General features: G+C 31.2%; 47 protein-coding genes (2 of these 47 only partly in view). 25 read left to right on the top strand and 22 right to left on the bottom strand.

Features of this window, described 5'->3' with window-relative positions:
- Positions 1 to 1632, top strand: the 3' portion of a protein-coding gene (locus EV195_RS09855) for a TonB-dependent receptor (RefSeq protein ID WP_132794783.1). 1584 nt of this gene lie to the left of the window's left edge; 1632 of the gene's 3216 nt are visible here — the last part of the coding sequence; the start codon falls outside the window, past its left edge; its stop codon occupies positions 1630 to 1632.
- A gap of 198 nt (positions 1633 to 1830) precedes the next feature.
- On the opposite strand, the gene lysA is transcribed toward EV195_RS09855, so the two are convergent.
- The 4 genes from lysA to EV195_RS09875 form a co-directional block, all read right to left on the bottom strand.
- Positions 1831 to 3033: a diaminopimelate decarboxylase gene (gene lysA / locus EV195_RS09860; RefSeq protein ID WP_132794784.1), complete on the bottom strand. Its 1203-nt coding sequence runs from the start codon at positions 3031 to 3033 to the stop codon at positions 1831 to 1833.
- 280 nt (positions 3034 to 3313) lie between these two features.
- On the bottom strand, positions 3314 to 4552 hold the full coding sequence (gene pepT / locus EV195_RS09865; protein WP_132794785.1) for a peptidase T: 1239 nt from the start codon (positions 4550 to 4552) through the stop codon (positions 3314 to 3316).
- 28 nt (positions 4553 to 4580) lie between these two features.
- Positions 4581 to 5135, bottom strand: a complete 555-nt coding sequence (locus tag EV195_RS09870) for a hypothetical protein (RefSeq protein ID WP_132794786.1) — start codon at positions 5133 to 5135, stop codon at positions 4581 to 4583.
- Between the two features lie 3 nt (positions 5136 to 5138).
- The gene (locus EV195_RS09875) at positions 5139 to 6242 is read right to left on the bottom strand and encodes a DUF3810 domain-containing protein (RefSeq protein ID WP_243693099.1); all 1104 of its coding nucleotides are present in this window, start codon (positions 6240 to 6242) and stop codon (positions 5139 to 5141) included.
- A gap of 91 nt (positions 6243 to 6333) precedes the next feature.
- Here EV195_RS09875 and dnaB point away from each other — a divergent pair, with 91 nt between their 5' ends.
- The 4 genes from dnaB (at position 6334) to bshA (ending at position 11374) form a co-directional block, all read left to right on the top strand.
- Positions 6334 to 7854, top strand: a complete 1521-nt coding sequence (dnaB, locus tag EV195_RS09880; protein WP_132794787.1) for a replicative DNA helicase — start codon at positions 6334 to 6336, stop codon at positions 7852 to 7854.
- Between the two features lie 74 nt (positions 7855 to 7928).
- Complete coding sequence (locus EV195_RS09885) at positions 7929 to 9188, top strand: asparagine synthetase B (RefSeq protein ID WP_207899781.1); 1260 nt, start codon at positions 7929 to 7931, stop codon at positions 9186 to 9188.
- Positions 9189 to 9278: 90 nt separating this feature from the next.
- Positions 9279 to 10124: a transketolase gene (locus EV195_RS09890; RefSeq protein WP_132794788.1), complete on the top strand. Its 846-nt coding sequence runs from the start codon at positions 9279 to 9281 to the stop codon at positions 10122 to 10124.
- Positions 10125 to 10252: 128 nt separating this feature from the next.
- Entirely contained in the window at positions 10253 to 11374 is a 1122-nt protein-coding gene (gene bshA, locus EV195_RS09895; protein WP_132794789.1) for an N-acetyl-alpha-D-glucosaminyl L-malate synthase BshA, read from the top strand.
- Here the strand turns inward: bshA and aroB are convergent.
- Entirely contained in the window at positions 11371 to 12429 is a 1059-nt protein-coding gene (gene aroB / locus EV195_RS09900; protein WP_132794790.1) for a 3-dehydroquinate synthase, read from the bottom strand. The genes bshA and aroB overlap by 4 nt on opposite strands.
- 101 nt (positions 12430 to 12530) lie before the next feature.
- On the opposite strand from aroB, the gene EV195_RS09905 reads away from it, so the two are divergent.
- Genes EV195_RS09905 through glyA form a run of 3 tightly spaced genes read left to right on the top strand, consistent with a single transcriptional unit; the run spans position 12531 to position 15300 of the window.
- Positions 12531 to 13694 carry a proline dehydrogenase family protein gene (locus tag EV195_RS09905; protein ID WP_132794791.1) on the top strand — a complete coding sequence of 388 codons (1164 nt, stop codon included), beginning with the start codon at positions 12531 to 12533 and terminating at the stop codon, positions 13692 to 13694.
- Positions 13695 to 14000, top strand: coding sequence for an LETM1 domain-containing protein (locus EV195_RS09910; RefSeq protein WP_132794792.1), 306 nt, complete (start codon positions 13695 to 13697; stop codon positions 13998 to 14000).
- A 25-nt stretch (positions 14001 to 14025) separates the two neighbouring features.
- Positions 14026 to 15300 (top strand): serine hydroxymethyltransferase, encoded by a 1275-nt coding sequence (glyA, locus tag EV195_RS09915; protein ID WP_132794793.1) that lies wholly within the window; start codon positions 14026 to 14028, stop codon positions 15298 to 15300.
- A gap of 94 nt (positions 15301 to 15394) precedes the next feature.
- Here glyA and EV195_RS09920 read toward each other — a convergent pair whose 3' ends face one another.
- The 6 genes from EV195_RS09920 to rmuC all read right to left on the bottom strand — a co-directional run bounded on the left by EV195_RS09920 (position 15395) and on the right by rmuC (position 23110).
- Complete coding sequence (locus tag EV195_RS09920) at positions 15395 to 17989, bottom strand: starch-binding protein (RefSeq protein WP_132794794.1); 2595 nt, start codon at positions 17987 to 17989, stop codon at positions 15395 to 15397.
- A gap of 298 nt (positions 17990 to 18287) precedes the next feature.
- Positions 18288 to 18593 carry an S-adenosylmethionine decarboxylase gene (locus EV195_RS09925; RefSeq protein WP_243693100.1) on the bottom strand — a complete coding sequence of 102 codons (306 nt, stop codon included), beginning with the start codon at positions 18591 to 18593 and terminating at the stop codon, positions 18288 to 18290.
- Positions 18594 to 18595: 2 nt separating this feature from the next.
- A complete protein-coding gene (locus EV195_RS09930; protein WP_132794795.1) occupies positions 18596 to 20152 on the bottom strand; it encodes a polyamine aminopropyltransferase in 1557 nt (518 codons plus the stop codon).
- Position 20153: 1 nt separating this feature from the next.
- Complete coding sequence (locus tag EV195_RS09935; protein ID WP_132794796.1) at positions 20154 to 21053, bottom strand: DUF350 domain-containing protein; 900 nt, start codon at positions 21051 to 21053, stop codon at positions 20154 to 20156.
- Between the two features lie 6 nt (positions 21054 to 21059).
- Positions 21060 to 21761 (bottom strand): DUF4178 domain-containing protein, encoded by a 702-nt coding sequence (locus tag EV195_RS09940; RefSeq protein ID WP_132794797.1) that lies wholly within the window; start codon positions 21759 to 21761, stop codon positions 21060 to 21062.
- A 17-nt stretch (positions 21762 to 21778) separates the two neighbouring features.
- The gene (gene rmuC, locus EV195_RS09945; protein WP_132794798.1) at positions 21779 to 23110 is read right to left on the bottom strand and encodes a DNA recombination protein RmuC; all 1332 of its coding nucleotides are present in this window, start codon (positions 23108 to 23110) and stop codon (positions 21779 to 21781) included.
- A 49-nt stretch (positions 23111 to 23159) separates the two neighbouring features.
- On the opposite strand from rmuC, the gene EV195_RS09950 reads away from it, so the two are divergent.
- On the top strand, positions 23160 to 23717 hold the full coding sequence (locus EV195_RS09950; protein ID WP_132794881.1) for a 1-acyl-sn-glycerol-3-phosphate acyltransferase: 558 nt from the start codon (positions 23160 to 23162) through the stop codon (positions 23715 to 23717).
- Positions 23718 to 23786: 69 nt separating this feature from the next.
- A complete protein-coding gene (locus EV195_RS09955; RefSeq protein ID WP_132794799.1) occupies positions 23787 to 25373 on the top strand; it encodes a hypothetical protein in 1587 nt (528 codons plus the stop codon).
- Positions 25374 to 25452: 79 nt separating this feature from the next.
- On the opposite strand, the gene gcvT is transcribed toward EV195_RS09955, so the two are convergent.
- A complete protein-coding gene (gcvT, locus tag EV195_RS09960; protein ID WP_132794800.1) occupies positions 25453 to 26535 on the bottom strand; it encodes a glycine cleavage system aminomethyltransferase GcvT in 1083 nt (360 codons plus the stop codon).
- A 179-nt stretch (positions 26536 to 26714) separates the two neighbouring features.
- On the opposite strand from gcvT, the gene EV195_RS09965 reads away from it, so the two are divergent.
- Entirely contained in the window at positions 26715 to 28358 is a 1644-nt protein-coding gene (locus EV195_RS09965) for a M1 family metallopeptidase (RefSeq protein ID WP_132794801.1), read from the top strand.
- Between the two features lie 70 nt (positions 28359 to 28428).
- On the opposite strand, the gene EV195_RS09970 is transcribed toward EV195_RS09965, so the two are convergent.
- From EV195_RS09970 to EV195_RS09985, 4 genes are all read right to left on the bottom strand, one after another.
- Complete coding sequence (locus EV195_RS09970) at positions 28429 to 30201, bottom strand: AMP-dependent synthetase/ligase (RefSeq protein WP_132794802.1); 1773 nt, start codon at positions 30199 to 30201, stop codon at positions 28429 to 28431.
- Positions 30202 to 30431: 230 nt separating this feature from the next.
- Positions 30432 to 31901, bottom strand: coding sequence for a hypothetical protein (locus EV195_RS09975; protein WP_132794803.1), 1470 nt, complete (start codon positions 31899 to 31901; stop codon positions 30432 to 30434).
- A gap of 302 nt (positions 31902 to 32203) precedes the next feature.
- Positions 32204 to 33382 (bottom strand): aspartate aminotransferase family protein, encoded by a 1179-nt coding sequence (locus tag EV195_RS09980; RefSeq protein ID WP_132794804.1) that lies wholly within the window; start codon positions 33380 to 33382, stop codon positions 32204 to 32206.
- Positions 33379 to 35010, bottom strand: a complete 1632-nt coding sequence (locus EV195_RS09985; protein ID WP_132794805.1) for an OstA-like protein — start codon at positions 35008 to 35010, stop codon at positions 33379 to 33381. The genes EV195_RS09980 and EV195_RS09985 overlap by 4 nt, the downstream gene beginning before the upstream one ends.
- A 148-nt stretch (positions 35011 to 35158) precedes the next feature.
- Here EV195_RS09985 and EV195_RS09990 point away from each other — a divergent pair, with 148 nt between their 5' ends.
- Entirely contained in the window at positions 35159 to 35914 is a 756-nt protein-coding gene (locus tag EV195_RS09990) for a HesA/MoeB/ThiF family protein (protein ID WP_132794806.1), read from the top strand.
- Here the strand turns inward: EV195_RS09990 and EV195_RS09995 are convergent.
- Positions 35911 to 36672, bottom strand: a complete 762-nt coding sequence (locus EV195_RS09995; RefSeq protein WP_132794807.1) for a response regulator transcription factor — start codon at positions 36670 to 36672, stop codon at positions 35911 to 35913. The two genes, EV195_RS09990 and EV195_RS09995, sit on opposite strands and share 4 nt — an antisense overlap.
- A gap of 168 nt (positions 36673 to 36840) precedes the next feature.
- On the opposite strand from EV195_RS09995, the gene EV195_RS10000 reads away from it, so the two are divergent.
- The 13 genes from EV195_RS10000 (at position 36841) to EV195_RS10040 (ending at position 52486) form a co-directional block, all read left to right on the top strand.
- The gene (locus tag EV195_RS10000) at positions 36841 to 37488 is read left to right on the top strand and encodes a hypothetical protein (protein WP_132794808.1); all 648 of its coding nucleotides are present in this window, start codon (positions 36841 to 36843) and stop codon (positions 37486 to 37488) included.
- A 43-nt stretch (positions 37489 to 37531) separates the two neighbouring features.
- Positions 37532 to 39934, top strand: coding sequence for an outer membrane beta-barrel family protein (locus EV195_RS10005; RefSeq protein WP_132794809.1), 2403 nt, complete (start codon positions 37532 to 37534; stop codon positions 39932 to 39934).
- Positions 39935 to 40027: 93 nt separating this feature from the next.
- Positions 40028 to 40183, top strand: coding sequence for a class I lanthipeptide (locus tag EV195_RS16680; RefSeq protein WP_165915709.1), 156 nt, complete (start codon positions 40028 to 40030; stop codon positions 40181 to 40183).
- 99 nt (positions 40184 to 40282) lie between these two features.
- On the top strand, positions 40283 to 40441 hold the full coding sequence (locus EV195_RS16685) for a class I lanthipeptide (protein WP_165915710.1): 159 nt from the start codon (positions 40283 to 40285) through the stop codon (positions 40439 to 40441).
- Between the two features lie 98 nt (positions 40442 to 40539).
- Positions 40540 to 40698, top strand: coding sequence for a class I lanthipeptide (locus tag EV195_RS16690; protein WP_165915711.1), 159 nt, complete (start codon positions 40540 to 40542; stop codon positions 40696 to 40698).
- Between the two features lie 68 nt (positions 40699 to 40766).
- On the top strand, positions 40767 to 40916 hold the full coding sequence (locus tag EV195_RS16695) for a class I lanthipeptide (RefSeq protein WP_165915712.1): 150 nt from the start codon (positions 40767 to 40769) through the stop codon (positions 40914 to 40916).
- Between the two features lie 32 nt (positions 40917 to 40948).
- A complete protein-coding gene (locus tag EV195_RS10010; RefSeq protein ID WP_165915713.1) occupies positions 40949 to 42094 on the top strand; it encodes a lanthionine synthetase LanC family protein in 1146 nt (381 codons plus the stop codon).
- The gene (locus EV195_RS10015; RefSeq protein WP_132794811.1) at positions 42088 to 43269 is read left to right on the top strand and encodes a lanthionine synthetase LanC family protein; all 1182 of its coding nucleotides are present in this window, start codon (positions 42088 to 42090) and stop codon (positions 43267 to 43269) included. Before EV195_RS10010 ends, EV195_RS10015 begins: the two co-directional genes overlap by 7 nt.
- 12 nt (positions 43270 to 43281) lie before the next feature.
- Positions 43282 to 44235, top strand: a complete 954-nt coding sequence (locus tag EV195_RS10020) for an LLM class flavin-dependent oxidoreductase (RefSeq protein ID WP_132794812.1) — start codon at positions 43282 to 43284, stop codon at positions 44233 to 44235.
- A 7-nt stretch (positions 44236 to 44242) separates the two neighbouring features.
- Positions 44243 to 47347 (top strand): lantibiotic dehydratase, encoded by a 3105-nt coding sequence (locus EV195_RS10025; RefSeq protein ID WP_132794813.1) that lies wholly within the window; start codon positions 44243 to 44245, stop codon positions 47345 to 47347.
- On the top strand, positions 47344 to 49578 hold the full coding sequence (locus tag EV195_RS10030) for a peptidase domain-containing ABC transporter (RefSeq protein ID WP_132794814.1): 2235 nt from the start codon (positions 47344 to 47346) through the stop codon (positions 49576 to 49578). Before EV195_RS10025 ends, EV195_RS10030 begins: the two co-directional genes overlap by 4 nt.
- Before the next feature lie 114 nt (positions 49579 to 49692).
- A protein-coding gene (locus EV195_RS10035) for an IS3 family transposase (protein WP_132794815.1) occupies positions 49693 to 50918 on the top strand; the annotation gives its coding sequence in 2 pieces (ribosomal slippage) (positions 49693 to 50050 and positions 50050 to 50918; 1227 coding nt in all).
- Positions 50919 to 51043: 125 nt separating this feature from the next.
- Positions 51044 to 52486: a pyridoxal phosphate-dependent decarboxylase family protein gene (locus tag EV195_RS10040; RefSeq protein WP_132794816.1), complete on the top strand. Its 1443-nt coding sequence runs from the start codon at positions 51044 to 51046 to the stop codon at positions 52484 to 52486.
- A 58-nt stretch (positions 52487 to 52544) separates the two neighbouring features.
- On the opposite strand, the gene EV195_RS10045 is transcribed toward EV195_RS10040, so the two are convergent.
- The 5 genes from EV195_RS10045 to EV195_RS10065 all read right to left on the bottom strand — a co-directional run.
- A complete protein-coding gene (locus EV195_RS10045; protein WP_132794817.1) occupies positions 52545 to 53816 on the bottom strand; it encodes an adenylosuccinate synthase in 1272 nt (423 codons plus the stop codon).
- Between the two features lie 31 nt (positions 53817 to 53847).
- Positions 53848 to 54297 (bottom strand): Fur family transcriptional regulator, encoded by a 450-nt coding sequence (locus EV195_RS10050; protein ID WP_132794818.1) that lies wholly within the window; start codon positions 54295 to 54297, stop codon positions 53848 to 53850.
- A gap of 74 nt (positions 54298 to 54371) precedes the next feature.
- A complete protein-coding gene (locus EV195_RS10055) occupies positions 54372 to 56588 on the bottom strand; it encodes a RelA/SpoT family protein (RefSeq protein WP_132794882.1) in 2217 nt (738 codons plus the stop codon).
- A 183-nt stretch (positions 56589 to 56771) separates the two neighbouring features.
- Complete coding sequence (locus EV195_RS10060; protein ID WP_132794819.1) at positions 56772 to 57569, bottom strand: TrmH family RNA methyltransferase; 798 nt, start codon at positions 57567 to 57569, stop codon at positions 56772 to 56774.
- A 71-nt stretch (positions 57570 to 57640) separates the two neighbouring features.
- Positions 57641 to 57671: the final stretch of an amidohydrolase family protein gene (locus tag EV195_RS10065; protein ID WP_132794820.1), read on the bottom strand. 1265 nt of this gene lie beyond the right edge of the window; 31 of the gene's 1296 nt are visible here — the last part of the coding sequence; its start codon lies off the right edge, out of view; its stop codon occupies positions 57641 to 57643.

Raw genomic sequence — 57671 nt, forward strand, 5'->3', positions numbered from 1 at the left:
TATGGAGCACAAGGAGTTTTCTTTCCTACAGGTTCAATCAACGATTTTAGAGGGTTAGATGCTGCTGGAGAAGCTGCGTTAGTAGCTAATTATCAATCACAATTTAATGCAGCAATTGCGGCAAATAATTCGCTTAATTCAAACGGAACTGGTAATCCAGGAGGTTGGGCTTTAGCAGAAACAAACGTAGGTCAGTTAGCTTTTTATCTACAGGATGAATGGGAAGCAACAGATGATATTAAATTTACCGTTGGTATTCGTTTTGACAAACCTTTATTTTTTGATACTGCTGAAAAAGCGCAAGATGTAATCGATAATGCGTGTTGTTTTAATCCAAACGCAGCGTATTTTAACCCTAATACAGGACAAACAACAACTTTAGATAATAGAAAAATGCCAACTGATGTTTGGTTAATTTCTCCAAGATTTGGATTTAATTGGGATGTAAATGGAGAGAAAAAATTACAATTAAGAGGAGGAACAGGATTATTTACAGGAAGACTACCATTTGTTTGGTTAGGAAATCAAATTGCTAATCCAAATACTTTTTTCTTACAAATGGTTGACCCAGATTTTCAATTTCCTCAAGTATGGAGAACTAATATAGGTGCAGATTATAAGTTTGAAAATGGTTGGGTAGTTTCGGGAGATATTTCTTATACGCAAGATATTAATGGAGCTCATGTACAAAACTGGGGGTTAAATAATCCTTCAGGTACTTTAAATACAACTTTTGATCAAAGACCAGTTTACACAAGTGCTGATAAAGCGGCTAATGCAGCTTATGTATTCACAAATTCTGATAAAGGAAGAACCTATAATTTTGCTGCTAAAGTAGAAAAGTCGTTTGAAAATGGCTTGTATGCAAATGTTGCCTACAGCTACTTAAACTCTAAAGATGTTAACTCTATTGAAGCTGAAATTACAGGAGATGCATGGAATTTTAATCCGAGTTTAGGAAATGTAAATAATGATGTGCTTTCGTATTCAAGATATGGAGATACTCATAGAATAATTGGGGTAGCTTCAAAACAATTTACTTATGGCGGAGATAAGTATGCTACAACTATTTCTACGTTTTTTGAGTATGCAAGAGGAGGAAGGTTTAGTTATACCTATGCAGGAAATATCAATGGAGATGATGCGAACTTTGGAGATGGTTCAAGAAATGATTTGATTTACATTCCTACAGATGCTGAAATTGATCAAATGAATTTTGACACTTCTTCTGGTAACTCTGTTAATGATCAAAGAGAAGGATTGAAAGATTATATAGCACAAGATGATTATTTAAGTGAGAGAAGAGGACAATATGCTGAAAGATATGGTGCTTTAGCGCCATGGAGAAGTAGATGGGATGTTAAAATTTTACAGGATTTTAATTTCAATGTTTCTGAAAATAAAAAGAATACAATTCAATTAAGTTTAGATATTTTAAACGTTGGAAACTTAATTAATTCAGAATGGGGATCTGTTCAACAGGTTGGAAATGTACAACCAATAGGTGTAAGTGTTGATAACACAAATACACCTACCTATACATTTGACCCATCTCAAACCGAGACTTTTGTATTCGATACTAGTTTGCTTTCTCGTTGGCAAATGCAGTTAGGGTTACGATATATCTTCTAACTAAAAAAGTTTATCTATAAAAAAAGGTTATAACAAACTTAGTTATAACCTTTTTTTATAGATAAAGGGTGTTTTTCCTTATGTGTAAGATTTAGTATTTATTGATATTTGTATCAACTAACATACTTTATATAATTTTTAGGGGATTATAAATTATATATAAAAAACTCTGATTATTAACATCAGAGTTTTTTTATTTTACAATACCATTTCTTGATTTTTTATAATATCATCAAAAGTTTCTCTTTTTCGAATAAGGTAATCTTTTCCTTCATGAATCATAACTTCTGCAGGTCTATATCTTGAGTTGTAATTTGAAGCCATAGAAAAGCAATAAGCACCAGCGTTATAAAAACAAAGTACATCTTCTTCTCTAATCTCATTAATTCTTCTGTTGGTTCCAAAGGTATCTGTTTCACAGATATATCCCACAATACTATAAAAACGTTCTCTTCCTTTAGGATTGGATAAGTTTACTATTTTATGATAGGAACCATAAAACATTGGCCTTATTAAATGATTTAATCCGCTATCAATACCAGCAAAAACCATCGAAGTAGTTTGTTTTATAACATTAACAGATGCTAGAAAATAACCTGCTTCACTTACTAAAAACTTTCCAGGCTCAAACATCAGAGTTAAATCTTTACCAAACTCTGCACAAAAATCATTGAATCTTTTTGACAAATGCTTACCAAGGTCTTCTATGTTAGTAGAAATATCATCCTCTTTGTAAGGAACTTTAAAACCACTTCCAAAATCGATGAAATCAATATTTTTAAAATGTTTAGCTACATCAAATAAAATTTCAGTAGCCATTAAAAAAGTATCTACATCTAATATATCTGATCCGGTATGCATATGAATTCCGTTAATATGCATACCTGTATTTTCCACCACTCTTTTTATATGAGGCACTTGATGTATGGATATACCAAACTTAGAATCGATATGTCCTACAGAAATTTTAGAATTTCCTCCCGCCATAACATGTGGGTTTATTCTGAGACAAACCGGAATTTCTGGGTGTTTTTGTCCAAATAGTTCTAAGATTGATAAATTATCGATATTGATTTGAACGCCCAATTTGGCTACATCTTCAATTTCTTTTAAAGATACTCCATTAGGTGTGTAAATAATTTTTTTTGGTTCAAAGCCAGCAAGTAAACCTAACTTTACTTCTTGTATTGAAACAGTATCTAAACCACTACCTAACTGATTAAAAACCTTTAAAATGTTTACGTTAGATAAAGCTTTAACAGCGTAGTTAATTTTTACATTTTTTACCTTAGAAAATGCTTTTGTAATTCGTTTATATTGACTTGTTATTTTTTCAGTATCATAAACATACAAAGGGCTCTCATATTTTTTGGCCAATTCTAAAAGTAAATTTCTATCCATTTTATTTAATTTAAAGCGCCAAATGTAATTGATAATAAAATGAAATAAAATTGAATATTAGAATATAACACAATTCAGATTTTATGTGAAATACTATACGAGTTGGCTTTATTAACAAAAAAACAACAAAATCACTTGCTTTATTTGCGTTACAACACTTATATTTGCTACGAAATGAATATCAATTCGTTATTAGTTATTGATTTTATTTTAATGGGAGGTTAATTAAAAACTCCAGCCTAAGGCTGGAGTTTTTTCATTTTGTGATAGTTAGTAAATATTATTTGAATTTTTCAGTGACTTTTTGAGCAATACCTACAATCACTTCTGTTGCTTTTATAATTGATTCTACTGGGACATATTCATATCTTCCGTGGAAATTATGACCTCCAGCAAAAATATTCGGGCAAGGTAAGCCCATGTAAGAAAGTTGAGAACCATCAGTTCCACCTCGAATAGGTTTAATTAACGGCGTAATTCCCATATCTTTCATTACTTCCTCCGCTATATCAACAATGTACATTACAGGCTCAACTTTTTCTTTCATGTTAAAGTATTGATCCTTTATTTCAACACTAATAGCATCTTTACCCAACTGCTTGTTAATTTTTTCAGCAGTTTCTAGCATTAGTTCTTTTCTCTTATTGAAAAGAGTCATGTCATGATCTCTGATAATATACTTTAGAACAGTTTGTTCTACTTTTCCTTCCATAGTATGCAAATGGAAAAAGCCTTCGTATCCTGATGTTTTTTCCGGAACTTCATTAGCAGGTAGTGCATTGATGAATTTACTCGCAATTGTCATGGAATTAACCATTTTACCTTTAGCATAGCCAGGATGTACAATTTTTCCGTTGATAGTAACAACAGCACCAGCAGCATTAAAGTTTTCATACTCTAATTCACCAATCTGACTTCCGTCCATGGTGTAAGCCCATTGAGCTCCAAATTTTTCAACATCAAATTTATGAGCACCTTTTCCAACTTCTTCATCAGGTGTAAAACAAATTCTAATTTTTCCATGTTTAATCTCTGGATGTTGAATTAAATATTCCATGGCAGAAACAATTTCTGTAACTCCTGCTTTATCATCAGCACCTAATAAAGTAGTTCCATCGGTAGTTATAATTGTTTGTCCTTTGTATTGCAATAAATCTTCAAAATAAGAAGGAGATAATACAATGTTCTGTTCTTTATTTAAAACAATATCTTCCCCGTTGTAATTCTCATGTACTTGAGGTTTTACATTAGCACCTGTAAAATCTGGACTTGTATCTATATGTGCTACAAAACCTACAGTAGGAACTTCGTAATCGATATTACTAGGTAGTGTTGCCATTAAATAACAATTGTCATCTAATTCTACATCTTCCATACCAATATCATTTAGCTCTTTTTCTAATACACGAGCTAAATCCCACTGTTTTTCTGTACTCGGGAATTTTGGATTGTTTGGATCAGATTCAGTATCAATAGTTACATATTTTACAAATCTGTTGATTATATGCTGTTTGTTCATTTTTTAAATTTTAGGATTCAAAAATAAGTTATTTTAAATGCATTTTATCAATCAATTTTACAGCTTTACACAAGCGCTCATCTATTAGAGAATCGCCATAAATTTCTGTTTTGATATGCATAAAGCCTAGATCAGCTTTTGTGAAAACATTTAAAAGATGATAACTGTATTTTCCTTTTTTGCCACTTACATAATTGTAGAAAGCTTTATTGTTTAGAAACTTAATTTCTTTGGATACTACTTCTTCTAAATTCTCTTGTTTATTTTCAGCTTTAATTTTGTTGATGAACTCATTGTTTATTTCAATCGGATTCGAAATAAAAGAGGCATCTATAATTACGGTTTCTTTAAAACTTAACGTTGTATCTGCAGTATAAATAGAGGAAACTACTTCATCATAATATAAGTTGGTTTTCCAGTTTTTTGGAAGCTTCATGACAAAGTTTTTCTTGAAATCAGTAATTTCTTCAAGATTTGAAAACGCAGGAGAAGAACATTTAAATTCTTCGGATAGTTTGTTTGAGGTACATGAACTATAAGAGACTAATACAAGAAGTAAAAGTGTTAAATGCGAAATTTTCATAAATTATTTTTGTTCGGAATAGGCGATTAGCAAATCTACAACATAGCTGTAAGATTCGATACCTTTTGATTGATTATTTGCTTTTAAATAAGAATTATATCCTTTTTTTAAGTAAGGTTCAATAGGGTTTTCATAGTGTTTCCAAAATTCATAATTGTCTTTTAATTCTTTACGAATTCCTTTATTAATTTTAAGCCAAAATTCTTTGTAACGTTTTGGTTCTCTTTTTCTAAGTTCTCTAATACAATATCTTAAAGCCATTCGGTATCCAGAGTAGTTAAAGTATTTGTCGCTACTAGACACACAAGCTAAAAAACCTACAAAATTGGCCTCGTTTTCGGCAGACCAACCTATTTGATGAGCAACTTCGTGACAAGCCGTTGAGGGAAGTCCCGCTTTAGGAATCATACTGTTTACCTGCGCTTCACCTGTAATTGGATTCAGATACCCTGAAGTTCCATTGTAAGATTGAAATAAACTTACCATAGAACTTTTAATAGAAGCACTTTTATAAGTGAGTTGAGGATAGTTATTACTCAAATTGCTATATGCATCTTTAACTTTATCATAAATCTCTGAATTCGTATACGGGATTTCAATTTTTAGGGTGTCATTACCAGCAATTGCTACTTGTAAATTATTCAACGTATCTATAAAACCAGTAGTAACTTTTATTAATTGTTCAGTAGAATATTTAGAAGATCTTAGGTTTAGTTTTTTGGCTAAAGGTTCTCTAAAATAATTGAGCCCCCAAAAAAGATAAAAACAAAAATAAATTATTGAAAATAAAGCAACTAGTTGTATTGTTTTTTTGATTAAATTTCGAAATCTGTTTTTAATGAGTTTGTAAGTTTCCAAGATGATTAAAACTATTAGAATCAGTCCTATCAAGTCCCCAATAGAGAAAGGAACCCAACCAAAAAGAATACGAAAGAATCTAGAAATAAATGGATATAATCCATTAGCGTAATATTGCTCAATAAACTGTGGCTTACCACTTAAGTATTGAATCAAAATTATTTGAAAGGGCAATAAAAGTGCAAGAAAAACAGTTTTTTTAGTAGGTTTCATCATTCCAAAAATAGGAAGATATAATGTTATTAACATGCTAATAACAATTTTGTTTACAATTTTTGTGAAAAAAGAAAAACAAAGAAAGCTGTAATAAATATCAATGTAAAAAATTACTTTTGCCCGTATGGAGAGAACGCAAAGTTTACGAGGAACTAGGATAGATAAATCTAGAATAATAAATTTAGAAAAAGGAAAACTACCACCACAAGCATTAGATTTAGAGGAGGCTGTTTTAGGGGCAATGATGATTGATAAAAAGGGGATTGATGAAGTAATTGATATTTTACATCCAGAGGCTTTTTATGATAGACGTCATCAGGAGATTTACGCTGCTATTTATGCGTTATTCCAAAACTCGGAACCTATCGATTTAAAGACAGTTGCGCACAGATTGCGTAGTGATGGTAAATTAGAGTTAGCAGGTGGCGATTTTTATTTGATAAATCTTACTCAAAAGGTAGCTTCTTCTGCGCATATTGAATTTCACTCTAGAATTATTCTCCAAAAGTATATTCAACGTAGGTTAATTTCTATTTCTTCGGAAATTATTGAAAGTGCTTACGATGAAACTACTGATGTATTTGATTTATTAGATGAAGCAGAAGGTAAATTATTTGAAGTTACTCAAGGAAACTTAAAAAAAGGAGCTGAAGGTGCAGGTTCTTTAGTGCAACAGGCAATAAATAAAATTCAAGAAATATCTAATAAAGAAGGAATGAGTGGTTTGGCAACTGGATTTACAAAGCTTGATGCTTTGACTTCTGGATGGCAGCCTACCGATTTAATTATCATTGCAGCTCGTCCTGGTATGGGAAAAACGGCTTTTGTAATTTCTATGGCAAAAAATATGGCAATCGATTTTAATCACGCTGTAGCTGTATTTTCCTTAGAGATGTCCTCAGTTCAGTTAATTACCCGTATGATTTCCTCAGAAACTGGATTAACTTCAGAAAAACTTCGTAAAGGTAGTTTAGAACCTCATGAATGGGAGCAGTTGAATGTTAAAGTAAAAAAACTTTCTGATGCGCCAATTTTTATAGATGATACTCCAGCCTTATCTATTTTTGATTTAAGAGCAAAAGCACGTCGTTTAGTATCTCAGCATAATGTTCGAATTTTAATTATTGATTATTTACAGTTAATGACTGCTGGAGGATCAGGAGGAAACCGTGAACAGGAAATTTCTACTATTTCTCGTAACTTAAAAGCATTGGCAAAAGAATTACATGTTCCTGTAATTGCATTGTCACAGTTATCACGTTCTGTTGAAACTAGGGGAGGAAGTAAGCGACCGTTGCTTTCCGATCTTCGTGAATCTGGAGCTATTGAGCAGGATGCCGATATTGTATCATTCATTTTCCGTCCAGAGTATTATGGAATGACTGAATGGGATGATGATGATCACACTCCATGTGAGGGACAAGGAGAATTTATTGTAGCAAAACATCGTAATGGTGGTTTAGATAATATTCGTTTAAAGTTTACGGGACACTTAGCTAAATTCTCGGATTTAGAAGAAGGATTTAGTAGTGAATTCCAATCGAGTATGAATTCTTTTGCTTCCGATAGTTTACCTTCAGCAGAAGATGCTTTTGGAGCTCCAGAATCTTCAAATGACGATTTTAATGATGATGTTCCGTTTTAAAATAACGTAACAGTTCTTAAAAATATATTAAATACACAGTTGCTACTTAGTAATTGTGTATTTTAGTTTTTAATATGAAGAAATACATTTATTTACTCGCATTTTTATTTTTTTCCAATACACTTTGGGCATCATTTATTTATGTGCCAATGAGTCATGATAACCAAAAAAATCATTTAAAAGCATATGGAATTGTTTATTATGCTTTGCAAAATGGTTTAAAAGCAAAATGGTTATTAAATTATGACGGAGGGGCATTTTTAATTGAAAATAATAAAGATGTTGTGAATGAGTGTAAGATTAGAGGTGTTTCATACCAAGAAATTTCTTCAGCTAAATCGCAACTAATTTTAGAAGAAATTTCATCTCCAAGTAAAAACCAGGAAGCGGTAACCTTAGAGAAAGCACCTAAAATTGCAGTATATTCACCTAAAGATAAGATGCCTTGGGATGATGCTGTAACTATGGTGTTAACCTATGCTGAAATTCCGTTTGATGTTATTTATGATGAAGAAGTTTTAAATGATAAGTTATTATTATATGAATGGCTGCATTTACATCACGAGGATTTTACAGGACAGTATGGGCGTTTTTATGGAGCTTTTCGAACAGCTCCGTGGTACATAAAGCAGAAGAAAGATGCTGAAGCTCTTGCTACAAAATTAGGATATTCTAAAGTTTCTGAAGCTAAAAGAGATGTTTCGTTAAAGATTAGAGATTATGTAGTTGGCGGTGGTTTTATGTTTGCAATGTGTTCTGCTACAGATAGTTTTGATATTGCCTTGTCTGCAGATGGTGTAGATATTTGTGAAACAATGTTTGATGGAGATCCATCTGAACCAAACTATCAATCTAAACTAGACTTTAACAAAACGTTTGCCTTTACTGATTTTGAATTAATTAGAAATCCAACAACCTATGAGTTTTCCTCGATAGATATGACAGGTAAACGAAGAATTCGACAAGAGTCAGACTATTTTGTTTTAAAAGAATTTTCTGCAAAGTGGGACCAAGTTCCTACGATGTTATGTCAAAATCATACACAAGTAGTAAAAGCGTTTATGGGACAAACTACTTCTTTTGATAGGAGGAATGTAAAATCTACTGTAATGGTTTTAGGAGAAAATACTACTAATTCAGAAGCTCGTTACATTCATGGTACAAAAGGAAAAGGAATGTTTACTTTTTATGGAGGTCATGACCCTGAAGATTACAGACATAGAGTAGGAGACCCAAAAACCGAATTAGATTTGCACCCAACTTCTCCGGGGTATCGTTTAATTTTAAATAACGTTCTGTTTCCAGCAGCAAAAAAGAAAAAGCAGAAAACGTAAAATGTTGTTAATAACTATTCATTAAAAGGGAGTTTTACATATTTAAATTTCGAACACTTTTGTATTTTTGCGGGTATTAAATTAGACAAAATGCCAACAATACAACAACTTCAAGATTTTACACAACAAGTTCGTAGAGATATTTTACGTATGGTACATGCGGTTAATTCTGGTCATCCAGGAGGATCATTAGGGTGTGCTGAATTTTTTACTTGTTTATATCAAGAAATCATGGATTATAGCACTGATTTTGATATGGATGGTAAAAATGAGGATATGTTCTTTTTATCTAACGGACATATTTCACCTGTTTACTATAGTGTTTTAGCACGCAGTGGTTTCTTTTCAGTTGAAGAATTAGCAACTTTTAGAAAACTAAATTCACGTTTACAAGGACATCCAACCACACACGAACACTTACCAGGCATTAGAATTGCATCTGGTTCTTTAGGGCAAGGAATGAGTGTTGCCATTGGTGCAGCTCAAGCGAAGAAACTAAATGGAGATGATAAAATAGTGTATTCTTTACATGGAGATGGAGAGTTGCAAGAAGGTCAGATTTGGGAAGCTGTAATGTATGCTGCTGCCAAAAAAGTTGATAACTTGATTTCTACAGTTGATGTAAACGAGAAGCAAATTGACGGAACAACTGACCAAGTTTTGGCTATGGGAAGCTTAAAAGCAAAGTTTGAAGCTTTTGGTTGGGATGTTTTAGAAGTTAAAAAAGGTAATGATGTTGCTGCTATTTTAGAAGGATTAAAAGAAGCAAAATTAAGAACAGGAAAAGGAAAACCAGTATGTATTTTATTGTATACAGAAATGGGTAATGGTGTTGATTTTATGATGCATACACATGCTTGGCATGGTAAAGCTCCAAATGATGAGCAATTAGCGAACGCATTAGAGCAAAATCCTGCGACGTTAGGAGATTACTAAAATAGAAAAGTTAATATTTTGAAACGCTGTTACTTATAAGTAGCAGCGTTTCTTTTTTTAATAATATTAACATTGTAGCGTAAACAAAAACGTATTTTTACGTCAAAATCGAACAAATTTACAATACAATGAAAATAGGAATTGTATGTTATCCTACTTTTGGAGGTAGTGGAGTGGTAGCTACAGAGTTAGGAATGGCATTAGCTAATAAAGGATATGAAGTTCATTTTATAACTTATAACTTACCAGTTCGATTAGATTTTATATCCTATAATTTACATTTTCACGAAGTAGCTCTAGAAGAGTATCCTTTGTTTCAATACCAGCCTTATGAACTAGCGCTTTCAACAAAAATGGTTGAAGTAGTAAAGCGTTATGAATTGGAAGTTTTACATGTGCATTACGCAATTCCACACGCTTACGCGGCTTATATGGCGAAAAAAATGTTGGCAGATAAAGGAATAAAAGTAAAAGTAGTAACTACATTACATGGTACTGATATTACTTTGGTAGGTAGCCATCCCAGTTATAAAACAGCAGTTGAATTTAGTATCAATCAATCAGATGAGGTTACCGCTGTATCTTCCAGTTTAAAGAATGATACTTTGCGTTTGTTCAATATACAAAAAGACATAAAGGTTGTATATAATTTTATAGATGCTAAGAAATATGAAATGGCAGATGAAGAAGAATGTAAAAGAGCTGCTATTGCGAATCCAAATGAACGTATTTTAACTCATATTAGTAATTTTAGACCGGTAAAGAGAGTGTTGGATGTCATCCAAATTTTTAATCAAGTTCAAAAAGAAGTTCCTTCTAAATTATTAATGGTTGGAGATGGTCCAGAAAGATCTAAAGCAGAGAAATTAGCAGAAGATTTAGGGATAATTGAAAAAGTGTTGTTTCTAGGAAACAGTAATGAAGTTGCTAAATTATTATGTTATTCGGATGTGTTTTTATTACCTTCCGAAACAGAAAGCTTTGGTTTAGCTGCTTTGGAAGCAATGGCTGCTAATACTGTTGTAATTTCATCAAATACTGGAGGACTTCCAGAGGTAAATATTCATGGAGAAACAGGATTTCTTGCTGATTTAGGAGATGTTAAAAGTATGGCAAATCATGCAATCTCTATTCTAAAAGATGAGGCTAAACTATTAGAAATGAAGAGAACTGCTAAAGAGCATACAAAGCTGTTTTCACTCGAAAAAGTATTGCCAGAGTATGAACGTATTTACAATGCTTGTTTTTAAGCAGTGTAATAATGTATACTTTCTTTTATTAAATCTTCGGAAGCTTCTTTATTAATAACAAAGTCTTCATAATCTTTCAGAAGAACAAATTTTATAACTCCAGCTTCGTTCTTTTTGTCATGTTTTAAAAGCGCTGTAATAGGCTCTATATCATCGTTAGCTATCATTATATGACCATAAATGTGTAGGATGGTTTTTTTGATTTCATGAACTTTATCTAAAGGAAACCCAAGAATTTTATGAGATAGATAAGCTTCACAAACCATTCCTATTGCAATGGCTTCACCATGCGTTAAGTTATCTTTATTCGGATTGTCTAGAAAATACGATTCAACACCATGGCCAATGGTATGCCCCCAGTTTAAAACTTTACGCAATCCTTGTTCTTTTGGATCTGCAGTAACCACTTCGTTTTTTATTTCAATAGAACGATGAATTAAATCAACAATATTTAAGTACTGCTCAACTTTAATTTTATTGAATAACTCAATATCATGTGTCATTCCATATTTAATAATTTCTGCAGTTCCCGATCTTATTTCTCTTGCAGAAACCGTATGTAAATATTCTGGATCAATTAAAACCATTTGTGGATTAGCAAAAACGCCAATCTGATTTTTTAAAACACCTAGATCTATTCCCGTTTTACCACCAACAGAAGCATCAACCATAGAAAGAAGTGTAGTAGGAATATTTACAAAATCAATTCCACGTTTAAAAGTAGCCGCTACAAATCCGCCTAAATCTGTTATTACGCCTCCTCCCAATGTTATTAGTAAACTTTTTCTGTCAGCACCTAATTCAGTCATTACATTCCAAACACCTATGCAGGTTTCAATGTTTTTAAAAGCTTCCCCTGGATCTATTTGAATTACTTCAATTGGAAGATTCGTTTGAAGATTTTGAATACATCTTGGATAGCAACATTCCATAGTATTGTCATCAACCAATATAAAAATAGATGAATACGATTTTTTTTCAAGTAAAAGCGCTAGTTCAGTGTATGCTTTTTCGTTAAAATTAATTGGGTATGTTACTGCTTGAATAGTTTCCATTGTTTCTAAAAATAAGATGTAAAAATAAATAGAAATTATAAGAAATATTGATTGTTCTCTTCTATATTTGTCTCTCAAGAATAAACGTGTAAATATTATTCATGAAACTTTTTGAGAATACTGAAGTAGCATTTAAATTAAAGTCTGATTCTGAGCTAGAAAGGGCTTACTTTTTGTTCCGATTAATTCAAAGTCAACCAATGGTAAAAATAGGAACTGCGGTTACTAATTTTGCTCTTAAAGCACATTTACCTGTAGAAGGATTAATACGCTCTACAGTTTTTGATCATTTTTGTGGGGGAGTTACTGAAGAAGATTGTATTCCGAATATAGAAAAAATGTACACTGCTGGAAACGTACATAGTGTATTAGATTATTCTGTTGAAGGAAAAGAAGAAGAAGAAAGCTTTGATAGTGCAGTAGAGAAGATTGAAAAAATCATTCAGTTTTCAGAAGAAAAAGACTCAATTCCTTTTGCGGTATTTAAGCCAACAGGTTTTGGACGGTTTGCCTTGTACCAAAAGATTGGTGAAGGAAAAGAACTAACATCTGAGGAAACAGGAGAGTGGGATAGGGTAAAAGATCGTTTTCATAGAGTATGTAAGTTAGCTTACAGTAAAGATGTGCCTCTTTTAATTGATGCAGAAGAGAGTTGGATGCAAGATGCTGCGGATGATTTGATAGAAGAATTAATGGCTACGTATAATAAAGAAAAAGCGATTGTTTTTAATACACTTCAAATGTATAGACATGATCGTATGGAGTATTTAAGAGAGTTACACCAAAGAGCACATCAAAAAGGTTTTCATATTGGAATGAAGGTAGTTCGAGGAGCTTACATGGAAAAAGAAAGAGCAAGAGCAGAAGAAAAAGGGTATCCTTCGCCAATATGTAAGAATAAACAAGCTACCGATGAAAATTACAATGAGGCTATTTTGTATATGATGGAGCATAAAAATATGGCCTTATTTGCAGGAACTCATAATGAAGAAAGCTCGTATTTATTAATGCAATTAGCAGATAAATATGGAATTGATAAAAACGATAAGCGAATGTGGTTTGGGCAATTGTATGGTATGAGTGACCATATAAGTTTTAATCTTGCTGAAGAAGGTTATAATGTAGCAAAATATGTTCCATTTGGACCCGTTAGAGATGTTATGCCTTATTTAATTAGAAGAGCAGAAGAGAATACATCTGTTGAAGGTCAAACATCAAGAGAGCTGAATCTCTTAAAAACAGAAAGAAAACGAAGAAAATTATAAATGAACTCTGTAGAGGAAATAAAATCGTTATTACAAAGAAATAAAGCTCGCTTACTGGAAGAATTAGCCGAAAGTAAAGAGCTTGTTTTTTTATTAAAAAAGTCGATAACAACTACCTTAACAGAAGAGGAAAAAGCCAAGGTTAAAGAGCAAACGTTAGATATTTGTAAAGGTATTCCTGCTTTTGCTGTTTTTATGTTACCAGGCGGAGCACTTTTATTACCTTTGCTTATCAAATTGATACCTACAATTTTACCAAGTTCATTCAGAAAAGATAATTCAGAGAAATTTAATAACCCAGAATAATTTTTGGGAATAAAACTAAACAACAATGCAACAAGATCATCAAATATTTGATTTAATACAAGATGAAAAAGAACGTCAACTAAATGGTTTAGAGTTGATTGCTTCAGAAAATTTTGTCAGTGACCAAGTAATGAAAGCTCAAGGTTCTGTTTTAACTAATAAATATGCTGAAGGATATCCTGGAAAACGTTATTACGGAGGATGTGAGGTAGTAGATGTTATTGAGCAAATTGCTATTGATAGAGCTAAAGAGCTTTTTGGAGCAGAATATGTAAATGTGCAACCTCATTCAGGAAGTCAGGCAAATACAGCAGTTTTTGCAGCTTGCTTACAACCTGGAGATACTATCTTAGGTTTCGATTTAGCGCATGGAGGTCACTTAACACATGGTTCTCCGGTTAATTTTTCTGGTAAGTTATACAATCCTGTTTTTTATGGTGTTGATAAGGAAACAGGTTTAATTGATTACGATCACTTAAACGAACAAGCTCAAAAGCACAAGCCAAAATTAATTATTGCTGGTGCATCTGCATATTCTAGAGATATGGATTTTAAACGTTTCCGTGAAATTGCAGATAGTGTTGGAGCAATTTTAATGGCGGATATCTCTCATCCAGCAGGTTTAATTGCAAAAGGAATTTTGAGTGATCCATTACCACATTGTCATATCGTTACTACTACTACTCATAAAACATTAAGAGGACCAAGAGGAGGAATGATTATGATTGGAAAAGATTTTGACAATCCATTTGGTTTAACGTTAAAAAGTGGGAAATTAAAGAAAATGTCTACTTTGTTAAATGGAGCAGTTTTCCCAGGAAACCAAGGAGGTCCATTAGAGCATGTAATTGCAGCGAAAGCAGTTGCTTTTGGAGAAGCATTAACAGATGAGTTTTTAGAGTATCAAATTCAAGTTAGAGCAAATGCTCAAGCAATGGCAGAAGCGTTTGTAAAAAGAGGATATAACATCATTTCAGGAGGTACAGATAACCATATGATGTTAATTGATCTTAGAAATAAAAATATTACAGGGAAAGATGCTGAGTTAGCATTAGGAAAAGCTGAAATTACGGTAAATAAAAACATGGTGCCATTTGATACAGAATCTCCCTTTGTAACTTCTGGTATTCGTGTAGGTACTCCTGCTGTAACAACAAGAGGTTTAGTAGAAGAAGACATGGAAACTGTTGTAGCACTTATTGATGAAGCAATTCAAAATGCAGCTAATGATGAAAAATTACATGCGATAGGAGAAAAGGTGTTTGATTTAATGCACCAAAGAAGATTATTTGTAATGTAATTTTCAGTTTAAAAATATATTTAGTAAAAAAACCGGTAGCATAAAAACTACCGGTTTTTTATTTGGGGATTACTCAAATATTAAACGAACTATTTTATTGCTTAATAACTTTTATAGGTTTTGAAATAGGAGCGTCATTCAACGTTGTATTGATGATGTAAATACCTTTAGCACCGAAATCTTTATTTGATAATTGTATTTGATGATTTCCTGAACCTTTTTCTTCATTAAAAATTACTTTTGTTTGCCCCAGTAAATTAGATATGCTGATTTTTAATATTCCTTTTTTACTGGTTGAAATGTAAAGATTAGAATTGTTTCTAATTGGATTCGGAGCTATGGAAACATTATCAAGGATTACCAATTCTGATGTTGAATTAACAGAACCTCTTGAAGAAGTACAGTTTGTCGGACAATTATCTGACCAAACACCTGTTGATTTTCCATTACTACTTCCAGTTATTCTAAACCAGCCGTCTGTTCCTCTGGTTAAATCAACTGTTTGTTGACCATTTCCATTATTAAAAACAACACCAATATCATTTGATGAAACTCCATTTGGAAGTGTGAAGGTATAATTAGACCAATTCGTTTCGTTATTCATTTGTTGTCCTGGCCATCCAGGAGTTCCTGATAGTGTTGTATTTGTAGTTTTGTTATACAAATAAGCATTCACTGTATTTCCCCAAGATGAAGTTCTTAAGAAATTTATAGTAGCTGAAGTACTTGGTGGAGGTGGCGTATTTGAACAATCAGAAGGACAAGAATTTGTCCATATACCATTATCATACCAACCATCGCTACCTCTAGCTAAATCATCTGTTTGGTTAGCACCATCATTAAAGATTACTCTTATATTATTTGAAGAAGTTCCAGATGGTACATTTAAAGTATATTTATACCAAGAAGTTCCAGAAATACTTGACATTGATTGTCCTGGCCATCCTTGTGTTCCTGAAATAGTTGAATTTGTTGAAGCATCAAAGAAATAAGAATTTATTGTACTATTCCAACTAGTAGGTTTTTTAAAGTGAACTGTTATATTTCCAGTAGGAGGTGGAGGAGGTGTACTTGTACAGTTAGACGGACATGTATTTGTCCATGTGCCATTATCATACCATCCATCAGTGCTTCTACTTAAATCATCAGTTTGATTGGTACCATCATTAAAAATTACACGAATATTTTGTGCAGTAACTCCTAATGGTGGATTTACATTGAAAGAATACCAAGGAGTACCTGCAATAGCTGTCATTGTTTGTCCTGGCCAACCTTGAGTTCCAGGTATAATTGCATTTGTAGAAGCATCGAAAAGATAGACATTTACATTGTTACTCCAAGAAGTTGGTTTTTTGAAGTTTACAGTAAATGGATCAACTTGAGTTGGAGGTGGTGGCGAAGTTCCTCCTTGTGTCCATATTGCATAATCAGTTCCTGAGGTTCTTAACACCCAACCGTTTCCATTTGGAGCCCAGTTTCCACTACCTAATTTCATAGCAATAGTCCCATTCCTTCCGTCGATATAAGCCGCATATAAATCGTTTCTAGCTTCAGCAATATTTATAGAAGAACCTGCAAATATTCTAGCATCTTTTCTGATAGCAATTAAGTCTTTAATAGCATTTCTAACACCTGAACCTGTATCAAAGTAATGTGTCCAAAAAACCATTGGATTCCCCGGATGCGTTAAAATGTATGCGTATCCTTTTCTTATATTAGTTTCATCACTTGGAAACACATAACCTGGTCCACAGCATTGTTGTGCTGCTCCTGTATCATGATTCTCTAAAAAAGTAACCGATTTAGATGGATTTATACCAATCATTCCTGAAGGATTTCCTCCACCATCTCTTAAATAAGAAAGGTTATTATCTCTAAAAGCGTTTTGTAACGTAACCTTAGTATTAAAATCAAAAGCAGAAGAAGATTGTTGTGTAAAATTTACCCAGTTATTTGTTTGAACTCTACTACTTTCTAATAATTCACCAACCGCAAAATAAGGATTGGTAGCATCATTATATTCTTTATTATAAATCGGATCATAACCATGCACAAAATCGTATCTCCATCCATCAAAACCTAAATCATTTTTTAAGAAGTTCATCCAGTTTTTAATTTCTTGACGAACCGCCGGATTTTTATGGTCTAAATCTCTTGCAGGTCCATAAGTTCCATTGGAACCATCAGCTTTAAGAGCAGTTCCTGGAAAGTAATCTCCATTAATACTAAATTCTACAGGATAATTCACAAAATTTCTACCTTCATCATCTGCGGTAATAAAAGTTGTAGGCCAAGCCGGATTGGTAAAAGTTACCGCATCGTTAGTTCCAACTCTATGATTGATAACTATATCACCAATAATTTTTACTCCTAAGTTATGATAGGTATTGATTAAGTTTCTCAATTGAGTTTCGGAACCATAAGCACTATTAAAGTTGTAAAGTTCTCTTGGTAAATATCCTTGTGGAGCTCCAGAGTCACTTACTGGAGGAAGCCAGATTATATCAATTCCTGCACTGGTAATTTCGTTACTATTTTGGGTAACAACATTAAACCAAGTTTGGCCAGCAGGTTGATTTTGAACGTTCCAATCAAAAGCTTGGAAAAGTACATCTTCGTCTTGTGCTATTACATTTAAAGAAAAAATGAATAGCAATACTAACTGAAAGTTTTTTAGGGTTTGTTTCATTGTAATTGAGTTATTTGGTTTGAAAGATTAAAAAGAATAATGGGAACACTTTTTGAAAGTTGGTTGAAACTTTACTTTTAAAGCGTTAAAAAATGAATATTTCATCATTTAATAACGAATTTATTGCGAATTGTTTAATTGAAAAAAAAGTACGGTTAACTAAATCGATTTCGTGTTAATAAATAAATCGATTTCGTAAAATTTCGTTGAAATTAATCTAAATTTCAGGGTGTAGAATTAGGTTTTTTGTATTTCGATACCGTTTTAGATTTCGAATATGACAAGTTGTTGTTGTTTATTACAAACTTGTTAATTTTTGTTTTAATAGTTGTAGTTTATCATTATTACAACTACTTATTTGAAGATATGTTTTGTACTTGTCTGGAAATGTATGAACAGCAAGATGACTTTCAGCTAAAAGCCAAACAGCAGTATAACCTTTTACTGGGAAAAAATGCTCGGTAAAATTAACAATAGTAAACTCGCAATAATTTAAAAGCTGTTCAATCTCTATTTTTATATCTTCTGGATTAACATTAGTAATCCATTCATCGTAATGAAACATTTCCGCTTCCAACTCTTTATATTCTTCTTTCTTTTTCATGTTTAATAAATATCCCAATTTCCTTTGTTATAATAGCGATATAATATCGGATTGCTAATTTGATTTATTTCTAGTGAATCCAATTTTGTTTTACTGTAAAAGTCTTTACCAAAAGCAGTGATTAATTGCATACTTTCTTTATTTAACCATTTTGTAGGAATTACATGGTTATTAAAGTTTTGTAATCGAGTAAGCATTTCTTTTTTTGATATAACAGACTTGCTTCCAAGAATCCAACCCCATTCTCCCATAGATAAAACTTGATTATGAATCGGAAGCACACTATATTTTGCTTGTTTCATTGTTTCTTCGATACACTTATAAGCGTATGGAGTATAATAAGGACTTCCAGCTTGTGTAATTAAACCTCCATTTGGCGTTAATTTTAATCGGCATAATTCATAAAACTCTTTTGAATATAAACGAGCTAACTCTACATTTCTTGGATCAGGAAGATCGATTATAATTAAATCGAAAAAGTTATTAGTTTCACTTACATATTTGAATCCATCAGTATTAATTATTTGTACTTTTTCATTAGTTAATGAATAAGCATTGATTTTAGCTAATTCAGATTCTTTGATAAATAAGTCGGTTAATTTTTTATCTAAATCGACCAATGTAATAGAATTAATAGAAGGATATTTTAATAATTCTCTTGCAGCACATCCGTCTCCACCACCCAAAATAAGAATATTTTTAGGTTTGTTTAGAATTTGCATAACTGGATGGACCAATACTTCATGATACAAAGGTTCATCAAAAGTTGAAAACTGTAAATTATCATTTAAGTACAACCAATAATCATTTTTCCATTTAGTAACTACTATTTTTTGATAAATAGATTGTTCTTGAAAAATAATTTTGTCTTTGTATTTTGTCTGTTCTCCATACAATATAATTTTATTTGAGAAAATATTCCCAACTATTAAAAGGATAACAATTAAACCGGCTACAGTATATAATGAGTTTTTCTCTCGTTTATTTAATTTATTTTTAAAAAAGAATAGCAGCAATATAGCTACCATTAAATTGATAAATCCTAGTATAAATGGTGTATGCGATAACCCTAAGTAAGGTAAGCCAACGAAAACAAAAAATAATCCTCCAATTAAACTTCCGTAATAATCTTTTTCTAGAATATTCGCTACATTAAGTTTTAAAGATTGAAAATCTTCATTTAATCTCATTGCAAGAGGAAGCTCCATTCCAATAAGCATACCCGTAAGTATTGCCATAGAGTAGATGTAAATGGAAATAAATTCGACTTGAGTAGCTAAATAATAAGTTGTTACAGCAGAAAAAGAAACTAAAACAGATAATGAAAACTCTGTATAAATAAAGAGTTTGAAAACATTTCCATCGAAAGATTTGGTAATCCTACTTCCAAGTCCCATACTAAATAACATTAGAGAGATAATTATAGACCATTGCTTTACTGAATCACCAATAAAATAAGTTGATAATGTAGCAAAGCAATATTCTGCAACAATACCCGACAAGCCAGTTGCAAATAAGGCTAGAAATAAAATTCGCTTCTTAATTTGAGAGTTTTCCATGTTACATACAGAAACTAATAATTATTGAGCTTCCGATATAAGCAAAAGCTTCAATTAAAGCGGCACCTTTATTTGGAATTTCTTGATTTACAATTTCGTGTGTAAGATTACTCTTTGGAAGAATAACTTTTTCTATAAAAATTCTAGATAATGGTAACAAGATAATTGCTAAACCTAAGTGATAGGCAATATCTTCCAAAGCTATTTCCCATGAATCAATATTTCCTTTAGAGGCAAACGAATATAGAAAAGCAACTGAAATTAAAATACTAGCGTAAACAATTCCAATAGCATTATTATCTTTTTGAATCTCTTTTATAAAGTTGTAAGAAAGGAATCTTTTATAGGTTTTTAAGAAAATATAAATGATAATTTGACCTAATCCCCAGAAAAATAAGAGACTTAAAAAATCAGATACATAATGACCAATTTCGCCATGCTCTGGAAATAAGTTTATGTTTCTACCAGAAATCGCACCGAAAATAATTAAACCAGAACCAATATAGTTTGCAGCTTCAATAAATCCTGTACCTAAATTTTCATCGCGAATAACTTCTTTGTAAAACTTAAACTTCTTCCCGAATACAATTTTCTCATTAATTAAAGATGATAGTATTAATAACAAATTACCTAAAATACTATAAAATAATATCAAGATGCTATCTTGCAAAAGTCCATGTGATTCACCATGTAAAACACCTAAAAAAATAATTGTTGTCCCGATAAAATAACCTGTTGCAGTAACGGCAAAAGCTACATTATCTTTAATAGTTAGTTCGTTTTCTAGATGTATTTTTCTATTCTTAAACTTAAAAAACAATTTTGCAATTACAAACGAAATGTAAAAGAGCGTTATATAAGTTATCGTATGTGTTAACCAAGTAAGTGTATTTTCTTCCATAATTTTTTATTTTCCAAATCCTCTAGAACTTCTACCTCTGTAATAACTATTACCATTTCTATAAACCTTTGTAGAATCGTTTAGATCTCGATTATTATCCCATGAGGTTTTAGAACATTTGTTCAAAGCAAATGTAACTAAGAAAAAAAGAGCAAAAATATACAGGACAAGATGCTTTTCTAAGAAACTCCAAATAGAATCACTTGAAATAAATGATGTGCGTTCTTGTATATTAGATATTTGAGTTTTTAAAATACTAACTCCAGTAGCTATTTCTATTTCATCATCCCATAATTGTATAGCAAAAAACTTATTATCATCATTATTGGTATAATCTAATGAGTTTACACGTTCTGTTTCATAATTGTATGTACAAGTTCCGTTACAACGTTCATCAAAATTATATTCAACGTTTTTATAATAGAATTTCTTAGGAAACTTAGCAGTTCCGATTGAAACGAAATCAGATTCGGTTTTTGAAATAGTTTTAAGAAAACTATCTATGTTTGAAATCTTTTCCCAGAATGTGTAACTCGGTTTTTGCTTTCGGATAAATTCTAACATTAAGTATCGAACTTCTCCTTTTTTGTTTTTTACTTGATATTCAGTGGTTTTAGAACCGTCGTCCCATTTTATATTGTAAATATCAGTAACTTTCCAAGTATTGTTTTTATAATCAAATAAATAGCCTCTTTTTAACTCTTGCATTTACATATCAATTTTAATTAATCTTCCTTAGCTCTATCAATAATACTTTCTGGAAGTGCTTTTTTAGCTTTTGCTCCCATTTTTTTTAGTTTTTCAACACTCGTAATTAGATTTCCTTTACCTTCCACTAGTTTATTCATCGCTAAACTGTAATCGCTTTTAGTAGCATCAATCTTTTTTCCAATGTTGATTAAATCTTTTAACAATCCATCAAATTTATCGTATAAAGCACCCGCCTGACGCGCAATTTCTAATGCATTACGTTGTTGTTTTTCGTTATTCCACATGGTGTCAATTGTACGTAAAGTAGCTAATAGGGTAGTAGGAGTAACAATGACAATATTTTTTTCGAAAGCTTTGTTATATAAAGTATTGTCCTCATTTAAAGCCACCGCAAAGGCAGGTTCTATCGGAACAAATAATAAAACAAAATCAGGAGATTCTATTTTATAAATATCTTCATATTTTTTTTCAGAAAGTTGATCAACATGGCGTTTTAAAGAATTTGTATGTTCTTTTATCAAACGTTCCTTTTCATGTTCATCTTCAGAATTTACCAATTGCTCGTAAGCAGTTAACGAAACTTTACTATCAACAATCATCTTTTTGTTATCAGGTAAATGAATAACAACATCGGGTAAAATTCGTTTTCCTTCTTCATTTGTGAAAGACTGTTGCACAAAATACTCACGATCTTTTTCTAATCCAGATTTTTCTAAAACACGTTCTAAGACTAATTCTCCCCAGTTTCCTTGTGTTTTACTATCACCTTTTAACGCTTTGGTTAGGTTTAATGTTTCTTTACTCATTTGAACATTTAATTCTTTTAAACCTAAAATTTGTTGACGAAGCGCGGAATGATAATCGATACTTTCTTTGTGCGTTTTATCCACTTTTTCTTCAAAATCCTTAATTTTCTTTTCTAATGGATCAAGAATATTTTTAATGTTTTCCTTATTCTGAACGGTAAACTTATTTGATTTTTCTTCTAAGATTTTATTAGCAAGATTTTCAAACTCTTTTGTGAATTTTTCTTGAAGTCCTTCAATTTCTTTTTTGTTTTCTTCAAGTTTAGTATTCAAATTTTTTAACTGAACATCTTGTTCTGTATTGGTTTTAATTAAATTCTCTTTTTCAGATTGAATAAATCGTAGCTCTTCTTTTAATTCATTGATAGCATTTTCAGCTTCTTTTTTATTTTCTTGTAAAATGTTATTTCTTTCAGATAAGCTAGAATTGTCTTTTTCTAACACACTTGCTTTGTTTTTTTGTATGATATATCCCACAAGAAAACCTAAAGTAATTCCCAATAAACCAGTAAGTAAGATGTATAGCAATTGATCTGACATTTGATAAAAAATTAAAACGTTAAATTTACCGTTTTAAAGTCAATTTATGATACATCGCTTATCTAAATTTATCTTCCATACTTTATTAGGTTGGAAGTTAGTTGGTAATTTTCCTACAGAGTTAAAAAAGTACATAGTTATTGGAGCTCCTCATACGAGTTGGAAAGATTTTCCAATTGCCATTTTAGCAAGAACCGTTACTAGAATTAAGATTAATTATATAGGAAAAGCATCTTTATTTAAACCTCCGTTTGGTCTTATATTTAGAAAACTGGGTGGTACACCAGTAGATAGAAGTAAAAGTACTAATTTAGTTGATGCTATTGTTGCTATTTTTAATGAAAAGGATGAGTTTCGTTTGGCATTATCACCCGAAGGAACTAGAAAGTATACAGATAAATGGAAAACGGGATTTTATTTTATTGCTAAAGGAGCAAATGTACCCATTGTAATGTTTGCTTTTGATTTTAAAAATAAGCAAATAGTAGTAGCAGATCCGTATTATTTAACGGATGATATGGAAAAAGATTTCAATCACTTTTTAGACTTTTATAAAGATATAATACCTGCTAAACCTGAGTTGTTTAACAATAAAAACTTATTGTAGCTCTAATTTTTTCTTTTAAAAGAAAGCACTATTTTTGCCCCACTTTTAAGAGAATTAAATAATTATATAATGAAAACAAAAATTGCAATGATTGTCCTACTAGGACTTAGTTTTGCTGTGAAAGCTCAGATTACGGAAGCATCAAATGGTAACGTTGGTATAGGGACGACTAGTCCTTCTCAAAAACTAGAGGTAAAGTCAAGTGGAGATGACTCTTCATTTATTCATATAAATACTGCTGCTTTAGATAAAGTTTCAGGGATAAGGTTTCAAGAGGCAGGTCAAAATAATTGGGGTTTTTTATCTAATTATCCTAATGATAGTAAGTTTATGCTATACAATTATAACGACTCTGCTAATCAATACGCATTTACTCTAGATAAAAATAGTAATATAGGAATTGGGACTTATTCTCCACTAGCTAAATTAGATGTAAGAGGAATTGCTCAACTTGGTAGTGAGCAGGGAACAAGAGGAGGAGTGTTCTTAGCACAAAATTATGCTGGTAATGATTATATAACGACAATGAGTTCAAACTACTCAACTGGAGGTTTAGTTATTGGTTATGGTGCAGCTGGTAGAAGTGGACAAGGAAATAATCAATTAGTATCAACTTTAGATAATTTTTCAGCTTATAGAGGAGCCTTACGTTTTGGAAAAGGAACTTTAGAGTTTTTAAGTACTACATCAGCGGTTCAAACAACAGTAGGAGATGTTTTAACTACTGCTTCTCGATTTTTTATTAAAGAAGATGGAAATATAGGTATAGGTACAAATTCTCCTGAAGCAAAATTACAAATTAATAATTCCTCGACTATGGGTTGGAGCTCATTAAAAAATGCATCTATTTTATTAGGAACTTCATCAGCTGGAATAGGAATTGATCCAAATGAAATAATGGCTAAAAATCAAAACTTACATTTTGGAACATCAACAAATCATCATGTTTATTTCAGATCTGGTGGAGCGATTAATAGAATGGTTCTAAGAGGAGATAATGGAAATATTGGTATAGGAACATTAGAACCATCTGAAAGATTAGAGGTGGTAGGTAATATTAAAGCACAAAACTTAATTTTAACAAGTACAGCTTCATTTTATTCAAGTGAATCAGGAAAGACCTCAAGAAGAATGACAATAAATACTATGGATGGAGATAACATGTATCTATATAATTATGATCAAGACGCGACGACTTTTCATACAATGAATTTTGGAGGTGGACATAATCTAAACAGTGGAGTAACGGTTTTAGGTAATGGAAATGTAGGTATTGGAACTGGAGACACAAAAGGATATAATTTAGCTGTTGCGGGTTCTACAGGTATTGTAGCAGAGAAAGTAACGGTTAAGTTACAATCTACTTGGCCTGATTATGTGTTTGCTAATGATTATCAATTACCAACCTTAGAAGAAGTTGAAAAGCAAATTAAAGAAAATGGTCATTTAGCTAATATTCCTTCTGCTAAAGAAGTAGAAGAAAATGGTGTTGAATTAGGAGATATGAATAAAAAGCTTTTAGAAAAAGTTGAAGAATTAACATTATATACAATTCAACAAGAAAAAGAAATTAAGAAGCTGAAAGAAGAGAATAAGCAACTAAAATCTTTAGAAGAAAGATTAGAAAAATTAGAGGCTTTATTGCAAAAGAAATAATCTATAAGAAGTTATATAAAATAAAAAAACCTACTTATTAAAGTAGGTTTTTTGTTTTATAGGTAGGTAATAACTTTTCTTATCCTTTATAAAATGGAAGTTTTACCACTTTCGCAGCTACTTGTTTCTTTCGGATTTGAATTTTAATTTCAGAATCTACTTTTGAGTTTTCAATAGTAACATATCCTAAACCAATTCCAATTCCTAAACTCGGACTCATAGTTCCTGAAGTTACATTTCCAATAACTAAACCTTCTGTATCAACTATTTCATAATCTTTTCTAGGAATACCTTTTTCAGTCATTTCAAAGGCAACTAATTTACGAGTAACACCTTCTTCCTTTTGTTGTTTGATAGCTTCAGCATTTACAAAGTCTTTCGTAAACTTAGTAATCCACCCTAAACCAGCTTCAATAGGAGAAGTAGTATCGTCAATATCGTTTCCATATAAACAATATCCCATTTCTAAACGTAGTGTATCACGAGCCGCTAAACCAATTGGTTTAATTCCCCAATTAGCACCAGCTTCAAAAACCTTATTCCAAAGTTGTTCTACATCTTCATTTTTTACATACACTTCAAATCCACCAGATCCAGTATATCCAGTTGCAGAAACTACAACGTTTGGAATACTCGCAAAATCAGTAATTTCAAACGTATAAAACTTAATAGCTGATAAATCTACTGAAGTTAACGATTGCATTGCTTCAGCAGCTTTTGGACCTTGAATTGCTAATAAAGACCAATCTTCTGAACGGTTTTCCATTTCAACATTTAAATCGTTGTGTTTAGAAATCCAGTTCCAGTCTTTTTCTATATTAGAAGCATTTACCACTAACATGTATTCTGTTTCAGAAATCATGTAAATAATTAAATCATCTACAATTCCTCCATCATTATTTGGCATGCATGTGTATTGTGCTTTACCAGGAACTAATTTAGAAGCATCGTTAGTTGTAATTTTTTGAATTAAAGCCAAAGCATTTTCTCCTTTTAAGAAGAATTCTCCCATGTGACTTACATCAAATACACCAACTCCATTTCTTACAGTTTCATGCTCGGCATTTACTCCTTCGTATTGAACAGGCATATTATAACCAGCAAAAGGAACCATTTTAGCGCCTAATGCTTCGTGAACGTGCGTTAAAGCAGTGTTTTTCATTAATTTGTTTGTTTAAAGATGTGTCAAAAATATTGAATCCTTTTGTAAAGACCTATAATCTTCCTAAGTATTATGCGGTATGTTTAAAATAAAATACATTTTGTTAAATTAATTAGTAATGAATTCTCTTTTCTAACAAAAGGGCTATCTTAGATTTAAATTTTAAAACAAATTCAAGAATGAAAAGGTCAATGCAATTGTTGTTTTTTTGCGTTTTTTTTAATCTCGTTTCAACGGCTCAAACTGGGTTGTTTGAACATACAGAAACTTTTACCCGTCAAGATTCTTTAAGAGGAAGTATTACACCAGAAAGAGTTTGGTGGGATTTAACGTATTATCATTTGGATATCTCAGTAGATCCAGATAAAAGATTTATTAAAGGAAGTAATGAGATTAGATATAAGGTTTTAAACCCATCAAATGTACTTCAAGTAGATTTACAAGAACCGATGAAAATCACAAAAGTAACTCAAAATGGAAAAGAGTTATCTGTGAATTCTGATGGAAATGCACATTTTATTCAATTAAAAGAAACACAAAAAAAAGGAAAAGAATATTCAGTAGTTGTGTATTATGAAGGAAATCCTAGAGTAGCTAAAAGAGCTCCATGGGATGGAGGATTTTCTTGGAAGAAAGATTCAAGAGGAAATCATTTTGTAGCTACATCGTGTCAAGGTCTGGGTGCAAGCGTTTGGTGGCCTAATAAAGATCATATGTATGATGAAGTAGAAAGTATGGACATAAGTGTTAGAGTTCCTAGTAATTTGATGAATATTTCCAATGGTAGATTGATTAAAGTTGATAAACATGATGATAATACTACAACTTATCATTGGGGAGTTAAAAATCCGATTAATAATTATGGAGTGAATGTAAATATAGGAGACTATGTTCATTTTTCTGAAAAGTATAACGGAGAAGGAGGAGAGCTTGATTTAGATTATTATGTATTAAGAGATAATTTAGAAAAAGCTAAGGAACACTTTAAAGATGCTCCAAAAATGATGAAAGCTTTTGAACATTGGTTTGGAAAATATCCATTTTATGAAGATAGTTTTAAGCTTGTTGAAGTGCCATATTTAGGAATGGAACATCAAAGTTCTGTTACCTATGGAAACAAATATTTAAAAGGATATTTAGGTAATGATTTATCCGGAACAGGTTGGGGATTAAAGTTTGATTTTATCATTATACATGAAGCTGGTCACGAATGGTTTGCTAATAATATTACAAACAAAGATATAGCTGATATGTGGATTCATGAGGGTTTTACTGCTTATTCTGAAAACTTATTTTTAGACTATCATTATAGTAAAGAAGCTTCATCAGAGTATGTAATTGGTACAAGAAGGTTAATTAGAAACGATAAACCTATAATTGGACAGTATAATGTTAATAGTGAAGGCTCTGGTGATATGTATTACAAAGGAGCTAATATACTTCATACAATTCGCCAATTGATTAACGATGATGAAAAATGGAGAAGTATTTTAAGAGGTTTAAATAAAGATTTCTATCATACCACTGTTAGCACAAAAGATATAGAAGATTATATTAGTAAAAAATCGAAAATAGATTTATCTAAAGTGTTTGATCAGTATTTAAGAACCGTGAAAATTCCAGTACTAGAGTATACTATAGCAGACAATAAGCTAGAATACCGTTGGAGCAATGTAGTAGAAGGTTTTAACATGCCAGTTAACATCATTATAAATGATGAAAAGCTTTGCATACAGCCAACGCAAGAATGGAAAACTAAGAAAATAAAAAGTTCTGAAATTAAAGTAGATAAGAACTTTTATATAGATGTAAAAGGATTGTAAATAGAATAATATAATAACAACAAAAAAGCAGATGGAATTCCATCTGCTTTTTTGTTGTTATGAGTAATATTTATTTCCTATCGTACATTTTTTCATACAAGTCTTTATAAATCTCTTTAATAACGCTTCGCTTCATTTTCATAGTAGGAGTTAAATGACCGCTATCTACAGTCCACTCTTCATCTGTTAATTCAAAACGTTTAATTTGTTCCCATTTTCCAAAGTTACAGTTACACTCATCAACTTCTTCTTGCAAACGAGCGATAACCTTTTCATTAGTAACTAGTTTTTTAGGGTCTGTGAATTCGATATCATTTCTACGTGCCCATTCAGCTATAAAATCAAAACTAGGTTGAATAAAAGCTGTTGGCATTTTTTCTCCTTCACCTACAACCATAACTTGCTCAATAAATCTAGATTGCTTTAACTTATCTTCTAATAAAGTTGGAATGACATACTTACCTCCAGATGTTTTAAACATTTCTTTTATACGACCAGTAATACTTAAAAAGCCATTTTCTACTTTACCTTTATCTCCAGTATGGAAATAACCGTTTTTTATAACTTCAGCAGTACGTTCAGCATCTTTATAATATCCCATCATTACATTTGGTCCTTTCACTAAAACTTCGTCTTCCTCAGAAATTTTAACTTCTACACCATCTATAATTCTACCAACAGTTCCAATGCGAAAACCTCCATCACGTACATCATTTACAGAAACTACCGGAGAAGTTTCAGTTAAACCATATCCTTCCATTACAGGCATACCTGCAGCAGCAAAAACTCTTGCTAAACGAGGTTGTAAAGCAGCACTACCAGAAACCATAATTTTTAATTCACCACCTAAAGCAGCTTGCCATTTTGAGAAAATAAGTTTTCTTGCTAATCCCAGTTGTTTTTCATACCACCAACCGTTTGCACCATATGGTTGATATTTTAAACCTAGATCAATAGCCCAGAAAAATAATGCTTTTTTAATTCCAGACAATTCAGTTCCTTTTGCATAAATTTTATCATAGATTTTTTCATACAATCTTGGAACAGCCGTCATAACATTTGGCTTTATCTCTTGTGCATTTTCGCTTAATTTTTCAATAGATTCAGCAAAATATACAGATATACCACAATATTGGTATAAATAAAGAATCATACGTTCAAAGATGTGACATACTGGTAGAAAACTTAAACTTTTACCTTGTCCATGATCTACAGGCACTCTTTTAGAGCTAGCCAATACATTAGAAACAATATTGTTGTGAGAAAGCATAACACCTTTGGGTCTTCCGGTGGTTCCTGAGGTATAGATTAGGGTCGCTAAATCCTCTGGTTTTACAGCTTTTTTTCTTGCTTCAACTTCGTCTTGATTACTATTATCATCACCAAGTTCTAAAACTTCTTTCCAGCTCTTTTCTCCTTCTATCTCATCAAATGTAAAAACTCCTTTTAGCTTAGTGTTACCTTTGATTTGGTTAAGTTTTTCAACAATTGTGATGTCTGATACAAAACAATATGTAGCTTCAGAATGATTTAAAACATATTCGTAATCTTCCTTTGATATAGTAGGATAAATTGGAACATTTTGAGCTCCAGTTTGTAAGATTCCGATATCACAAATATTCCATTCTGTTCGGTTATTGGTTGAAATTATTGCAATTTTATCGTTTGGTTGAACTCCTAATCGAAGTAAACCTCTACTGATAGTATTTGCTTTTTCCAGATATTCTTTAGTAGAAACAGATTCCCAATTACCGTTGTAATTTGTAGTTAGTGCTTTTTGAAGATTGTATTTTTCCAATTGATAATATGGAAAGTCAAAAAGCCGAGTAATTTCAATCGACATATGTACCTTAATTTGTTACGCACAAATTAAACAAATAAACTTGGTTGTACAAAAAATGTTTTCTACTGAATTACTGTTTTTTAGGTCTCTTTTTTAACAGTTTTTCAACATAAATGCTATGAAAAAAGAGAAAAATCAAAAAATAATGCAAAAAAATTAAGTTACATCCATATAGTAAACAACCCCTAAAAATCGACTTTTTAGGGGTTGTTTTGTAAGATATAAGTGTATTATTTCTTATTAAATTCTTTAATTAGTTGTTTAATTTTTTCTTTATTAGAAACTGCCAATGCTTCTTCATAAGTTTGGTAAGGATCTGGACTAACAACCGGTTTTCCAGCACCTTTGTCTAACAAGAAACTAAAATCAGTTCCAAATTTTACTTGTGCTTGACCATGACATCCCATGCATCCCCCCATATTAAACTCTTTTCCGTCAGCTATTACATTTTTAACAGCTACATCAAATGGATCTGCAAATGAACCATGGAAATTAGTTAATTCTAAGTCAGATTCAATCACAAAATTTGCCATAAAATAATTATTATCACCAGTTCTATCTTCATAGTTAATAGGAGTTCCTTGTACACCAATTAATTGATAGTATTGCCATTTAGATTTGCTGCTGTTAGTCGCAATCATTTGTTGAACTTTAGAATTTACTTTTTGAATTGTTTCTGGAATTACTCTTTCAATTACGGGATTTAAACGATGAGGATCCTCATCTTTATATTTAACGCTGTCTACAACTACACCACCAATACCAATAGTTTGAAAATTTTTGTTTCTTTCATCAACTTGTTCCCATGAAGCAAAAACAAAAGTAGGATTATTTGCTGTTTTACGAATTATGTGCATTCCAATTAACGCAAACTTTTTAGTAAACGCATTTGAATATTTTTTTGTTCCCACTAGAGAATCTTTAAAGTATACAACTTCTTTTACCATATATCTCGATGCATCATCTTTAGACGGATCTAACTCTCTAAAAGCTAATTTTATTTCAATTGCACCTTGGTTTTGGGCATCTGTGGAACAAGGTAAACATACATATCCATCTTGTGTGTTTTGATCAGAAGCACACATTTGTTGTGGAGTTAATCCTTTTAAACGAGCTTTAAAAGCAGTAGTATCATTACTTTTATCAACAGCTTTGTATAAATCAGTATCAGTTGGAAAATATTTTTTAAGATAGTTATATTCAGCTAAATTAGTTTTTGCGGAATAAAGCACCTCAAATTCTTTTTCATGAGCAAAGACATATGCTGATCCAATTTCGTTATCTTCATCAAGAATATTCCAGTAATTATCTAAAGGAACAGGGTTAGTAACATTTACAGTAGTTGAATCAACAAAAGTATAATATGGAGAACCTTTACTTAAATCTTTAGTTCTTTTACCATTTGCAGGTCTTAACTCAGATCTGTGAATATATGTTTCCCAAACACTAAGAAAATTTTCTCCTGTATCGCTAGTATAATCCCAACTTGTATCTGGAGTAGTCCTTAAACTATCTTTCCCATAAGAAGATTTCCAGTTTAAGGCAAAGAATTCTTCCCAAGCAAATTTTGCTAATTCTTCTTGAGTGGGATCTGCTGGTGTATCGACAGGTAAGTTGTAGGATATCGTAATATCTGAAGAAAGACCAGTAGGAGTTTCTGCAAGTATAACAGGATTACTATTAGTTGGTTTACAATTCATTAGTAGAAGTGTAGTGAATAACAATAACAACGTTATTTTGTATTCAAAGTTTACGTTTTTTAAAGTCATGATTAGGTTAGTTTTTAATGATTTAGTAGCTTAAAAATAAGTTATTTAAGATTAAAATAATAAGCTTTTTCCTTGAGAGAGCGGAATTAAATCATGAATGCTGTTTTTAGTGGAATAAAAAAGATAGAAAGTATGTAAAAAGAAAATCGGCTAGAATATATATCCTAACCGACTTCAATAGTCAATAATAAAATCCCCAATCAACTATATTAGTATTATTAAAACGATGATTATTAGCCTATATTGTTTAAAATTTTTGTTAAAATTTCACACCCTTTTATAAGCTCTTCATCAGAAATAGTGAGCGGTGGAGTTAAACGTACAGCGCGTTTTTCATATAATAACCAAAAGAGTATTAAGCCTTCCTCCAAGGATTGCAAAATTACTTTATCAGCTACTTCTGGTGATTCCATAATTAAGGCTAACATTAACCCTTTTCCTCTAATTTCTTTTATTTTAGGATGTTGTAAATGTGTTCTTAAAATTTGTTCTTTTCGAAGAGCTTCTTTAGCCAACTTTAAATTGTTGATTTCTTGTATAGTAGCGTTGGCAGCTGCAGCTATAACAGGATGACCTCCAAATGTTGTAATATGTCCTAGTTTCGGATTATCCTTTAGAGTGTCCATAATTTCATGAGAAGCAATAAACGCACCAATAGGCATTCCGCCACCCAAACCTTTACCAGTAATAAAAATATCAGGAATTACATTGTAATTTTCAAAACCCCAAAAAGTTCCAGTTCTAGCAACACCTGTTTGAATTTCATCTAAAATTAGTAAAGCGCCAACTTCTAGGCATCTTAACTTAACTTTCTTTAAATAGTCATTTTTAGGTTCTATAAAACCAGCCCCACCTTGAATAGTTTCTAAAATTACTCCTGCAGTTTTTGAAGTTATTTTTTGGATATCTTCTTCGGAATTAAACTGAATGAATTTCGTTCCAGGAACTAATGGTCTAAAAGCACGATTTTGTTGTTCGGTTCCACAAACACTCATTGAGCCAGCAGTATTACCATGGTAAGCATTATTAGCGGCAATAATTTCAGATCGTTTAGTGTATCTCTTTGCTAATTTTAAAGCTCCTTCAGTGGCCTCAGTTCCAGAATTTACCAAATAAACAGTAGATAATGATTCAGGAAGCGTGGCTGCTAAAGATTTACACAATGCTAATTGAGGTTCTTGAATAAATTCACCATACACCATAACATGAGTGTATTGTTGAATTTGTGCTGTAATGGCTTTGTTTACATTTTCATTGCAATGCCCAACACTATTGGCAGAAACTCCAGCGACAAAATCTAAATAAGCTTTATTGTTTGTATCAAAAATATAACTGCCCTTTGCATGAGTAATTTCGATAGCAAGTGGGTGAGGAGTAGTTTGTGCTTGATATTTTAAAAAATCTTTTTTCACTCTTCTTCTAAATCTGGTTTAGATTTCTTTTTATTTTTTTTATTTAATTCTGAGTTTAAAATTGCTTTAGCATTTTCAACTTCCTGTAGTTTTTTTCTAGGCTTCTTAGCAACATTTTTATCTTTTATAAAAATGTCTTCCATAGTTTTAGGCTGTTCATCTTCTCTCCAAACAAAGCCTCTAAACTTTCTGTCTTCTTCAGGAAACTGCGATGGAGGATATGTTTTTCCTTCAGTTTCTTTGAAATATTTTGTTTGAATTACTTCATTGTTTTCAAACGTAAATTCAATATCACTGGCAATTTCTTTCGTAATGGTTTCTAGTTTTTGAGTATCCTCATTTCTGTTATAATACAAAGATTCTGCGTTTCCTTTAACCAGCATAGTTCTTAAATCATTATCCTTGAACTTACCATACATATTTCGCCCTTTAATTTGATTGAAATTATTTGGATCTAAAGAGTCTTTTTGAATAATAAATGAATTGCGTAAAACTTTAAGCGAATCTAGTTCATTGGTAGTTTTATTGGTTTTGAAAAGAATACTATCACCTGTAATTTGACTTTTACCAGACCAAAGAATTGGATCTACAAACATTTGAGTTAAACCTGTAGCTTGGTTAGTATGAATAGAATCACATTTTCCTTGTAAATTTTCTTTAAAAATTTTCACGTTATGATAGGTTCTTATAATTCTTTTTTCAGGTTTACCTGTTACAAGTATTGTATCTCCATGTATGTATAGAGAGTCTTTTTCAAAAATAGAAATAGCGACAGGCTTTTTTATAATGAAAAGAGAATCTTGTAACTCAAAAATTTCGGCATAATTACCTTTAACCACTAACTTTTGAATGGTGTCAATTACTTTTATTCTATTAGTTGCGGAAGCAAAACCTCTTTTTTTATCATAGTATAAACTATCAGCTTCTACCGTTTTATCTTTAGAAAAGAGTTTAGCATTTTTCACAAAATAGGAAACATCTCTATTTGTGTCAAAGAATCCTTTCTCTGCATAAATTTTAGTACTATCTTTTAAATTAAATACAGTTGAAGGTCCATATATGTAAGCTAAGTTTGTAGAAGTATAATAATCAAGATGATCAGAATTCAAAATATTTTCTGGATTTACTACATTAACTTTTGTCTTAGCTGTAAACTTTTTGTCTTGCAGATAATAAGTTCCTTTGTTACTAGTAAGGGTGTTCTTTTTATCTTTAATAACTCCTTTTGAAGGATAAAATAATACCTGTTCTGTTCTATTAAAATATAAGGTATCCGTTGAAAGCTTCATTTCTTTATCGTTCACTTCAACATTACCCCAAGACTTGGCAATTTTAGTATTCGCATCATAATTGGCGTAGTCTGAATATTGAATAATACTATCACCTTGTTCAATAACTACCTCTCCGACAGCTTTGAAAATGTTTTTTTCTCTATATAATAATGCTCTCTTACAATCGAGTGTTGCTCCTTCATGAGCAACTTTTACATTACCAATTAATATAGTAGCACCTGGATAATTTTTTTCATCAGCAGTAGATAATTCTGAGGATAAAATTTTAATCTTTTTTGTTTGAGCAGTGGTACTCAATATAGCTAGTAATGAAAAAAAAAGAAATACTCTCTTCAAATTTTTAAAATTTTGATACGCAAAAATAATGAAAAGACTATGCCATTTTCTTAAAATAACATGAAAAAGATTATAATCAAATTATAAACTACCCTTTTGTATAGTAATAATACTTTACTATGTAGTTATCTTTGAGTAAAACTTTTTGATGGAACCTAGATACATTAGAAATAGAATTTATTTATCCCCAGAAGAACAACAGAAAATAAAAGATATTCCAATTTTATTGGGAGGCTCTGGAATAGGAAGCGTAATTGCTGAATGTGCTTTACGTTTAGGTTTTGAAAATATTACGATTGTAGATGGGGATCAAGTAGAGTTGTCTAATCTAAACCGACAGAATTATACTGTTGACGATATATCCAAAGATAAAGTAATAGCTATACAAGAAAGGTTACAAGCTATTAATCCAGAGGCAAGTATTAAAGTTCATAATGAGTTTTTAAGTGTTGATAATGTAGAAGCATTCATTAAAAATTATGACATAGCTATAAATGCTTTAGATTTTACAACAGATATACCATTACAGTTTGATAAACTTTGTCAGAAAAATAATATAACCGTATTACATCCATACAACTTAGGCTGGGGTGGAGTAGTAGCTGTTATTACTCCAGATGGATTAACATTAGAATCTATTGCTAAACCTAATGAAAAGTTCAATGAAATTCAAATGGTAAAGTATATAACTAATTATTTGAAATTTTGGAGAGAGCCTCAAGTTTGGATAGATAATGTATTAGAACAATATTTAAATGAAGAGGAAAAACTTTCTCCTCCTCAATTATCAATTGGTTCTTGGATAGTTGCCAGCATGTGTGTACATGTAATGTATAATGTAGCAACCGAAAAGCAAATTAAAAAATTCCCAGAATTTTACTTTTCTTCTATTTATATGAATTAAATAAGTTTGTTATTTGTTGCATATACAATTGCTTCTGATATATTGGCTACTTCTAATTTTTCAAAAAGCTTTTTTCTATGAAACTTAACGGTATCAGGTGAAACATAGATTGATTTTGCGATGTCGTTTATAGTAAATCCTCTAACAGAATATCGTAACACCTCTTTTTCTCTAGTTGTAAGACTAATTTTTTCTTCTTCTTTCCAATAATCATCTTCAAGATTATATTTGAGAATTTTATTTTCTCCTTTCTTATATACTTTTATATTACCAGATTTTTGTTCATTAGAAAGTGAGATGATACAGATAGCTTTCCATAATTTTCCAGTTCTAGTTAAGAACAAAGGTGTAAGTTTTTGATTGATCAAAATCTTCTTTTCTTCTTTGTTTTTAAGGTGAAAATCATATGAGATTGTATAATCTAACCGTTCTTCAATAGGAAGTGTATCATAAAAATCAAACCCTATGGTATTAATTTTTAGTAGTAGATCTAAATCTTCTTCAATAACATATTTAAAATAAAAAGCATAGCCCATTTCTTTAACTTCTTCTGGTGTATGTCCAGATAGAAACAAAGGATTCTCTGAAACATATTCAAATCCTTTTTTTTCATAGTCTATAATATATATGCTCTTGTAAGTAGTTCTGGCAAACGCTCTAATTGGAGCCAGATAGTTTTTAGTTTGATTTATATCCTCCTCAGAAATAGCATTTATACTATTTTTAAGGGAAAAGAAATCATTCACATTCTTATCCATTCAGCTTTTAAATTTCGGGTGACAATCAAATTTAAACAAACTTCTGGATAAAACAATTAAAAACTACTCAAAAGGGTAGTTTTCCCCTGAAAAACAAAGGACTACACTTTTGTGTAACACTAAGGCTTTGATTACTAGGTAGCTTTGGAAGTATAAAAATCATCAACCATGCTACTAGAAAATAATTTTATCAATCAAGAAAGAAACAAAATAATGAGTTTAGCTGAATTCGTTGTTTTAGAGAACTACAAACATCATTCTAATGGAAGCTTGCCAATTACTTATTATGAAAGCATTGAAGCTTTATATAATGAAGAAATTAATTATTTAGATAATTCTCAGGTTTTCATTTCTAGAAATGTTTATGGAGACATTTTAGGAACTATTAGAGTTTTAAAGTGGAACTATAAAGATGAATTGCCTCTTGAGAAAATTTTCGGTATAAATCCTTTAGATGTTATAGGGAATACGGTATTAAAATCAGTTTGGCATATAGGTCGTTTTGCTATAAAAAAAGATGTTAGAAACATCAATCTGTTTAAGAAATTAATGGTGCAGGCTATTGCTCCAATATGTAAGAGTAAAAACTCTGTAGCTTTTGCAGAGTGCGATAGCAAGTTGTTGAGAATAATGACAGCTATGGGAATTAAAGCTACAGTTATAGGAGAGTCAATAAATTACTTAGGATCAGAAACAATTCCAGTTTGTTTTACCTATGAAGGTCTTATAGATTTTTACAACAAGAATAAAAAATTGCTAAACACAAGAGAAATCAATCCTCGTCAATACGATATGGCTCCAAAAAAATCTGCATAAAAACATCCCCTGAATCTAAATATCACCCAAGAACTTATATACCATGAAGATAGTACAGTTTATAGTATTAGTATTACTATGTTTTAAAATTACTTATGCACAAACAATAGAAGGAAAAGTTACAGACTCTAACAAAGAGCCAATAAGCTTTGCCAACGTTGTAGCTCATAAATCTGCAGATGACAAAATTATTGGAGGTATAATAACAGATGAAGACGGAACTTTTTCGTTAAAAATCAATTCGTTAGATGAATTTTACATAACCATAAGTTTTTTAGGCTTCGAAAAGAAAACGATATCAACCACAACTATACAATCTACACCAAACTTAGGAGATATAGTTTTAAAAGAACTTAGTAATAAGTTAGATGAAGTAGTTGTTGAAGCTAGAAAGCGATTGATAACCAGAAAAAGTGATCGATTAGTATTTAATGTAAGTCAGTCTTTATCTTCAACAGGAGGAGATATGCTAGATGCCTTACGAGTTACACCTGGGATAAAAGTTCAGAATGATGAACTATTTATGATAGGAAAAGACAATCTAAGAATTTTAGTTAACGGACGAATTTTACAAATTCCACAACAAGAAGTTTCAAACTACTTAAGTTCAATTTCTGCGGATGATATTAAAAGTATAGAGGTAATTACCAATCCACCAGCAAAGTATGAAGCAGAAGGAAATAGTGGTTTAATTAATATTATTTACAAAAAAGGAAGAAAGAACTCTTGGATTAGTAGAATTCGTGGAGTGTATACACAAGCTACCTATGGAAAAGGAAGTTTAAGTGGAAACTTCAATTACCAAAAAAATGCTCTTTCATTATCTTCTAACTTGTTTTATACCAATGGCTCAAAGTTAATTACAGATACAAACCAGTTTTATTTCCAAAATGAAACTTGGGATGGAGTTTATCCTAGAAGGTATTTTAGTGAGCCTTCGTTAAGCGCAAGACTGTCTTTAGATTATGATATTTCAGAAAGCTTTTTAATTGGAGCGCAGTATTTAGCAAGTTATGGAAGATTTAGAACATTAAATCCGAATGATAGGGTAAATGTATTCGATAGTCAAACTAATGATTTACTCAGAACTATTAGAACTAACTCGAATAATTTAGAGGAAACGCCTTCACATTCCTTAAATCTTCATACAGAGTTTAAATTAGATAGTATTTCAAAAGTTGAAGTTAATCTAGACTATTTCAACTACACAAATGATCAAGACAGAACTTACACTACTTTCAGTGAAGATAACGGAACGGTAACACCAGGTTCTTTAGACATTGGTAATAATATAGGAGATCAAGGTATTGATAATTATTCTATACGATTAGACATAGAATCACCATTAAAATGGGCCAATTTAAGCTATGGAGGTAAACTATCTTTTACTGAAACTAATAATGCAATTGCTTTTTTCGATTTAACAAGCGGTAATCCTGTTCAAGACAATAGTAGGTCAGACAAATTTACATACAAAGAAAATACACAAGCCTTATATTTTTCTTTAGAGAAAATGTTAAGCCAGCAATGGATGTTCAAAGGAGGCCTACGTTTTGAAAATACTACAACAGAAGGGAATTCGGAAACTTTAAATGAAGTCAATATTAATGATTATATGCGATTGTTTCCGACAATAAACATCAACTATATAGCTGGGCAAAATAACATCTTCTCTTTAGATTATAATAAACGAATAACAAGACCATCATTTGAATTTTTAAATCCATTTGAAAATGTTCAAAATCCGTTTACAATAGTTAGAGGAAATCCGTTTTTACAACCATCATTTTCAGACAATTTATCATTAACACATATCCATAAGCAAAAGTTAGTAAGCTCACTATACTTTTCTAAAGTAACCGATGGTTTTCAACAGTTAGCACAAGTAGATCCTAATACTAATATTCAAGAAATTTCCCCGCAAAATTATTACGAAACTACCAAAATAGGATTAACAGAATCATACACATTTACAAAGTGGAAGTGGTGGGAAAGTGTAAACATTTTAGACATCCATTATAGTGATGCAACATCGTTAGTAGATTTTACAAATGCTGGAGAAAAAGGATGGAATACCTACTTAGCTACTAATAACAGTTTTGTTTTGAACAGCGAAAAAACAGTAATGGCTAGTGCTAATTTCTGGTATGCATTTCCTGGAGTCTATGACATCTACAGAACGTCTTCAACTTCAAATTTAGACTTGAGCTTAAAATTCTTTTTCCTGAACAAAGACTTACAGTTAGGACTGAATGCTTATGATGTTTTTAGAGGACAAAGAGTACGAGTAGAAGGAGAAACTAACAATGTAAATGTGGCTTTTAGAAACTATTTCGATACCCAAAGCTTTAGAATTTCATTGCTCTACAAATTCGGTAATAAAAAGATACGAGTTAAGCGTAAGAAGTTCGGAAATCAAGATGAAAAAGATAGAACTAAGAATTAATAAAATATAAAAATATTGTTTGCAAACATAGTCTGAAAAGAGTTTAGGACTATAAATAAAAAACTCATAATCAATAAATTAAATTTTAATAAAATGAAGAAAATTAAATTAACTAAGGGATTACAGATTAACAAAGACGCAGTAACAAAATTACAAGAAGATCAAATGCAAGACGTAAAAGGAGGTCAAGCAGCTTTATCATGCTTATGGAAGTCTTGTAACGGTAAAGAAGAAAAGTTAGAAGCTTAATAGCAGATCTAATTTTTAAGGGTAAAGATTAACCCATTATACTATTTCATTCTTTACCCTTTTTTCTAAAAATAATATTCACACTTAAATTTTAATAAAATGAAGAAAATTAAATTAACTAAAGGATTACAGATCAACAAAGACGCAGTAGCAAAATTACAAGAAGATCAAATGCAAGATGTAAAAGGTGGTAAAGCAGGTTTATCTTGTTTATGGAAATCTTGTAACGGAAGTACAGAAGATAAGATAGAGGCTTAGTACACTATCTGATTTATTAGGGTAAAGAACACCCATTATACTATTTCATTCTTTACCCTTTTTTCTAAAAATAACATTCATACTTAAATTTTAATAAAATGAAGAAAATTAAATTAACTAAAGGATTACAGATTAACAAAGACGCAGTAACAAAATTACAAGAAGATCAAATGCATGACGTAAAAGGAGGTCAAGCAGCTTTATCTTGTTTATTCGAATCTTGTAATGGAAAAAAAGAAGATAAGATAGAAGCTTAATCTTCTTGAGAGTAAGGATAAGGCTGGGTGATTTTTTTCCTTATCCTTCTCTTTAAAAAATTTAAAAAATGAAAAAAATTAAACTAAACAACAAACTACAAATTCAGAAAGAAGCTTTGCTAAAACTTCAAGATGAACAATTAAGTGCTGTAAAAGGTGCTAAAGGAAAACCATTGTCGTGCTTGTATTTAACATGTAATGGCGGTGTTGAAGAGTAACTAAATAAAAATTCTACTTCATTCATAGTAAATTGAAAACACTAGAAAAAATACACGATTGTTTGCAAGAAAATACCGAATTAAATGGTATTGGAATTAGTAATGGAATTTTAGGGAAATCATTATTCTACTATTATAACTACTTGTATACACAAGAAGAGAAATGGTTAGAATTAACGATAAGTTTGATTGAAGAAGCATTAGAAATGTTAACTAATGAGTATTCAAGTATTTCTCCTCAAAATGATATTATTGAAGCAGCAATCTATCTAAGTTTTTTAGTTAAGAACAACGTATTATCAGATGAAGTAGAATTTATTATTAATGATCTTGAAGAGTTAATTGAAGAAATATTTCATTCAAGATTAGCTGAAGGTGATTTAGATGGAGTTAAAGGTGTTTTTGCTCCTTTACAATACTATTTATATTCTCAAAAAAATTGTAAAGAAAAGTTACATCAAGTATTTCAATTGGTTCAAGAAAAAGTAGTTGAAAGCGATACGGAAGCATACTGGTATTTTGACTTAAGGTCTTCTGAAACTTCGTATGTAGAATTAGGTTTTAATCATGGAGTTTCTGGTATTGTTTCTTTTTTAATGGATTGTTATGTTAACGATGTTGAAAGAGAAGAGACCCTTACTTTAATTACTAAAGGATTATTTTTTCTTGAAAAACAGCAAGATAAAAATCGTACTTGTTGGTTTCCTCAAACTACAAATAACGACTTTCTGAATTACCATAATTTATCGTATGGTGATTTAGGTATTGGTTTTACATTTTATAAAGCAGGACAACTATTTAATAATAAATATTGGAGCAGTATTGGTATAGAAATTCTAGAAAATGCAGCAAAATATACCGATGAAAAAGAAAAATATATAAGAGATGCAAATATGATTTACGGTGCATCTGGGCTTTATTCTTTTTTTGATATGATGTATCGATTAACAACGAATAAACATTTTGAATCAGCTAAAAATTATTGGTATAAAAACATATTTGAAAAAGGAAATAACGATACAGTTTGGGCAGGATTTAATACCTATTACAATGGTGTTTATGAGTTTGCTCAATTAGGAATATCTCAAGGGATATTAGGTATAGGATTAACATTGTTAAGTAAAGAATTGGATATAAAAAACGAATATCTCAACTTTTTAAATTTCAGAAAATGGTAACACAAGAAAAAATGTCAATAGATGCTATTATCAAAGAATATAATTCAAAAATTATATCCTATCCAACACAAGATTTACCTTATGGTTTTGTTCAAGGTAAGCTAGGGGTGCTTTATTACTTAATGTATGTGTATCTAGATACTCAAAAGGCAATTTACTTTGATAAAATTACAGACATTCTTATGGATGTGTTTAATACCATTCAAAATCCTGATCAAAACAGTCTTTTAAACGATTCTTCTTTTGCTGACGGAATCTCAGGACTTGGTTTTGTTATTTCTGAATTAATTGCTAATGATCTTTTGGATGAAGAATATGCAGAACAAATCCCAATCTTAAGTCAGATTGCCTTTGAATATGCATCGAAGAAATTAGATCAAAATAATTATGATTTTTTACACGGTTCTATAGGTGTGCTTATCTTTTTGCTAAAGATTAAAAACCAAGATTTATTCGATCAATTAGTCAATCAATTATTACAAAAATCAAAAGAGTCGGTATTGCTTTTTAGCACACAATCTGACGATCCATATATAAGCGATATCAACTTCGGATTTCCTCATGGATATTTATCAACCATAAAACTTCTATTGGACGCTAAAAACACTTTTGGAGCAAATGAGTTGTATGATATCGTTATTGATTTATGTGTTTCAAAAATTATGAAGCACATCGATAAAAAATATGTGGTTGATGGAATTCATATCTACAAACCACATAAAGTATACATAGATAATGGCAAGTTAATAGAGCATCAAAACAACCGATTAGCTTGGTGTAATAGCGATTTAAGCTGGGTGTTTCTGTTATCTAAATTAGATAGTGTTAATCACACTACTCAATATCAAAAAATCATAAACGAGATTGGAAACCATCTCGTAAAAAGAAAAGAAATGAATGTAACTGGAGTTCAAAACCATCATTTCTGTCATGGTTCTTCTGGTATTGCGCAATTGTTTGGCGAGTTATATAATTTTTCAAAAGATGAAAAATATAGCAAAGCTTATAATTACTGGATTCAACGCACTATTACGTATCTAAAAGAAGATATGCTTCACAATCTTACAGAGAGAGACATGTCATTATACTACGGCAAATTAGGTGCATTACTAACATTATATTCTTATCAAAAAGAATTTCCACAAGGCTGGAAAGAAGCTTTTTTAATCAACTAAAAACGTACTACAATGGAAAATATTAAAATAGGATTAATCGATTTAGGTCAAAGAGACGACGCTACAAGTATAGAAATAGTAGAGCAGATGATTGAATATGCTGTTGAAGCAGATTCGGCTGGATTTGATAAGTTTTGGCTTGCAGAACATCATTATGCGCATGTTAAAAATCATCCATATACAAATCAAGATATTTTGTTGCCCATACTAGCTGGAATGACAGATCAAATTAAAGTAGGATCAGCAGGAGTTTCTTTATCATTATATTCTCCATATACAGTTACGTGTAACTATAAATTACTAGCAAACTTATATCCTAATAGAATCGATTTAGGTTTGTCTAAAGGATTACCAGATAGTGAAAAAATAGCTCAATTAGCACATCCAGAATTGACAAGAAAAACGAATCGAGAAATTTTCAACAACAATTTAGAAGTCATTTCTGATTTACTTGAAAATGAAGATGATAACTTAGCTAATAACCAAATTTTAATACCACCATACAAAGGCACAAAACCAGCACTTTGGTATTTATCTACAACTTTCAATAGTTACAAAGAGGCTATTAAATACAAAACGAATTATTGTGTATCTCTATTCCACAATTTTGGTCAGTCAAAAGAATTTGATAAGGAACAAATAAATGCTTTTAAATCTGAATATTTTGAAGCGCATGGAATATACCCAAAAATAGTGATTTCATTGGCGTTTTATATGGCAGATACTATGGAAGAAGCGGAAACAAAAGTTAATGAAATGACAGCTTATGCACGTAGTATTTCAGCGGAGGCATTTATTATAGAACCTGTTACAACTAATAGATTACAAGAAATTGTACAGCATTACAATGAGGAGTATGGTTTAGATGAATTCGTTTTTTATGATGTGGCAGGAACTCATAAAGAAAAACTTAAAAATCTTCACGCTATTGCTGAAAAATTTCAAATGCTAACTCCAGTTTACTAAGATTATCATGGAAAACTTCAATCACATCAATCGTTTTATTTTAAGAACACCTTCTCAACCTGTTAATCGTTTTACAGAAATACCATCAGACTCAAATGATGCATGTGTATTTGTGAAGGAGTTGTTTAATGATGAGGTTTTCAAAGAATCTATTTTTTTAGCATCTCCAGATTTGTTTTACGAATGGAGTAGAATGGTTTGTGAAAATGATTTTCCTGAAGCAAAACAAGACAAAATTATTTCATCAATTATTAAGTATTATATAAGATCCGCAACTCGTTGTACGCCTTTTGGATTGTTTTCAGGTTATAGTGAGATTCTTCATAAACAAGATAATGAGAGCTCCTCTTTAAAACGCTTTAGTGGTATAGATTTAGAGTTTTTATATGCTTTATTGTATAAACTCAATCAGAACAAAACTATTCGAAACTGTGTGAAGTTTAGTAGCAATTCTTCAATGTATAAAGTAGGAGAGCATTATCGCTATGCAGAATTTAAATTACAACAAAACAAGAGAGCTTACACGTTAATTGAAGTAGAAGCGGATGAAGTATTAGAGCTTATTTATGGTATAGTTAAAAAAGAAGCACAAACTTTTGAAGAATTAACAGAGCTGTTACTATATGCTATTGATGAAATCTCAAAGGAAGAGGTAGTATCATATCTACATTCTTTAATTGATTCTCAAATATTGGTTAGCGATTTAGATATAACTATAAATGGTGTTTCCCCCTTAAATCAATTAGTAGATTATTTTGAAACTAATATTGTTACTAAAACTGAAAATAATGAGGTTATAAATCAATACAATTTACTTCTTCAATTAAAAGAAAAACTATCAGTTTTAGATACCATAGTAGTTGGAAACTCAATTAGTTTCTATGAAGAGATTTTTGAAATAGCGAAGGAATTTCAAATCAGTTTTGATAAAAAATATTTTATCAATTCAAATTTAAGAAACAATTTACCTCAAAAGCAGTACGATTTAACTTCTAATGAGATGTCTAGTATTAAAAAGGCAATTTATGCATTATCTAGGTTCTCTTCAAAAAATGAAAATTCAAATCTAAACGAATTTAAAACAGCCTTTTATAAGCGTTATGAGGATAAAGAAGTTCCTTTATTAATAGCTTTAGATAATGAATTGGGTGTAGGATATATTCAAGATCATTCAGATGCTAGTAACTTTTCTTCGCTTATTGATGATATCTCGATTACAAACGAGGAATCTTCTCAAACTACTATAAAATACCATCAAAAGATTCATAAGTTTTGGACAAACCAGTTTTTAAAAGCACAAAAGAATAAGTTAGAGACTATAGATTTAGCTGAAATTGATTTATCTGATTTTCCTGAAAACACATCGGTATTGTCACAATCATTTTATACAATGATTAACAAGTTTGAAGATGCTATTTCTATTGAAGTAGCTGGTGGAACAGGAGCTTTAAATTTAATTGGCAGATTTTCAAGTTTAGATGCTTCACTTAATGAATTGTTTACAGAGGCAAATGCACTAGAAGCAAAAGACGAAAATGAAATTTTAGTAGAGTTATTACATGTTCCAGATAATAGATCGGGAAACATTTTATTAAGAAATGTACATAGAGATTATGAAATATCTTTTTTAACAAAAGGAAACAGTTCAAAACAACAAATAGCTCTAGATGATATTTTTATAAGTATTAAAAACAATAAAGTTGTTTTAAGAAGTAAAAAGTTAAATAAGCAACTAAAAATAGTAAATACAACCGCTCATAATTTTCAATACAATTCATTACCAGTATATCAGTTTTTAAGCGAGCTTCAAATGCAAGATTGTTCCTCTGCATTAGGTTTAAACTTAGGTAGTGTAAATTATAAAGTATTCAAATCACGTCCAAGAATTTCACATGGAAATATAATTCTTTCTCCGGCTAAATGGTTTTTTTCTTCGGAAGAATTAAAAGACTGTTTTGATAAAAATCAATTGAATATTACAGCATTGAAAGACTTTTTACACAAGCACAAAGTTCCAAGATATGTGTGTGTAAGAGAACAGCAAGATCATACTTTATGGATTGATTTAGAGAATGATTTCATGTATTCTTACCTTCAAGAAGCTATAAAAAAGAACAAGTATTTAGTATTGGAAGAGCTTTTAGTTGATACTATTGATGCAACTAAAAATAGTTATAACACCGAATACATCATTCCGTTTTTCAAAGAATTTAACAAGGCTAAACGTTATAATTTTACTGAAGTATCGGAGCAAAGAACATTTATTCCAGGTGATGAGTGGACGTATTTTAAAATATATACAGGAAACAAAACGGCGAATAGTATTTTATCAACTGCGGTAGTACCATTAATTGAAGATTTAAAGGCAAAAGGCTTCATAAAAAAGTGGCATTTTATAAGATTTAGAGATCCAGATTTTCATATTCGATTACGTTTTTTACTTACAGATACTTCATTTTATAACCAAGTTGTACAGAGTGTAAATGAGACATTACATACTTATGTAGAAAACCATGCGGTTTGGAAAGTAGAATTATCAACTTATAATCGCGAATTAGAGCGTTATGGTAACTCATTAATAATTCCTTCAGAATCATTATTCCATTGTGATAGTGAGTTAATCTTACAGCTTCAGCATCTAACCAGAGATGTTAACAGCGAATTGTCATGGATTCCAATATTAAAAACAATTGATAATTTATATCAGCTTTTTGGTTTTACACTCGATGAAAAATTAACGCATATAAACGATTTATATGAAGCCTTTTTACAAGAATTTAATGGAGATAAACATTTAAAAAAGCAGATAGAAGCCAAATTTAGAACGCATAAAGATGCTATTTGGCAATTATTCGAAACCCAGTTAACCGAAATAAATAACCTAATAACAAACCACAATCAAAGCTTTTTTAATGCTTTAGGCAACTCAAAATCGAATTTGATTCCTCAAATGAGATCAAACATCAGCAGTTATATTCATATGCATGTAAATCGATTTTCAAATACCAATCCAAGAATGCACGAATTAGTGTTATACGGAGTATTGTCTAAGTATTATAAGATGATGTTAGGAAGAAAGAAGTTTGTTAAACAAAACCACGCTACACTATGAAATTTATACCGCAACACGATCAAATGGACTGTGGTCCTGCTTGTATAGCAATGATCACAAAAATGTACGGAAAAGAATATCCTTTACAATATTTAAGAGATATCTCTCATATTTCTAAAGAAGGAGTTAGTTTGATGAGTATTTCTGATGCTGCAGAAAAAATAGGCTTCGAAACGTATCCGAGCTTGCTATCAATAGAGGTTTTATTGGAAGAAGGAACCTTACCGTGTGTTCTTCATTGGAACAAAAACCATTTTGTAGTACTTTATGATGTAAAGAAGAATGTATTTACGGGCAAAAAACGATTCAAAGTAGCAGATCCTTCACATGGTTTAATAACACTTTCTGAAGAGGAATTTAAAAAGTCATGGTGTTCTCAAGAAGACAAAGGGATTGTATTGTTTCTTTCTCCAACCGAAAAGTTTGAGGAAATGGAACCTCCAAAAACCCAAAAATTAACGATTTCATATTTATTAAACTATTTAAAGCCTTTTAAAAAGCAGGTGGCTTTTATGTTTAGTATGCTTCTTTTAGGAAGTTTAGTAACCTTAGTGTTTCCATTTTTAACCCAAAATCTTATAGACAAAGGTGTTACAGTTGGAGATATGAATATGATAACGCTAATATTGTTGGCGCAATTAGGACTGTTTTTAGGTGCAATAACCATTCAAATTATACGAAATTCACTTACACTTTATGTAGGTACAAAACTGAGTATTAATATTATCTCAGATTTTTTAAAGAAAACTCTTCAACTACCCATTAAATTCTTTGATTCTAAAATGGTAGGAGATTTTAATCAGCGAATTAACGATAATGAGCGTATTGAAGAGTTTTTAACTTCACAGAGTTTAGTTACCGTATTTTCAATCATGACATTTTCTGTATTCTTTGGAGTGCTTTGGTATTATGATTTTACAATTTTAGCGGTGTACTTAGCTTTAACGGTTTTCTCAATTAGTTGGTCGTATTACTTTCTGAAAAAGAGACGCATGTTAGATTACTTTAAATTTCAACAACGTGCAGAAAATCAAGATTCAATTTTAGAAATTATTAATGGAGTTTCTGAAATGAAGTTGAATCAGTTTGAGGAATTCAAACGAAAAGCCTGGGTAAAAATTCAGAATAAGTTATTTAAAACCAACTTAAGAATCCTTAAAATAGATCAAGTTCAGGTTTCTGGTTATGAGTTTTTAAACCAGTTAAAAAATATTTTAGTCACTTTTTTAGCGGCAACGTATGTTGTAAAAGGTCAAATGACTATTGGTGAGTTATTAAGTATTTCCTACATCATAGGACAAATGAATTCTCCTGTTAATCAACTGGTAGATTTTTTCAGATCGTTACAAGATGCTAAACTGAGTTTAGAACGATTAAATGAAGTTCAAAATCATCCGGAAGAAGAAACGATGTATGTAAATGAAGAAGGAGAGGAGCAACCATTAAAAACACTTGAAATAAGTGAAAACATCTTTGTAAATAACGGAATTGAAAAAGGGATTCGTTTAAAAAATGTTTCTTTTCAATATGAAGGCCCAAAATCGCAATTCATTCTCAAAGATATAAACATGCTGATACCAGAAGGTAAAGTTACAGCAATCGTAGGAGCGAGCGGAAGCGGTAAAACGACTTTGCTAAAATTATTACTTCGTTTTTATGATCCTACTTTAGGAAGTATTCATTACAATTATGATGATATTTTGAGTTTGTCACCAAAAAGTATTAGAGAAAATTGTGGGGTAGTTATGCAAGACGGATATATTTTTTCGGATACTATAGAGCGAAATATAGCCACAGGAGATGAGGTGATTGATTATGATAAATTAATTAAAGCAGTAAGAATCGCAAATATTGAAGAGTATATTATGTCGCTACCATTAAAGCTAAAAACAAAAATTGGAGCTTCAGGGAATGGTATTTCGGGCGGACAAAAACAACGTATTTTAATTGCAAGAGCGGTTTATAAAAATCCACATTACATTTTCTTTGATGAGGCAACGAGTGCTTTAGATGCTGAAAACGAGAAAATAATTCACGATAATTTACAAGAGTTCTTTAAAGATAGAACTGCGGTGGTAATTGCACACCGATTGTCAACAGTAAAAAATGCAGATCAGATTATTGTACTGAAGAATGGAGAAATTGTGGAATATGGTAATCATAAAAAATTAGTAGAAAATAAGGCCGATTATTTTCATTTAGTCAAAAATCAATTAGAATTAGGTAATTAAAGATAGTAGCTGGTAAAAATTCTGAAATTGAAAAAGAGGGCGGGACGAAAGTCTCGCTTTTTTTATTGTAAATGTCTCGTCCTGAAATAAGTTGACACAAATTTGACTTATTTTATGGATAACAATGTAGACAAGAAAAAGCGTACCCAGCGTGATTACAATTTAGGCTTTAAATTAGCTGTAGTTTCCCAAGTAGAAAAAGGCGAGTTAACTTATAAACAAGCTCAGAAGAAGTATGGTATTCAAGGGAGGAGTACTGTTTTGGTTTGGCTGAGAAAACATGGTATCTTAGACTGGAGCAAACCTGCCTTACTAATGAAATCAAAATCCAAAGAAACACCTGCGCAAAAGATTAAGCGATTAGAACGCGAATTAGAAGATCAAAAGTTAAAGAATCAGATTCTTAATACCATGATTGATATCTCCGATAGTCAATATGGGACTTCTATTAGAAAAAAGTATTTATCTCAACAATCCAACGCATCAGACAAGAACAAAGCATAAGTTTATCTCGTTGTTGTCGATTGTTTGAGATATCAAGACAAGGATTCTATCAAAGTATTAAGCGTGAGGAAGCTCGAAGAGCAGAACGTTCTAAAATCAAACCTTTAATTGTCCAAATACGTATGCAAATGCCTAGAATAGGTACCCGTAAGTTGTATTATTTGTTAAAGGATGAGTTTAATGGTCGAGGGATAAAAATAGGTAGAGATGCCCTATTTGATTACTTGCGTTCAGAATCTATGTTGATCAAACCTAAAAAGAATTATACCAAAACTACTAACTCTAAACATTGGTTACGCAAACATCCGAATCTGATTAAAGATGCTAAGGCAATGCACCCAGAACAATACTTTGTCAGCGATATCACCTATATTAAAAGTAGAGAACGAACCCATTATTTATCTTTGGTAACCGATGCTTTTAGTAGAAAAATTATGGGATATCATTTAAGCGATGATATGAGTGCAGAAAATGTAGTTAAAGCGTTAACTATGGCCATTAAAAATAGAATTACATCTGGACCAATGATTCATCATTCTGATAGAGGACTACAATACTGTTCAACAGTATATCAAAGTAAGCTTGAAGAACAAGGAATAAAAGCATCAATGACAGATGGATATGACTGTTATCAAAATGCTATAGCAGAAAGAATCAATGGAATTTTGAAACATGAATTTTTAATGTATAAATGTAATACAAGAAAGGAACTGGAAAAACTTATAAAACAATCAATAAATGTTTATAATAATTTAAGACCTCACTTGAGTTTGAATATGAAAACTCCTAATTTTATACACAACAAAAAACCAGAGAAGCTACCTTCTCTGGTTTAAATATTATTTTTTTAAACTGTCAACCTATTTTAGGACGACTCAAAATGCTTTTTTCTGCCAAATTAATGATGATTAAGTTTTTTGATTTTTAAAAAGAGGGTAATTTTGTAACAAATACGTTATTTATGAAAAATCACTTCGATATGTCTCTAGAAGACATGAAGTCTTATGGATATAAAATTGTTGATTTAATCGCAGAGCATTGGAACAGTATTCAAACTAAGAAACCTTTTGCTGAGCCAAAAACCCGTGATGATCTTGATAAAATTTTTTTGGAAGCAGCTCCAGAACAACCAACAGAAGCCAATAAGGTTTTAGATTTTATTGTGGAAAATGTACTGCCAAACAGTACGTACACTATGCATCCAAAATTCTATTCTTTTGTACCAGGTCCAAGTAACTTTATTAGTACAATGGCTGATACATTAGCTACAGGATTTAATATTTTTTCTGGAGGTTGGTTGGTTTCTTCTGCTGCGGCAGAGTTAGAAATTGTTACGATTAATTGGCTGTTGAAAATGTTTAACTTCCCGATAAAACAGGGAGGTGGAATTTTTACAAGCGGAGGTTCAATGGCAAACTTAACTGCTTTAGTTACAGCTAGAAGAATTAAATGTGGCGATGATTTTTCTAAAGCAGTTATTTATTTATCAGATCAGGCGCATTCCTCTAATATTAAAGCCATCCGTATTTTAGGATTTAAAAAGGAACAAATTAGAATTATTCCTACTGATTTTGAGTTTAGGATTGGGATTAATAAGCTTAAAAACGCTATTGCTAAAGATAAGTTAGAAGGTTTACAACCATTCTGTTTTATTGCCAATGCAGGAACTACTAATACTGGTACTGTAGACCCTCTTCATGAAATTGCAGATATCTGTGAAGATGAAAACATATGGTTACATGTTGATGGAGCTTATGGTGGAGCTGCAATTTTAGCAAAAAAAGGACAGCGAATGTTACGTGGTATAGAACGAGCTGATTCTTTAACTGTAGATCCTCATAAATGGTTTTTTCAACCTTATGAAATAGGATGTTTATTAGTTAAAGATGCTTCTTGGTTAAGTGGTACGTTTAGTGAGAAACCTGAGTATTTAAGAGATGTTGAAGGAAACGAATCCGAAATCAACTTTTATGATTACGGTGTACAATTAACAAGAAGATTAAGAGCATTAAAGTTTTATACATCCATACAAACTTATGGATTAGCAGCTTTTAGAGATGCCGTTACTTATAATATTGAATTAACAGAGAAGGTTGAAGAGCATTTGAGAAATAGTAAAGTTTGGGAAGTAGTTTCTCCTGCAACATTGGCAGTCATCAATTTTAGGTATCATCCAATCAATGAAAATTTGGAAGAGAAAGTTATTGATGAACTTAATCAAAAGATTTCTCAACGAGTTATGGAAACAAGAGAAGCTGTTTTTGTAACTACAATATTGAACAAACAAATAGTTTTACGAATGTGTTTAATCAATCCTAAAACAACTTTTGAAGATGTTTTTGATACCTTAACGAATTGTGAACAATACGGAAAAGAAATATTGAATAGTTTAAAAACTACATAAATGACATAAAAAAAACCTGCTAATTAGCAGGTTTTTTTTATGTATTATAATTAATGATTTACATCATTATTGTCTGTTTTCTATCAGGACCAACCGAAACAATACTTACAGGAACTTCAGTTTCTTGCTCGATAAACTTAATATAATTTACTAAGTTTTCTGGTAAAGTGTCTTTTTCAGTCATTCCAGTTAAATCCGCAGCCCAACCTTTAAATTCAGTATAAATAGGCTCTACATTTTCAGGTTCAATGTTATAAGGTAAATGCTGAATCGTTTCTCCTTTATATATATAAGCAGTACATACTTTTAATGTATCAAAGCCAGATAAAACATCTCCTTTCATCATCATTAATTGTGTAACACCGTTAACTTGTACTGCATATTTTAACGCAACTAAATCTAACCATCCACAACGACGAGGACGACCAGTAGTTGCTCCAAATTCATGTCCAACTCTTCCCATAGTTTCTCCAACTTCGTCAAATAATTCGGTAGGGAAAGGTCCAGAACCAACTCTTGTAGTGTAAGCTTTAAAAATTCCAAATACATCTTTAATTCTATTTGGAGCAATTCCTAAACCTGTACATGCACCAGCAGCAGTTGTATTACTTGAAGTTACAAAAGGATACGTTCCAAAATCAATATCAAGTAAAGAACCTTGAGCTCCTTCTGCTAGAATTGTTTTACCTTCTTTTATAGCTCCGTTTAAAAACGCTTCAGAATCAATAAACTGCAAAGTCTTTAATTTGTCAATTCCTCTACAAAATTCAGCTTCTAATTCATCTAAATCATATTGAATATCAACTTCAAAGAAGTCTAACATTTTAATGTGTTTTTCAGTAAGCGCTTTGTATTTTTCTTTCCAATCATCTAATTCTAAATCTCCAACGCGCATACCATTTCTACCAGTCTTGTCCATATAAGTTGGGCCAATTCCTTTTAAAGTAGAACCAATTTTTGCTTTACCTTTTGAAGTTTCAGAAGCTGCATCTAACAAACGGTGTGTAGGTAAAATTAAATGCGCTTTTCTAGAAATTAGTAATTTATCGGTGTAATTGATATTATGTTGATCTAAATTTTCTAATTCTTTTTTGAAAATTACTGGATCAATTACCACACCATTTCCTACAACATTTAATGCTGTTTTATGAAAAATTCCAGAAGGAATTGTGTGTAAAACGTATTTGTTTCCATCAAATACTAAAGTGTGACCAGCATTAGGTCCACCTTGAAAGCGAGCAATAATATCATAGTTCTGAGTTAGAACATCAACAATTTTTCCTTTTCCTTCATCTCCCCATTGCAAGCCGAGTAATAAATCTACCGCCATTATTTAGTGTGTTGTTATGTGTGTTTAAAGTTTATTTTGAGTTTCTTTTTGTTCCGTAGAAATAAAGCGAATGGTTGTGGATGTCTATATCGAACACATCCTCAATGGTTTTTTTGATAATTTGAATTCTTGGATCGCAAAATTCTTTTACTTCACCTGAGTCTGTAAGAATTACATGGTCGTGATTTTTATCAAAATAACTCTTTTCATAACGAGCCATTGATTGACCATCAAACTGATGCTTACGAACCAATCCACACTCTAATAACAAGTCCATAGTGTTGTATAAGGTTGCTCTACTAACACGATAGTTTTTATTTTTCATTTTGATATATAAAGATTCAATATCAAAATGCTCGTCAGCATCGTAAATTTCTTGTAAAATAGCATATCGTTCAGGAGTTTTACGGTGCTTATTTTCTTCTAGAAAAGTAGTAAATACTTTTTTTACGATTTCTTGATTTTCAGCTGGATTGCTCATATAGGTTGAAATTTACCAAAAAGCAAATTTACGTTTATTTATGAATAAAAAAAGCTAACTACAGAAGAATATATCTACAAACTATTAACACGTGTAACTTTTTGTACACCCTCAACTTTTTTGATATTATTGATAAGTTTCGTAAGCTGGTTCTTGTTTTTAATTGTTAGTGATATTTTACCTTCAAAAATACCCGCATTTCCAGAGATATTGATACTGTTAATAAAAACATCCATATTACTAGAAATAATTCGTGTTATATTATTTACAATTCCTTTATTGTCAACGCCACTGATCATAAGAATTGCAGAGAATTCTTGTTTTGTAGAGTCTATCCATTTTGCTTTTATAATTCTGTATGCAAAGTTTGATTGTAAAGAAATGGCATTCGGACAGTTGTTTTTATGAACTTTAATACCGTCGTTAATTGTAACAAATCCAAAAACTGAATCACCAGGAATTGGTTTACAACAAACAGACAACGAATATTCTAATTTTTCCTCTTCTTGTCCAAATACTAAAGCATCATATTTACTGGTAACTTCTTCGGTGTCAATTATGTTTTTATGAGAACCTCTTTTAAATGGATTCTTCAAGAAATTCATGATAGGACTAGACCTTTGATTAACAAATTCTTTTAAAAGAGTATTGTCAATGGCACCATTTCCTATTCTATAAAATAAATCGAAACTGGTTTGTAAATTAAAGTAACTAGCTATTTCATGAACTAATTTTTCGTCGTAATTAATTTTTAAATGACGTAGCTTTCTTGCTAAGATTGCTTTTCCTTCTTCGGCTATCTTTTTCTCATCTGCTTTTAATGCCGATTTAATTTTTGTTCTAGCACGGGCAGTCATAACAAAATCTAACCAACGAGAATTTGGTTTGTTAGTCGCAGAAGTTAAAATGTCAACTTGGTCACCACTTTTTAACTCGTAGCTTAAAGGAACTAATTTCCCATTTACTTTGGCACCTCTAGTTTTTAGACCAACATCAGTATGTATAGCAAAAGCAAAATCTAATGCCGAAGCACCTTTAGGTAGCGATTTAAGATCACCTTTAGGAGTGAATACATAAATTTCTTTTGCGTACAGGTTTAGTTTGAAGTCTTCAACAAAATCTACCGCGTTTAAGGTATTGTTTTCAAGAGTTTCCTTTAGTTTGTTTAGCCAGTCATCTAAACCATTATCGTTTTCATTTCCTTGCTTATACTTAAAATGCGCTGCATATCCTTTTTCGGCAATTTCGTCCATTCTTTGAGAACGAATTTGTACTTCAACCCATTTAGCATCAGGCCCAACAACAGTTATGTGTAAGGCTTCATACCCTGTAGACTTTGGCTGTGAAATCCAATCTCTTAAACGAGCTGGGTTAGGCTTGTAAAAATCAGTAACAATAGAGTATATTTTCCAAGCATCAAATTTTTCATCACCAGAAGTAGGCTCATAAATAATTCGAATCGCAAACTTATCATATACTTCATCAAAAGAAACGTTTTGCTTTCGCATTTTTCTTCTGATAGAATAGATAGATTTAAACCTTCCTTTTATTTGATAATTAAAGCCAACTTGGTCTAAAGCTTCTCTAATTTTAGAATTGAAAGAATCAATATACCGTTGTTGTTCTTCTTTGTTTTCCTTTATTTTAAGTAAAATATCGTTGTAAACATCAGGTTCAGTATATTTTAACCCTAAGTCTTCTAGTTCAGTTTTAATGTTATAAAGCCCTAAACGATGTGCAAGAGGAGCATAAATGTATAACGTTTCGGATGCAATTTTCACCTGTTTGTGAGGTGGCATAGAATCCATAGTTTGCATATTATGCAATCTATCAGCAATTTTTATCAATATTACACGAACATCGTCATGTAATGTTAATAACATTTTTCTAAAATTCTCTGCTTGAATCGAATAATCCTGATCTTGTTTTAGTCGAGAAATCTTGGTAAGTCCACTAACAATTCTAGCTACTGTTTCACCGAATAACTGTTGCATATCGTCAACCGTATACTGGGTATCTTCAACAACATCATGTAACAAAGCTGCTGCAATAGAAGTAGCACCTAAGCCTATTTCGTAGGCAACAATTTTTGCCACAGCAATAGGGTGAAAAATATAAGGTTCGCCAGATTTTCTTCTCTGGCTAGAATGTGCTTCTACAGCTACCTCAAAAGCTTTACGTATAAGTTTTTTATCGTCTTCAGATAAAGTTTGATAAGTCCCTTTTAGCAAATCTTTGTAGCGATTTGCTATTTCCTTGTTTTCTTCTTCTATCGTTGCTGTGTACTCCATCATTACAGGGGATTTATTAATCTACTTACATTGTAAAGTGAAAGTACTATAAAGATTTGTAATGAACAAGTTTTGTCATTGCAAAAAAAGATGTTAACTGATTATAACTTAATCAGTATAACTGGATGAGAAAACAATTCTAATTAAGGTTTTATGTTGATGTTTGTTTGTTTTAGAAGAGTACTAAATAAAATTACGTTGTCTTTTAGCTTCAAAAACAGCGATAGCACAAGCTACAGACACATTCATAGAATCAATTTTTCCTTGCATAGGTATGTTTATGTTTTGTGTGGCTTTTTCTCTCCAGATTTCAGTTAAACCTGTAGCTTCAGTACCAACAACTATTGCACTTGCTTTGGTATAATCCTCTTTGTGGTAAGCATTAGAATTTTGGAGTGTAGCACTGTATATATTAATATTGTTTTGTAGTAAGAAATGAATAATATTTTCTGATGAATCTACAGCTATTTGATTCGTAAACACACATCCTACACTTGAGCGAATAATATTTGGATTAAACAGATCTGTTTTTGGGTTTGCAATTAAAACTGCATCAACATTAGCGGCATCAGCAGTTCGTAACATAGCTCCAATATTACCTGGTTTTTCAATTCCTTCCATTACCATGATTAGTGGAGTAGGAGTGTTGAATTTTAAGTTAGATAATGAAAAATCAATGCTTTGAACAACAGCTATAATTCCTTCGGTAGTTTCACGATATGCTAGCTTTTCATATACCTCTTTTGAAATTTCAATGCGCTCAATGTCTTTAGGAAGTTGATTTAAAATTTCTTCATTGTCGATTGTATTATCATTAATAAATAAAACAGTTTTAATCTTGTAACTGCTATCTATCACAAGAGAAATTTCTCGTTTACCTTCTACTAAAAAAAGCTGTTTCTTTTTTCGTTCTCTTGATTTTTCTTGAAGCTTTATAAGCTCTTTTATATACGAGTTTTGAATGCTAGATATATTCTTCATTACCGCAAAAATACTTAAAACATCTTTTATTGTTAGAATAAAAAAGCTCGGTGTAAACCGAGCTTTATAAATTAGTTTTGATATTTATTAGAATATCGTTTC

The organism is Tenacibaculum skagerrakense, assembly GCF_004345825.1.
Taxonomy (GTDB): domain Bacteria; phylum Bacteroidota; class Bacteroidia; order Flavobacteriales; family Flavobacteriaceae; genus Polaribacter; species Polaribacter skagerrakensis.

Coding starts and splice junctions, on each gene's coding strand:
- lysA (WP_132794784.1), bottom strand. CDS start 3,033: ATGGATAGAAATTTACTTTTAGAATTGGCCAAAAAATATGAGAGCCCT.
- pepT (WP_132794785.1), bottom strand. CDS start 4,552: ATGAACAAACAGCATATAATCAACAGATTTGTAAAATATGTAACTATT.
- EV195_RS09870 (WP_132794786.1), bottom strand. CDS start 5,135: ATGAAAATTTCGCATTTAACACTTTTACTTCTTGTATTAGTCTCTTAT.
- EV195_RS09875 (WP_243693099.1), bottom strand. CDS start 6,242: ATGTTAATAACATTATATCTTCCTATTTTTGGAATGATGAAACCTACT.
- dnaB (WP_132794787.1), top strand. CDS start 6,334: ATGGAGAGAACGCAAAGTTTACGAGGAACTAGGATAGATAAATCTAGA.
- EV195_RS09885 (WP_207899781.1), top strand. CDS start 7,929: ATGAAGAAATACATTTATTTACTCGCATTTTTATTTTTTTCCAATACA.
- EV195_RS09890 (WP_132794788.1), top strand. CDS start 9,279: ATGCCAACAATACAACAACTTCAAGATTTTACACAACAAGTTCGTAGA.
- bshA (WP_132794789.1), top strand. CDS start 10,253: ATGAAAATAGGAATTGTATGTTATCCTACTTTTGGAGGTAGTGGAGTG.
- aroB (WP_132794790.1), bottom strand. CDS start 12,429: ATGGAAACTATTCAAGCAGTAACATACCCAATTAATTTTAACGAAAAA.
- EV195_RS09905 (WP_132794791.1), top strand. CDS start 12,531: ATGAAACTTTTTGAGAATACTGAAGTAGCATTTAAATTAAAGTCTGAT.
- EV195_RS09910 (WP_132794792.1), top strand. CDS start 13,695: ATGAACTCTGTAGAGGAAATAAAATCGTTATTACAAAGAAATAAAGCT.
- glyA (WP_132794793.1), top strand. CDS start 14,026: ATGCAACAAGATCATCAAATATTTGATTTAATACAAGATGAAAAAGAA.
- EV195_RS09920 (WP_132794794.1), bottom strand. CDS start 17,989: ATGAAACAAACCCTAAAAAACTTTCAGTTAGTATTGCTATTCATTTTT.
- EV195_RS09925 (WP_243693100.1), bottom strand. CDS start 18,593: ATGAAAAAGAAAGAAGAATATAAAGAGTTGGAAGCGGAAATGTTTCAT.
- EV195_RS09930 (WP_132794795.1), bottom strand. CDS start 20,152: ATGGAAAACTCTCAAATTAAGAAGCGAATTTTATTTCTAGCCTTATTT.
- EV195_RS09935 (WP_132794796.1), bottom strand. CDS start 21,053: ATGGAAGAAAATACACTTACTTGGTTAACACATACGATAACTTATATA.
- EV195_RS09940 (WP_132794797.1), bottom strand. CDS start 21,761: ATGCAAGAGTTAAAAAGAGGCTATTTATTTGATTATAAAAACAATACT.
- rmuC (WP_132794798.1), bottom strand. CDS start 23,110: ATGTCAGATCAATTGCTATACATCTTACTTACTGGTTTATTGGGAATT.
- EV195_RS09955 (WP_132794799.1), top strand. CDS start 23,787: ATGAAAACAAAAATTGCAATGATTGTCCTACTAGGACTTAGTTTTGCT.
- gcvT (WP_132794800.1), bottom strand. CDS start 26,535: ATGAAAAACACTGCTTTAACGCACGTTCACGAAGCATTAGGCGCTAAA.
- EV195_RS09965 (WP_132794801.1), top strand. CDS start 26,715: ATGAAAAGGTCAATGCAATTGTTGTTTTTTTGCGTTTTTTTTAATCTC.
- EV195_RS09970 (WP_132794802.1), bottom strand. CDS start 30,201: ATGTCGATTGAAATTACTCGGCTTTTTGACTTTCCATATTATCAATTG.
- EV195_RS09975 (WP_132794803.1), bottom strand. CDS start 31,901: ATGAATTGTAAACCAACTAATAGTAATCCTGTTATACTTGCAGAAACT.
- EV195_RS09990 (WP_132794806.1), top strand. CDS start 35,159: ATGGAACCTAGATACATTAGAAATAGAATTTATTTATCCCCAGAAGAA.
- EV195_RS09995 (WP_132794807.1), bottom strand. CDS start 36,672: ATGGATAAGAATGTGAATGATTTCTTTTCCCTTAAAAATAGTATAAAT.
- EV195_RS10000 (WP_132794808.1), top strand. CDS start 36,841: ATGCTACTAGAAAATAATTTTATCAATCAAGAAAGAAACAAAATAATG.
- EV195_RS10005 (WP_132794809.1), top strand. CDS start 37,532: ATGAAGATAGTACAGTTTATAGTATTAGTATTACTATGTTTTAAAATT.
- EV195_RS16680 (WP_165915709.1), top strand. CDS start 40,028: ATGAAGAAAATTAAATTAACTAAGGGATTACAGATTAACAAAGACGCA.
- EV195_RS16685 (WP_165915710.1), top strand. CDS start 40,283: ATGAAGAAAATTAAATTAACTAAAGGATTACAGATCAACAAAGACGCA.
- EV195_RS16690 (WP_165915711.1), top strand. CDS start 40,540: ATGAAGAAAATTAAATTAACTAAAGGATTACAGATTAACAAAGACGCA.
- EV195_RS16695 (WP_165915712.1), top strand. CDS start 40,767: ATGAAAAAAATTAAACTAAACAACAAACTACAAATTCAGAAAGAAGCT.
- EV195_RS10015 (WP_132794811.1), top strand. CDS start 42,088: ATGGTAACACAAGAAAAAATGTCAATAGATGCTATTATCAAAGAATAT.
- EV195_RS10020 (WP_132794812.1), top strand. CDS start 43,282: ATGGAAAATATTAAAATAGGATTAATCGATTTAGGTCAAAGAGACGAC.
- EV195_RS10025 (WP_132794813.1), top strand. CDS start 44,243: ATGGAAAACTTCAATCACATCAATCGTTTTATTTTAAGAACACCTTCT.
- EV195_RS10030 (WP_132794814.1), top strand. CDS start 47,344: ATGAAATTTATACCGCAACACGATCAAATGGACTGTGGTCCTGCTTGT.
- EV195_RS10040 (WP_132794816.1), top strand. CDS start 51,044: ATGAAAAATCACTTCGATATGTCTCTAGAAGACATGAAGTCTTATGGA.
- EV195_RS10045 (WP_132794817.1), bottom strand. CDS start 53,816: ATGGCGGTAGATTTATTACTCGGCTTGCAATGGGGAGATGAAGGAAAA.
- EV195_RS10050 (WP_132794818.1), bottom strand. CDS start 54,297: ATGAGCAATCCAGCTGAAAATCAAGAAATCGTAAAAAAAGTATTTACT.
- EV195_RS10055 (WP_132794882.1), bottom strand. CDS start 56,588: ATGGAGTACACAGCAACGATAGAAGAAGAAAACAAGGAAATAGCAAAT.
- EV195_RS10060 (WP_132794819.1), bottom strand. CDS start 57,569: ATGAAGAATATATCTAGCATTCAAAACTCGTATATAAAAGAGCTTATA.